Source organism: Nonomuraea sp. NPDC005983 (assembly GCF_040614375.1).
GTDB lineage: Bacteria > Actinomycetota > Actinomycetes > Streptosporangiales > Streptosporangiaceae > Nonomuraea.
In genome coordinates, this window is the sequence record NZ_JBEXUP010000076.1 from 1 (window position 1) to 42,081 (window position 42,081).

Consider the following 42,081-nt stretch of genomic DNA (forward strand, 5'->3'; position numbering starts at 1 on the left):
CTGACCCGGCGAGCGCGGCCACGGTCCCTGCCAGCAGTCGGCGCGCCCCCGCGGCGTCGTCCTCCCGCAACCTGCGGACCGCGGCCGCCACGCCGCCCTCGGGCTCCTCCCGCCGCCTCTCGGCGTCGGGCGAGCTCAGCACCAGCACGTCGTACGGACGGGCCGCCACCCCCTGGATGGGCTCCTCGATGGCCGCCAGCGCCCACGTCGCCGCGCCCTCGCGGTCGGCCGTGACGAGGTGCAGCCAGGCGAGCTGCTCGGCGACGTCGGCGGCGAAGCCCGGCTCCCTGTCGCGCCAGGCCGACGCGAGCAGCCCTGCCGCCTCCTCGAGGCGTCCGGAGGCCAGCGCGAGCCGTCCGAGCACGTACCGCCGCACCGGGCGAGGGTCGGCGTTCCGGACGGCGGCCAGCTCGGCCGCCCGCCCGACGTCCCCGCCCATCAGGACGTGTTCGAGCACGGCCGTCTGCAACTCGTCGCGACGGGCGGCGGACTCGGCCAGCCCCGCCGCCACCTCGAGATGGGCGGTGGCCTCCTCCCACAGGCCGTGCTGGGCGGCCTTGGCGGCGTACCGGGCCAGCTCCTCGGCCAGCGCCTCGTCGGGACCGCTCGCGGCGGCGGCCCGATGACGCAGCGCCTGCCCGGCGTCCTCGACCACCCCGGCGGCCGCCAGATGCAGCCTGGCCCGCGCCCCCGCGCCCAGCCGGCCGTACGCGGCCGCCCGCGCCAGGGGCTCGGTAAAGCCGATGACCCTGCCGGGGGACTCTTCCAGCACTCCGGCGGTGACGGCCTCTTCGAGCGCGTCCAGCGCCCCGGCCGGCACACCGGCCCAGGCGACGCCCGCCGCCCGCACCACTGCGCGGGCCCCCGCAGGCCGCGCGGTCGGACGGGACGGAGCGGGCATCGCAGAGGCAGCCACTGTGGCAGCCACTGTGGCAGCCGCTGTGGCAGCCGCCGAGGCAGCCACCGTCGCGGCGAGGTGAAGCGTGGTCCGTCCGCCGAGAACGGCGCAGGCGGCCACGAGCGCCCGCGCGCTCGGCCCGCAGGCCTCCAGCCGCCTGGCGAACGGACGGGCGTAGGTGTCAGGTGCGGGCAGCGGCGCGGCCGGATCGGCCAGCCGATGCGGCGGGACGGTCGCGAGCAGCGCGAGGGCGTGCAGCGGGTTCCCCAGTGTGTGCGCGCGCAACCGGGCGACCGCCCGCTCGGACAGCGCCTGCCGCCCGAGGCCCCCAACCGGCCCGCCCCCGTCCAGCGGGCCGACAGGCGCGAACGCCTCCGCACGCCCAGCCCCGTCCACCTGCCCGGCAGCCCCGGACGCGTCCACCTGCCCGGCTCGGGCCGGCAGTCCTGCCTGTTCCGCCAGGCCGGCGAGTTCCGGGGTGGTCAGGCCGGTCAGCGGGGTGCGGAGAGCACCGTCGCCGGTCAGCAGGCGACGCAACCCGTCAGGAAGCCACGGGTCGGCGACGTCCCTGCAGGCCACGACCACCAGGACGCGACCACCGCGCAGGCGGCGCAGGACGTACGTGAGAGCCCTCAGTGACAGCCTGTCGGCCCACTGGGCGTCGTCGACCACGACGACCACCGGCCCCTCGGCCTGGAGGCGGCCGATGGCGTCGCAGACGGACTGTCCCACGGTGTACGGGTCGTCGCCGGTCGCGTCCGGCGCGAGCTGGCGCATCACGCCGAACCTGAGCCCGCGCTCGGCCTCCTCCCCGCTCGCCGAGAGCAGCCGCAGGGGCTGCTCGGTGTCGAACGCCTGGCGGATCAGCGCGGTCTTGCCGATCCCCTCCGGCCCTTCGACCAGCACCCTTCGCGCGGGGCCCGCATCGGAGGCGTGCAGCTCCGCGCGCAGTAAGGCCAGCTCTGTCGTCCGTCCGAGATGCATCCTGTCTCACCCCCTCCGTTGCTCTCCTCTTGGCAGAGTCCGACGGAGGGGATCTGATACACCCGTCTTTCCGAAATCAGCCCACAGACCGAAACCGGTCATCTCATCGGCTGAACGGCGAGCGCCCCTTCTCCCGAGGGGTCACTCAGCCGGGGCACCGGGTCAGGCGATCCTGGCGGCGAGGAGCGGGCCGGCCAGCGCGGACGGGTCCACGCCCGACGGCCAGTCGCTGACCTGGCCGTCGCCCACCTCGATCACCCGCCAGAGAGCGTCGTCCCGCCGTGCCAGATCGGTGGTGACGAACCGGGCCGCGAGGTCGCCGACCGCTTCCCGCGCCTCCCCCAGGTCGCCGGGGTTCAGGAAGGCGCCGTCGGAGCTGTCGGGGTGCGGCCCGATGAAGATCGGCTCACCGTCCAGCCACCAGACCCGGGTCTGACGCTCGTCGAAGCGTTCGAACTCGCGGATGACCAGCCCGCCGGTCAGGTCCTCGCCCTGGAGTTCGAGGAAGCGGGCCGACACGCGTTCCAGCGCCGCCAGGTCGGGCGCGTAGCAGGCCTCCAGCCACTCGTGCTTGCGGGACTTGACGTAGTCCTTCACCACGAAGCCGCCGCCCAGCCCGGCGGTGAGCCTGCCCAGCCGCTCCGCGTCCGGGGGCGCCTCTCCGGACGCCATCGGGAGCACGGCCGTGGCGGGCGTCAGGTGGCGGAAGCTGAAGATCCAGCCGGGCAGCTCGTGGCCGGTGCGGTAGGCGCGGGCGTCGGTGAGCAGGTGGCAGTCCCTCCGCCGCAGCGTCTCGTCGAGCGTCCGGTACTGTTCCGTGCGCAGCATCCACCCTCGGTACCAGACGGGCCCGAACCCGGCGGGCACCCGCGCCACCGCCTCCTCGACCCGGCCCGCCGTCAGCGCGTCGTGGTCGATCAGCGCCACCGTCCCGCCGAGATCCCGTACGGCCTGTGCCTGCGCGGCGAAGTGCGGATCGACACCGCGAGGCCGCAGCGGATCCGCACAGAACAGAAACCCCACCGTCATGTGCAGCAGGATAGAAGCCGCCGCTCCCGCGCCCCACCGGAGCAACGCTGACTCGCCAGCCACAAAGTCCCCAAAGATCCATCTCCGCCCTCAGGTCGGCACTGCACCCCTGATTGATCCCGTTGCGCCGCCTGAGCCCCCCGTGCGGGTTTCGAGTGGGCGCTGGCCCACTCCCGCCTCAGCCACTCCGACAAGGACGGGGTAGTAGCCGACCGCGTCCGGGACGGATGGGGCGCCGGTGGTGGCGGCCAGCACGTGGGCGGTCGCCGGGAACAGCGGGGACGGCAGGTCCTCCTGCGCGAACCACCGCCACGCCCGGAAGACCTGCGGCTCGGTGACAGCGGGAGCCGTGGCGCCCAGCGCCATGACGACCGCCGCCGTGACCCGCACCGCGCCGCCCGGATGGTCCACCACGACCGCCACGACGCGGGGCGGCCCGGCGTCACGGATACCGGTCTCCTCGCCGAGTTCCCGCACCGCCGCCACCTCGAACGTCTCGCCTGCCTCGACGGCACCGCCGGGCAGGCACCACGACGGGCTCTCCCCGGCCTTGTGCCGCTCCCCCAGCAGGATCCGCCCGTCCGGCGCGGTCAGCACGACCCCGACGCCGATGATCCGCTCACCCGTCATGCGGCCTCTCTCTTGCGTGACGAACCTGGACGAAGCGCCGCCGGCTCAGCTACCGGTCGGACCCCGGCAGCGCGTCTTCCGGGCCCCGGGATCGGCGGACCAGCCGGCTGTCACCCCTTGGCGAAGGTCCGGCCGATCACCAGGCGCTGGATCTGGTTGGTGCCCTCCACGATCTGCAGGACCTTGGCCTCACGCATGTACCGCTCCACCGGGAAGTCCTCGACGTACCCGTACCCGCCCAGGATCTGGACGGCGTCCGTGGTGACCTTCATGCACATGTCGGTGGCGAACAGCTTGGCCATGGCCGCCTTCGTCCCGTAGGGCCTGCCCGCGTCGCGGAGCCTGGCGGCCTCCAGGTACAGGGCGCGGGCGGCGGCGATCTGCGTGGCCATGTCGGCCAGCATGAACGAGATCCCCTGGAAGTCGACGATGCGGCTGCCGAACTGGCGCCGCTCCCTGGCGTAGGAGGCGGCGGTGTCGAGGGCGGCCCGGGCGACGCCCACGGCGCAGGCGGCGATGCCGAGCCTGCCCCCGTCGAGGGCCGCCATGGCGATGCGGAACCCCTCTCCCTCCGCTCCGACGAGCGCGGAGTGCGGCAGCCGCACGTCGTCGAAGCGGACCTGGGCGGTGGGCGAGGAGCGCATGCCCATCTTGTGCTCGGGAGTGGCGAAGGACAGCCCGTCGAGCCCGGCCGGGACGTGCAGGCAGGAGATGCCGCGCGGCCCGGCCTCCCCGGTGCGGGCCATCAGCGTGTAGAAGTCGGCGACGCCGCCGTGGGTGATCCACGCCTTGACGCCGCTGACGGCGTACCCGTCGGGGCCCGGGACCGCCTTGGTGGTGAGCGCGGCGGCGTCGGAGCCGGACTGCGGCTCCGACAGGCAGTAGGCGCCGAGCAGGTCGCCGCCGAGCATGGCGGGCAGCAGCTCGGCCTTCTGCTCCTCGCCGCCGTAGGCCGCCACGGGGAAGCAGGACAGGGTGTGCACGGACGTGCCCAGCCCGACGGCCAGCCATCCGGCCGCCAGCTCCTCCACGACCTGCAGGTACACCTCCTGCGGCTGGGCGGCGCCGCCGTACTCCTCCGGGTACGGCAGGCCGAGCAGCCCGGCGGCGCCGAGCGTGGCGAACACCTCGCGCGGGAACTGCCCGGCGGCCTCGTCGGCCGCGGCCCGGGGCGCGACCTCCTTGGCGATCAGGTCGCGGGCCAGGTCGAGCAGGTCGTGCGCCTCAGGGGTGGGCAGGGCACGTTCGACAGTCATCGAAAACTCCTCGTGAGAGCGTGTATGCCCCGATTCTGCCCTAAATGATCACCAATTCTCGAGGGGTGTTGTTGAGCCGCTCGCCCCCGGACTCGGTGCACACCACGATGTCCTCGATGCGCGCCCCGTGCCTGCCGGGCAGGTAGATGCCGGGCTCGACGGAGAAGGCGAAGCCCGGCTCCATCGGCTCGGCGTTGCCGGAGATGATGTAGGGCTCCTCGTGCGTCTCGATGCCGATGCCGTGCCCGGTGCGGTGGACGAAGTACTCGCCGTAGCCGGCCTCGGCGATCAGGTCGCGGGCGGCCGCGTCGATCGACTCGCATGGCACGCCCGGCCGGACGGCGGCGCAGGCGGCCTCCTGGGCCTGGCGCAGCACCTCGTAGTAGGACGCGAACTCGGCGGGCGGCTCGCCGACGGAGTAGGTGCGGGTGGAGTCGGAGCAGTACCCGTTGTGCAGCTGGCCGCCGATGTCGACGACGACGGGCTCACCGGGCTGGATCACCCGGTCCGACACATCGTGGTGCGGGCTGGCCCCGTTCGGCCCGGACGCGACGATGACGAAGTCGACCGTCGAGTGGCCCGCGGCCAGGATCGCCTCGGCGATGTCGCGGCCCACCTCGCGCTCGGTGCGCCCCGCGCGCAGCAGCTCGGGCACCCGCCGGTGCACGGAGTCGATCGCCTCGCCCGCCTCGCGCAGCGCCGCCACCTCCACGGGCGACTTGCGCATCCGCAGCTCGCGCAGCACGGTGCCGGCGAGCACCTGCTCGGCCGCCGGCAGCGCGGCGCGGAAGCGCAGGGACGCCATCGCCCACATCCGGTCGGCGAGCCCGACCTTGGCGACCTGCCCGAGCCGCTTGGCCGCGATCTCGTACGGGTCGTCGGTCTCGTCCCACGCCACGAACTCCAGCCCGAGCCGGGACGCGGGCGAGGCCTCCGCGGCGGGCAGCTCCAGGCGCGGCACCATCATGTACGACTCGCCGGATGCGGGCACCACCAGGCAGGTCAGCCGCTCCAGCGGCTTGGCGTCGTAGCCGCTGACGTAGCGCAGGTCGGGGCCCGGCGTGAGGAGCAGGGCGTCGAGGCCCGCCTTGGCGGTGGCTTCCTGGACGGCTGCCAGGCGGGAAACGGGATACAGATCTGAGGACGTCACAGCCCTCAATCTACTCCGGACCGGGCTGCCTAAAATCCGCGAAAAGCTCTCACAACGCGGCAAGCCCCCGCTACACTCTGTTGAAGACCGGTCACGTATGGTGGGCCAATTGTCCCGTTCCACCGCCTTTCTGGAGTGTGACCATGGTCGACATCAGAGGCGGCCCGCACCATCGTCCGATGAGCGCGGGCGAGCTCACCCGGCACCCCGCCAAGCAGCAGGCCGCGGCCATGCTGGCCGCCAGGCTGGCGCACGCGGAACGGCTCGGGAACCTGGGCTGGGCCGAGTGGAACCTGCACACCGGCGAGGCGCTCTGGTCCGACCAGGTCTACGTGATCTTCGGCAGGAACCGCGACGATGGGCCGATCGGCCTGTCCGACCTGGCCGCGCACGTGGAGCCCCGCGACCTGTGGGCGCTGGAGAAGCTGCTGTGCTCGGTCGGGCGGAGCCCGGAGCCGGTGCAGGCCGAGGTGCGCATCCGGCGGGGCGGAGAGCTGCGCAACCTGCGCATCGTCTTGGAGCCGCTGACCGCGGTGAACGGTGAGGGGCACGGCGAGGGCCGCAGCACGGTCGAAGGTGCGGCCGAAGGTGTGGTGCACGGCGTGGTGCAGGACATCACCGGCCGCCGCCGCGCCGAGCGGATCATGACCGAGTCGCGCCGCCAGCTGCTGGAGGCGCGCGAGCAGGCGGCCGAGGAGCGGCACGTGATGCTGGCGCTGCGCGAGGCGATCCTGCCCGAGCCCGTCGGCTGCCTCGACCTGCCGCACACCAGGATCGCGGTGCGCTACGTCCCTGCGGAGAAGACGGCCCACCTGGGCGGCGACTGGTTTGACGCCGCGGTCCTGCCCGACGGCCGGGCGCTGCTGGCCATCGGCGACGTCTCCGGCCACGGCCTGTCCGCGATCGCCCGCATGGCCCAGCTCCGGCACGCCCTGATCGGGCTGACCATGACCGGCGAGCCCGCCGACAGGCTGCTGCGTTGGCTGAACGAGCTGGTGCTGCACCGGCTGCAGGAGACGACGGCCACGGCGGTCATCGGCCACCTCGACATCGCGACCATGGTGTTCACCTGGGGCCAGGCGGGCAACCTGGCGCCGATCCTGGTGCGCGACGGCACGGCCAGGCAGCTCGACCACCCCAAGGGGGTGGTCCTGGGGGCCGCCTGCGACCTGAGCTACCAGCTGGCCAGCACCGAGCTGCGCGACGGCGACCTGCTGCTGCTGTTCACCGACGGCCTGGTGGAGCGGCGCACCCGCGACATCGACGCAGGCCTGCGCCTGGTGCTCGCCGCGGCCCGCGACCTGCCGGGCCACGACCTGGACACCGCGCTCGACCGCCTGCTCACCGACATCGGCGGCCCCAACCCGGAGGACGACGCGTGCCTGCTGGCGGTGGGCATAGGTGGGGGCATCGGTGGGGGCGTCGTGGGAGACGAGCAGCAGGCCGCCGGGGGTGCGACCATGGACGGGTGCTGATGCTTCTGGACACACCGTCGCTGTACTTCCGCGCCTTCTACGGCATCCCCGACACGATCACCGCGCCCGACGGCATGCCCGTCAACGCGGTGCGCGGCCTCATCGACATGATCGCCACCCTGGTGCGCCAGCACGAGCCCACCGAGCTGGCGGCCACCATGGACGCCGACTGGCGACCCGCCTTCCGGGTGGCGGCGATCCCGACGTACAAGGCGCACCGGGTCGCCCAGGGCGACGCCGAGGAGGTGCCCGACACGCTGGTGCCCCAGATCCCGGTGATCGAGCAGGTGCTCGACGCGGTGGGCATCGCCAGGCTGGAGTCGCCCGGCCACGAGGCCGACGACGTGATCGGCACCCTGACCCACCGGGCGAGCGGCGCGGTCGACATCGTGACGGGCGACCGCGACCTGTTCCAGCTCGTCGACGACTCCCGCCCGGTCCGCGTCCTGTACACGGCGCGCGGCGTGCGCAACCTGCAGCTGGTGGACGAGGCGTTCGTGACGGGCAAGTACGGCATCCCCGGCCGCGCCTACGCCGACTTCGCGACGCTGCGCGGCGACCCCAGCGACGGCCTGCCCGGCGTGCCGGGCGTCGGCGAGAAGACGGCGGCCTCGCTCATCACCCGCTTCGGCTCGCTGGAGGCGCTGCTGGCGGCGCTCGACGCTGGCGAGACGTCCGGCTTCCCAGCGGGCGCCCGCGCCCGCCTGGTCGCCGCCCGCGACTACCTGAGGGTGGCGCCCGCGGTGGTGGAGGTGGTCTCCGACGCGCCGCTGCCCGCCGCCGACCTGGCTCTCCCGTCGAAGCCGCGCGACCCCGAGTCGCTGGTGCGCCTGGCCGACCGCTACGGCCTCGACAGCCCGCTCAACCGTCTCCTGGACGTCCTGGCGTCCTGAGAGCCGGACGGGCCGGCGGGCTGCGCCCGCGGCACCCGTCATCGAGGCGCCGGACTGAACAGCGCTAGGTTGAGCGAGTGCCGAAAACGAACATACGGGTCGAAAGCCAGATACCAACCCGTCTCGAGGACGGTTTCGACCGCGTCCTGCGCGAGCTCAAGCTGCCGGGCGCGTTCCCCGAGGCCGTCCTGGACGAGGCGGAGCGGGTGGCCGAGGCGCCGAAGCTCGACGGACGGGACGACCTGACGGACCTGCCGTTCGTCACCATCGACCCGCCCGGCTCAATGGACCTCGACCAGGCCGTCCACCTGGAGCGGCTCGGCGCCGGCTACCGCGTCTGGTACGCCATCGCCGACGTCGGCGCGTTCGTGCGTCCCGGCGGCGCGATCGACACCGAGGCCCGCACCCGCGGCGAGACCGTCTACCTGCCCGTCGGCCGGGTGCCGCTGCATCCCGCGGTGCTGTCGGAGGGCGCGGCCAGCCTGCTCCCCGGCACGACGCGCCCGGCGGCCGTGTGGCGCATCGACCTGGACGCCGAGGGCCGCACGGTCGGCGCCGACGTCCAGCGGGCCCTGGTCCGCAGCCGGGAACGGCTGGACTACGGCTACGTCCAGGCGTCCGTCGAGACCGGCACCGCCGACGGCACACTCGGCCTGCTGGCCGAGATCGGCGAGCTCAGGCTGGAACGGGAGCGCGAGCGTGGCGGCGTCACGCTGCCCACCCCCGAGCAGGAGGTGGTCGCGGCCGACGGCGGCTACCGGCTCGCCTACCGGGCGCCGCTGCCCGCCGAGGCGTGGAACGCGCAGATCTCCCTGCTCACCGGCGTGGCCGCCGCCTCGATGATGCTGGACGCGGAGGTCGGCCTGCTGCGGGTCCTGCCGCCGCCGCAGGCGGGCGACCTGACCAAGGTCCGCAGGGTCGCCGGCGCGCTGGGCGTGTCCTGGCCGGACGGCGCGTCCTACGGTCAGGTGGTGCACGGGCTGGACCCGCGCGACCCCCGCCAGGCCGCGTTCCTGCACGAGTCGAAGGTGCTGCTGCGCGGCTCGGGCTACGTCGCGTTCGACGGCGCCCCGCCGAAGCTCGCCGACCATGCGGCGGTGGCGGCCCCGTACGCGCACGTGACGGCCCCGCTGCGGCGCCTGGCCGACAGGTACGCCACGGAGGTGTGCCTGGCGATCGCCGCGGGCGAGCCGATACCGCAGGACGTCACACGGTCGCTGCCGGCCCTGCCGGACATCATGTCGGCCACTGGCAGGCGCGCGAGCGCCGTCGAGCGCGCCTGCGTGGACCTGGTGGAGGCGTTCCTGCTGCGCGACAGGATCGGACAGCCGTTCCAGGCGGTGGTGATCGACACCGACGACCGTCGCGGGGGCGGCCAGGTGCAACTGGAGGACCCGGCCGTCATCGCCCGCTGCGATGGCCCCCTGCCGCTGGGCGAGACGGTCACCGTCCGGCTGACGCGAGCGGACCCCGCGACCCGCGAGGTCCGCTTCACGCTGGCCTAGTGCCTTCCTGGGTTCCTGGGTGCCTTCCTGGGTGCGGTCCTGGCCTTACTTGCCGAGCGGACGCCAGCCCGCGCCGACCCCCATCAGGTGCAGGGAGAGGCAGAGCAGGCCCGCGACGCCGAGCGTGGTGACCGTCACGATGCCGCCGACGGCGACCCCGGCGATGGCGAAGACGAGAGCGAGCAGGAACAGCACAGCGGCGACGAGGGCGAACATGGCAACCTCCTGGCGGGGTGGCTGGACGCCGGTGGGGCCGGCGCCCGGAGGGGCATCAGGCTTCCGACATGGGGATTTCCGCGAAGAACGCCGCAAAAACTGCCCTGATGGTTACCTTGGGTAAACGAACCACGACACCACCTTGACCGGCCGGTCAGTCGAGGACGATCAGGCCAGCGACGAGTACGCCACCACGCCGCGGCGCATGCCGTCCATGGCCTTGGCCGCCGTCTGCTTGATCTTGCTACCGGGCGGGGCCGCGTTGCCGAGCTGGCCGAGCAGATCCATCAGCTGCTTGATCCACCGGACGAAGTCGCCCGCCGCCAGCTCGCTGCCGTTGACGCCGTCCATCAGCACCGCGTCGAGGTTGTGCCCCTTCGTCCAGCGGAACGCCGCCCACGCGAAGCCCAGGTCCGGCTCGCGGATGGTGGACAGCCCGTGGTCGGACTCGATGCCCTCCAGCTCGGCCCAGAGCCGCGTCATGGCCGACAGCGCGTCCTGCGCCCGGCCCGCCGGGATCTTGGGACGACGGGCGTCATCGGCCTGCCGCGACTCGAACACCAGCGCCGAGACGCACGCGGCCAGCTCCGCCGGCTCCAGTTCCTCCCACAGGCCGCTGCGCAGACACTCGGCGGTCAGCAGGTCCAGCTCGGTGTAGATGCGGCCGAGCCGGCGGCCCTCGTCGGTGACGGTCTCGCCCTCCAGGTAGCCGAGCTGCTCCAGCACCGAGCAGATCCGGTCGAAGGTGCGGGAGATGACGTGCGAGCGGCCCTCGACCCGGCGGCGCAGCCCCTCGGTCTCGCGCAGCAGCTTGTAGTAGCGCTCGGCCCAGCGGGCGTGGCTCTCGCGCTCGTCGCAGCCGTGGCACGGGTGCTGGCGGATGCGCCGGCGCAGCTCGTTGATCTCGTCGTCCTCGACGGCGTGGTCGCGGGCCCTGACCGGCTTGCCCAGATCGCGGTCGCCGATCTTGGCGAGCAGGCTGGAGACGAGGTTGGCGCGCTCCTTGGGCGAGCGGCCGTTGAAGTTCTTCGGGATGCGCAGCTTCTCGATCGGCTCCACCGGGACGGGGAAGTCGGCCGCGTCGAGCTTCTTGACCTGCTTGCCGATCGTGAGCACCAGCGGGCTCGGGCCGTTGCCGCGCGGGTTGCGCCCGGGGTCGAGCACGATCGCCAGCCCCGCCCTTCGGCCGCCCGGCACCCGGATCACGTCGCCCGGCTGCAGCGCCTCCAGCGAGCGGACCGCGGCGGCCCTGCGCGCGGCGCCCCGCTGCCTGGACAGCTCCGCCTCGCGGTCGGACAGGCGGCGGCGCAGCCCGGCGTACTCGGTGAAGTCGCCCAGGTGGCAGGTCATCGCCTCCTGGTAGCCCTCCAGCGCCTCCTCGTGCTTGCGCAGCTGCTTGGCCAGCCCCACGACCGCCCTGTCGGCCTGGAACTGCGCGAACGACTCCTCCAGCAGCGTGCGGGCGCGCTCCCTGCCGAACTGGCCGACCAGGTTGACCGCCATGTTGTAGGACGGCTGGAAGCTGGAGCGCAGCGGGTAGGTGCGGGTGCCCGCGAGCCCGGCCACCGACAGCGGGTCCATCCCCGGCTGCCACAGCACCACCGCGTGGCCCTCGACGTCGATGCCGCGCCGCCCCGCCCGGCCGGTGAGCTGGGTGTACTCGCCGGGGGTGAGGTCGGCGTGCGTCTCGCCGTTCCACTTGTCGAGCTTCTCGATGACGACGCTGCGGGCGGGCATGTTGATGCCCAGCGCCAGCGTCTCGGTGGCGAAGACCGCCTTGACCAGGCCGCGGGTGAAAAGCTCCTCGACGACCTCCTTGAAGGCCGGCAACATGCCCGCGTGGTGGGCGGCCAGGCCGCGCTCCAGGCAGTCGCGCCATTCCAGGTAGCCGAGCACGGCCAGGTCCTCGTCGGGCAGGTGGGCGGTGCGCTCGTCGACGAGCTGCCTGATCTCGTGGCGCTCCCGCTCGGTGGTGAGCCGGATCCCGGCGTGCAGGCACTGCAGGACGGCCGCGTCGCAACCCGCGCGGGAGAAGATGAACGTGATCGCGGGCAGCAGCGCCTCGGCGTCGAGCTTCTCGATCACCTGCGCCCGGTCGGGCGGCCTGGAGCGCTGCGGCCGGGCGTAGCCGCGCCTGCCGCGGCCCGCCGTGAGCCGCTCGGCGTCGCGGGTGACCCGCATCAGCGTGGGGTTGATCCGCGGCGTCTCATCGTCGGACATGAACAGGTCGTAGATGCCGTGGCCGATCATCATGTGCTGCCACAGCGGCACCGGGCGGACCTCGTCGACGATGACCGTGGTGTCGCCGCGCACCTCGCCGAGCCACTCGCCGAACTCCTCGGCGTTGCTGACCGTCGCCGACAGCGCCGCCAGCCGGACCGACTCGGGCAGGTGGATGATGACCTCTTCCCAGACCGCGCCGCGGAAGCGGTCGGCCAGGTAGTGCACCTCGTCCATGACCACGAAGCCCAGCCCCGCCAGCGTGGCGGACCCGGCGTACAGCATGTTGCGCAGCACCTCGGTGGTCATCACCACGATCGGGGCCTCGCCGTTGACGCTGTTGTCACCGGTCAGCAGGCCGACCTTGGCCGGGCCGTACCGTTTGACCAGGTCGTTGTACTTCTGGTTGGACAGCGCCTTGATCGGGGTGGTGTAGAAGCACTTGCGCCCCTCCTCCAGGCCCAGGTGGACGGCGAACTCGCCGACGACCGTCTTGCCCGAGCCGGTGGGGGCCGCCACGAGGACCCCGTCTCCGGCTTCCAGCGCGCGGCAGGCGTCGCTCTGGAAGTCGTCGAGCTGGAAGTCGTACAGACCCCGGAACGATCTGAGCGCGGGCCCGTCGTCCCCGTACTTCTGACGGAAGGCGGCGTAGCGTTCCGCAGGCGTCGTCATAGTCGCCACCCTACCGAAATCACCATTCCGGTCAGTCCCGGCCGGGCAGGAGAAGGGGGCCGCAGGCCCAGGGCGAGGCGGAGGGACGGCGCGGGCCCACGGTGTCGGGAAGGGGCCGGCGCGGCCCCTAGGGCGCCAGGTAGTCGCCCAGGCCGCTCTCCAGCAGGTCGAAGCCGGTGTTCGCGGCCGCCAGCGCGTCCGGGTAGGCCTGCTCGGCGCGCTGCCCCTGGTAGATGCGGCGGGTGTTCTGCGTCTGCAGGGTGCGCAGCAGCCCGTAGAGCTGGCTGGCGGCGTACGGGGCGCGCGGGTCGCCGGGCCGTTCCTCCTCGATGGCGGCGGTCAGCGCGGCCTCGGCGGCGACGTGGAACATCAGCAGCCTGGCCCCCAGCGACGGGGTCTGCCTGAACAGGCTGAGCTGCCGCAGAAAGCCGGGGCTGTCGTCGAGGCCGGTCTCGGGCGCGTGCCTGGCCAGCCGCTCCAGGAACTCCCGTCGTACCCCCGCCACCAGCGACTCCCCCGGACGCCGGTCGCGCACCAGGGAGGCGATGTCGCCGAAGCTCTCCTCCATGGGGCCGAGCACGATGTCCTCCTTGGTCGGGAAGTAGTTGAACACCGTCATCTTGGACACGCCCACCCGTTCGGCGATCTCCACCACCGACACCCCAGCGAATCCGCGCTCGGCGAACAGCTCCATCGCGGCGTCGTGGATCGCCTGGCGGGTCTCCCGCTTCTTGCGCTCGCGCAGCCCCTCTCGCACGCCCCCACCTTATCGAAGTTGACTCGGTCGAATTTTTGACTCAGTCTACAAAGATGACCGGACAGCAGAAGAGGGTCGCCATGGTGGGCGTGTTGCTCACGCTCATCCTGGCCGTCCTCGACCAGAACATCGTCTCGACCGCCTCGTGGTCGATCGTCGGCGAGCTCGACCCCGCGCACGGCCTGGAACGCCTGCCGTGGCTGGTCACCGCGTACTCGCTGGCCGCCACCGCCGCGCTGCCGCTGTACGGCAAGCTGTGCGACGTCTACGGCGCCAAGCGGATCTATCTCGGCGCGGTCGCGGTGTTCCTCGCCGGGTCCGCGCTGTGCGGACTGGCACAGGACATGGGGCAGCTCATCGCGTTCCGCGCGGTGCAGGGGCTCGGCGGCGGCGGGCTGATGAGCGTCACCCTCGTCGTCGCCGCCCACCTCACCCCCGCCGACAAGCGGGCCTCGGCCGGCGTTGCGGGCGGCCTGCTCGCCGGGCTCGGCATGGTCGCGGGCCCGCTGATAGGCGGCCTGTTCACCGACCACCTGTCATGGCGGTGGATCTTCTTCATCAACCTGCCGGTCGGCCTGTTCGTGCTGGTGTCGGCCGCCGCGGCGATCAGACTGCGGGACGGCGGGCTGCGGCACCGCATCGACTACCCCGGCGCCGCCCTGGTGGCCGCGGCGGCCTGCCTGCTGCTGCTGGTCGTCGAGTGGGGCGGCAGGACCTACGCCTGGAACTCCCCCGCCATGCTCGCGCTCATCGCACTGGACGTCGCGCTGTTCGCCGCGTTCGGCTGGCGGCAGCTCGCCGCCGCGGAGCCGATCCTGCCGCTGTCGATGTTCCGCGACCGGACGCTGGGGATCGCGCTGCCGCTGCAACTGCTGACCGGCTTCGGCATGGCGGGCGGCCTGCTCTACACCGTCGTCTACCTCCAGGCCGCGATGGGGGTCCAGGCCACCGACTCGGGGCTGTACCTCATCCCGATGGCGGCGGGCATGGTGCTCTCCGGCACCGTCTCCGGCGTCCTCATCGCCAAGGGCCGCGCCACCAAGCCGTTCCTCGTGGCGGGCACGGCCTGCGTGACGGCCTCGATGGCGCTGCTGAGCCTGCTGCGCACCGACACCTCGCCGTGGACGCTCCGCTTCGACCTGCTCCTCATGGGCGTCGGCCTCGGCATGGTCCTCGGCATCGTCGTCATGCTGGTGCAGAACTCGGCGGCGCCCTCGCAGCTCGGGGTGGCCACGACGGCGATCCGCTTCACCCAGGTGCTCGGCTCGGCCCTGGGCACGGCCGTGTTCGGAATCGTGCTGAACCGCGCCACCGAGTCGCGGCTCCCCTCCGGCCTGGACGCCCGCAGCCTGAGCGCCGCGCTGCCGCCGCAGACCCGGGCGCGGGTGGTGCAGGCGCTCGTGGACGGCGTCGACGTGGTGTTCGTCTCGGCGGCGGGCGTGATGGCCGCCGCGCTCGTCCTCGCGGCCCTGCTCAGGACGTCCCGACCGGCCGCCGCCGAGCCCCCGCCGCCGGTGCGGGCGGGCGTCTGAGCCGAGCGCCTTTACAAAGTCAGGTTGCTAGCAGAGCACCCGGAGCGCGCCAGGCTGGACCTCGCAGGTGACGGGGATCGGCCCGACACGCTCCCCGTCGGCGTAGGCCACCACCTCGGGCGCCTCCAGCCGGACGTGCCTGGCCCGCCTGACCGACACGGCGGGATGGTCGACGTGCGTCCCCCGGAAGACGCTGGGGAAGACGCGCAGGAACTCCGCCTTGCCGACGGCCTGCAGCATCACCACGTCGAGCAGCCCGTCGTCGGGTCGCGCACCGGGGCAGACCCGCATCCCGGCGCCGTAGGACCCGGTGTTGCCGACGGCCACCAGCATGGCCTCCCGCTCGATCACCTCGTCGCCGTCGAGGGTGACGCGGAACGGGATGGGCCGGAACGCCCGCAGCTCCTCCACCATCGCCCGCAGGTACTTCGCCCGGCCGGACGGCCAGGTCAGCCGGTTGGCCCGCTCGTTGACCCGCGAGTCGAACCCGCAGCACATCACCCCGGCGAACAACTCGTCGGCCAGGCCCGCCCGGACGCGGACGGCGTCGACCTGCCGGGTCCGCATCCGCAGCACGGTGCGGGCCGCCGCCATCGGATCCTTCAGCGGGACGCCGAACGCGGAGGCGAGGTCGTTGCCGGTGCCCATCGGGATGATGCCTAGCGGCACTCCGGTGCCCGCCACGGCCTGCACGGCCAGGTGGACCAGGCCGTCGCCGCCGAAGGCCACGAGCGCGTCGGGACGCTCCGCCGCGACGGCGCAGGCCCGTTCCAGCGCGTCGGCGGCGTCACGGCCGACGATCACCGCCACCTCGGCTCCGCCCGCGCGCAGGCGGCGGACCACGGGCTCGAGCAGGCGCAGCGTCCTGCCGCCGCGGGCGGCGGGGTTGACGAGCAGGGCGAGTTGAGGGGACACGCCCGGAACCTACCGCTTATCGCCCGGGACCGGAATCCTCTTCTTCCAGCGACGAGGCCTCATCGTCGGACAGGTGCGAGAAGTCCTCGCCCGCGGGCAGCCGCTTCTCGCGCAGGTACATGAACAGCTCCGCGGCCGCGAACAGCAGGATCATCGGCGCGGCCAAGGCCATCATGGTGATCGGGTCGCCGCCGGGCGTGATGACGGCGCCGAACACGAACATCAGGAAGATGACCATCCGCCGGTGCTTGGCCACCGTGGCGTGCGACAGCACACCGATCACGTTGAGGAACACCAGCAACAGCGGAAGCTCGAAGGACACGCCGAAGATCAGCAACATGATCAGGACGTAGTCGAGATAGTCGTCGATCTGGATGGTCGCGACCGTGCCCTCGAGCGAGAACCCCAGCAGGATCGCCAGGCTGGTGTCCATGATGAAGTACGCCAGCACGGCGCCGAGGAGGAACAGCGGGATCGCCAGCCCGAGGAACGACAGCGAGTAACGCTTCTCTTTGCGGTAGAGCGCGGGCGTGACGAACGCCCAGATCTGGTAGAGCCACACAGGCGACGACAGCACCAGGCCGACCATCGCCGAGACCTTCAACGTGATGAAGAAGGACTGGAAGATGCCGCCGTAGGTGAGGGCGCAGTGTCCGTTGAGCTGGCGCGACTGGGAGGTCTGGCAGTACGGGGCTTTGATGAACTCCCACACCGGATCGAAGAAGATCCAGCCGATGATGATGCCCACGACCAACGCGAGCATCGCGATGAGCAGCCGGTTGCGCAGCTCACGCAGATGGTCCATCAACGGCATGCGACCCTCGGGGTCGCGTGCCTGCCCGCTGTCGCTCGACCGTTTGAGCAGCGCCATCTAGCAGTCCAAGGGTGAGGAGGGACAGGATCAGGCTTGCTTGTCGGCCTTCGCGGCAGCGGCGCCGGCGCGCAGCCTGGCCGCCTGCTCCTCCAGCTGGCGAGCCTGCTCCTCGGCCGACAGCACGGGCGCGGCCGGCGGGATCTGCTGCGAGGCGACCGGCTGCTGCTGCGGCTGGGCAGGCGCCGGAGCCTGCGTGGCCTGGACGGTGGTGGGAGCGTCCTCGTCGTCGCGGAGCTTGGCCGTCTCCGACTTGAAGATCCGCATCGACCTGCCGACGCCCCTTGCCATCTCCGGCAGTTTCTTCGCACCGAACAGCAGGACGAGCACGCCCGCGATGATGAGAAGCTCGGGGACTCCGAGATTTGACATGAAACGTCCTTTTTGAGCGAGTGCTGTTTCAGCCACGATCGTACGCTGCCGGGGGCCCGGTCTCATACCCCTGGTCTCGCAATCCGGGCCGCCTGGGCTCGATCTTCGCGCGAGCTTCGGCGACTTCCCTGTTCAGCCTACGTGCCGCGGACAGGACCCGGAACCCGGCGAGCGCCAACACCGCCAGCCCGGCGACGCCCAGCCCGATCGACAAGAAGATCCACGTCATGACCGGTGAGCGTACCGGGCCAGGGCCCGCTCGGCCTCCTCCCGCACCCGCCCGGCCATCGCGGGCGGCGAGACGACCCTGCCGGTGTCGCCGAGCCGCAGCGCCAGCCTGAGGATCCAGTCCTCGTCGCGGGCGCGCAGCGCGACCCGCAGCCGCCCCTCGCCCAGCTCGGCGACCTGCTCGCACGGGTAGTACTCGGCCACCCACCGCCCCGCGGCGGTCACCTCCAGCTCCACCAGCTCGTCGGTGGGCGAAGGACGGAAGACGCCCCGGGTGACGTCGATCGGCTCGGCCTCGGCGGGCGGGTCGGCGGGCACGTCCAGGACGTCCACGCCGAGCATCCGGTCGAGCCTGAACAGCCGCATCGCCTCGGCCCGGTAGCACCACCCCTCCAGGTAGGTGCGCCCGTCGACCATCACCAGCCGCGTCGGGTCCACCTCGCGCGGCGTCACCTCGTCGCGGCCGGGCACGTAGTAGCGCAGCGACAGCCTGCGCCTCCTGGTGAGCCCCTCACGCACGCGCGGCAGCGCGTCGGGGGCGGCGTCGACGTCGACCGCGACCTGGCTGCTCACCTCGGCGGCGCCCTCCCCCGCCGCGCGCTCCAGCTTGGCCGTCACCCGCGGCAGCGCGTCGCCCTGCGCCTCGGCCAGCTCGGGCGTGGCGGCCAGCATGCGCAGCGCGACCAGCAGCGCGCTGGCCTCGTCGATGCCGAGCCGCAGCGGTCTGGCGATGGTGTCGGCGTTGTCGATGATGATCTCGCCGCCGTCCCAGGACACGTCGATGAGGTCGCCGGGCGTGTGCCCCGGCAGCCCGCACATCCAGACCAGCTGCAGGTCGTCGATGAGCTGCTTCTCGCTCAGCCCGAACACCTCGGCCACCTCGCCGACCTGCGCCCCCGGATGGGACATCAGGTACGGCACCAGCGCCAGCAGCCTCGGCAGCCGGTCGGCCGACCCGCTCACGCCGGCTCTCCCGCGCTCGGCTCGCGGCGCTTGCAGCGCTCGCAGCGCTCGGTCATGCCAGGGCCCCCTTCAGTCGGCGGATCACGGCCTCGCGGGCGTCGGGCGGCTCGACCACCTCGACGTCGGAGCCCAGGCTGGCCATCCATCCGGCCAGCCGCTCGGGGTCGGTGAAGCGCAGCTCGGCCTCGTCCCAGCCGTCGGTGCCCGCGTGGACGGCGGCGGCGAGCTGGCGCAGGCCCTCGCACGCGCCCTGCCGCACGCGGATCACGGCGGTGCGCTCCTCCATCGGCTCGTCGGGGAAGCCGACCATGGCCCGCAGGTCCACCCCTTCCGGCACCTCGACGGCGCCCGGCCTGCCGACGGTCGTCACCTGGCCGGTGATGCGGCTCAGCCGGAAGGCGCGCGGCGCCTCGCGCCCGCGGTCGAACCCGGCCAGATACCAGCGCCCGCGCCGGCTGACCACGCCCCACGGCTCGACCAGGCGGCTGCGCACGCTCTCGCTGCCGGCGCCGCGGTAGTCGAAGCGCACCACGCGGCGGTCGCGCACGGCGTCCCACAGCGCCGGGAAGGCCGGGTCGCGGGTGTCGAGCCTCAGCTCCAGCGCGTCGCCCGCGCTGGCGTCGGTGGCGACGCCGCCCGCGCGCAGCTTCAGCAGCGCGCCGGACGCCGCCTCGGCCAGGCTGGCCCGCTGCCACACCTGCGCGGCCAGGCCCAGCACGGCCGCCTCGTCGGGCTCCAGGGTGATCTCGGGCAGCTCGTAGGACTCCCGCTCGATCCGGTAGCCCGGCTCGTCCTCCCACGGGTCGCGGACCACGTCGATGGGGATACCGATCTCACGCAGCTCGTTCTTGTCACGCTCGAACATCCGCTGGAACGCCTCGTCGCCGTCGCGGTCGTAACCGGGCACGGCCTGGCGGATCTGCTCGGCCGACAAGGGGCGGTGGGTGGCGAGCAGGCAGATCACGAGATTCAGCAACCGCTCGGTCTTACGGCGCGACATCTGCACTCCTCCTTCAACGACGCTACCCTGCCCCCGTGATCAGATGGCGCAAGGGCGAGGTGTTGCGGGTCCGGCGCGAGTGGCCGGGGGCGGTGGAGCTGGACGTCGCCGTCCCCGAAGGGGAGTGCCGGGCGCTGGCCTACCCTCCCCTGGTGGGCCGCCCGGAACCCGGCGACGAGGTGCTGCTCAACACGACGGCACTCGCGATGGGTCTCGGTACGGGAGGTTACGCCATGGTGGTGGCCGTCCCGAACCGTTTGCCGGAAGATCCCGATGGTCCGGGGCACCTGGTGAAGGCCCGGTACACGCCGCTCCAGGCCACGGTGCTCGGCGCGGACGAGCAGGACTCGCCGTTCCACGACGTCCTGCGCGAGGCCGACTCGCTCGACGGGATGCCGGTTGTGGTGTCCGACCTGCACTCGGCGCTGCCGCCGATCCTGTGCGGGCTGCGCGAGTCACGCCCGGACGTCCGGGTCGCGTACGTCATGCAGGACGGCGGCGCGCTGCCCGCGTGGTTCTCGATGTCGTGCGCGAAGCTGCGCGAGGCCGGCTGGCTGGCGGGCGTCGTCACGGTCGGGCAGGCGTTCGGCGGGGACGTGGAGGCGGTGACGACGCACACCGGGCTGCTGGCGGCCAGGCACGTGCTGGAGGCCGACGTGGCGATCGTCACGCAGGGCCCCGGCAACCTGGGGTCGGGCACCCGGTGGGGGTTCTCCGGCGTGATGGCGGGCGAGGCGGTCAACGCCGCCGCCGTGCTGCTCGGGCGTCCGGTGGCGGCGCTGCGGGTCAGCGAGGGCGACCGGCGCGAGCGGCACTACGGGGTCTCGCACCACTCGCTGACCGCCTACGGACGGGTCGCGCTGGCGCCCGCCCAGGTGCCCGTGCCGGAGCTGCCGGGCACGTTCGGCGAGCTGGTCAGGGACCAGTCGGAGCTGCTGGCCGTCCGGCACGAGCTGGTGCCGGTGCCGGTCGGCGGGCTGCACGAGGCGCTGCGCGCCTCCCCTGTCAGGCTGTCGACGATGGGACGCGGCCTGGAGGAGGACCTGGCCTACTTCCTGACGTCGGCGGCGGCGGGCAGGTTCGCGGCCTCGCTGCTGTCGTAGGAGTCCTTGAAGGTGAACGCCTCGGGGCTCGGCCCGTGGGTCTTGAGGCGTTCCAGGCGACGCATGGCTTCGCCGAGGGTCGGGATCTCGCCTTCGGGGATCCACCACATCACCATGTACGGCTCCGCCATGCGCAGGAACCAGTCCCTGCGCCGCCGCAGCACGCCCAGATGGGCGCTGCGGTAGACGTAGTTCCAGAGCGTCTCCAGCGACTCCCACACCGAGAAGTTGATGAGCAGGTGGTCGCCGTAGTCGTGGACGACGGTCGCGGACGGGTCCTGCTCGCTCTCCTTGAGCCGCCACACGAACCCGGGGGACTCATCGGCGACGGCGTTGACGGGTTCGAGCAGGGCGACGAACTCGGCGAGCTCGGGGGCGTCGATGGGGGCCCGCAGGTGCGCGATGTTGAGCTGGGCGAGATGCATGACGCTCAGCAGACCACCCCCGACCCTTCTATGTCAATCTCCGTTTATTTTAGAAAGGGCGACACAGCACTCCCCCGGCCGGGGATCGAGCTCCGCGCGTCCGGGATCGTCACCGAGCCCCTCCAGCAGCCCCTGGCACAGCGCCAGGTTCATCGAGCAGACCAGCAGCGGCTGCTCTTCGGCCAGCACATGGAAGGGGCAGTTGCGCAGCCGCAACCGCCCGCCCGCACGGTACGGCTCGTAGCCGCGCTCGCGCAGCACGTCCTCGACGGGCATGGCACGCCCACCGGCCAGCCGCCTACCGGCCCGGCGGGCGGACTCCTCGGCCTGCTCCTCGGCCCCCAGCACCGCCACGACGTCGGCCAGTACGGAGGCGAGCGCCTGGTAGTCGCGCGGCGGCAGGCTCACCGACCGCTCGCCCGCGGCCCTGCGGTACACCTTCGCCGGACGCCCGCTGCCCGGCCCCTTGCGCTCCTGCGCCCTGAACCCGCTCTCCAGCAGGCCGGCCTCGACCAGCTTGTCGAGATGGTGACCGGCGAGTGTCCTGGACACCCCCGCGGCCTCCGCGGCCTCACCCCTGCCCACGTCACCGCCGCCGGAGGCCACCGCCTCGTACAGGCTCCGCCGTACCGGGTCGTGCAGCAGCGCCAGCGTCTCCAGGTCGTCTCCGCTCACAGCCGGAGTCTAGGACCACCTAGTAGGCGGCGAGCACGTCGACCACGAAGACCAAGGTGTCACGCGCGCGGATGCCGAAGGCCGGCCGGCCCGTCGGCCCGTACCCGTAGGCGGGCGGGACGATCATCAGCACCCGGCTGCCGACCGGCACGCCGGCCAGCGCCCGGTCCCAGCCCTTGATCACGCTGCCGTCGCCGATCTTGAAGGCTTTCGGCAGGCCGGTACTCCAGGTGGCGTCGAAGATGCGGCGCCGGCTCCAGATCGCGCCCTCGTACTGTGTCACCAGCAGCTGCCCCGCCTGCACCCTGCGCCCGCGCCCCCTGACGAGGACCTTGGCGGCGAACCTCCTGGGCGGCGCCGCCGCCGGAACCGACAGCCCGGGACGGGTACCACCCGTGACCCGCACCCCCGCCAGCGAGCCGCCGCGCCCTTGACCGACACGCCCCTGGCGTGGGCGCCGAGGATGTCGATCACGTAGAGCAAATCGTCGCCGGGGCCGACGCCCTGCGGCGGGTTCGCGCCGAACCCCTCCCCCGGCGGGATGGCGGCGACGATCCGGCTGCCCACCCTGCGCCCCCGCAGCGCCCTGTCGAGCCCCGGCAGCAGCCGCCCCACTGGGAACGCGGCCGGAGCGCCCCGGTTGAAGCTGGAGTCGACGAGCCGGTTCGCGCCGCCGTCCCACACGTGCGCCGTGTACTGCACGATCGCCACGGCGTCCGGCTCCAGCGGCGCGCCCTTCCCCTCGGCCGGCTGGTTCACCCGCAGGCCGGCGGCGGGCCTGCCGGCGGGGAAGACGATCGTCGGCCTGGCGCCGAACGCGCCGCCGACCTCCGGCTCCGCGCCGCCCGGGGCACCGTTCGGCGCAGGCACCTCGTCGGTGCACGCCGCCAGCAGCGCCAGCGGTAACAGCAGCGCGACGGCGCGACGGCGCATCGGAGCCCTCCCAACGCAGTGGCCCGGCCGGCACTGGCACGAAACGCCAGGCCGCCGGGCCACGCGATGCTACCGCGTTATCGATCAGTACGCGGAGAGAACGTCCACCACGAACACCAGCGTGCTGTTGGCCGGGATGCCCTGCTGCGCCTGGGCGCCGTAGCCGAGGTCCGGCGGGATGCTCATCACCACGCGGCTGCCGACCGGCACCCCCGCGAGGCCCTGCTGCCAGCCCTTGATCACGTTGCTCAGCGGGAACTCGGCCGGCTGACCCCTGCCCCAGCTCGAGTCGAACTCCTTGTCGGTGCCCCAGATCTTGCCCGTGTAGTGCACGGTCAGCGTCTGGGTCGGCTGCACCTTCGCGCCCGTGCCCTCGATCAGGGTCTTGACCACCAGCTCCTTGGACGGCTTCTCGCCCGTCTTCGTCGTCAGCGTGGGCGCCTTGTCACCGCCCGGGTTCACCACCTTGACGCCCTTGAGGCTGTCGCCCGTCTCCTTGCCGGTGGCGGCCTTCAGCGGGGTGGGCGGCGTGCCGACCACGTCCAGGACGAACACCTTCGTCGGCTGGGCCTGCTGACCCTGCTGCTGCGCCGGCGCCGCGTCGGCGGCCAGCACCGCCAGCAGCCGGCCGCCGTGCTTCACCTGCGTGAAACCGTCCTGCAGCACCTTGGGCAGCTGCCCGTCGACCGGGATCGTCTCCGGCGCCTTGGTGTCGTAGGAGGAGCCCTGCAGGGCGTTGCCCTTGCCGTCCCAGTTGTAGACCGTCAGGTTGACGATGACCTTGTCGCCGCTCTTCACCGCGGGCCCGGTGCCGGGCGTGATCACCTCGTAGGACGACTTGGTGGCGGGCGTGCCGGAGGGGAAGGTCACCGTGGGCTTGGCTCCCACGTTCCCGGTGACCTTCACCCCGGACGCCTCGCCCGCGGCGGCGGTCGACGTACCCGACCCGGAGTCGGAGCCGCACGCTGCGGCGAAGAAGATCAAAGGCACGGCGGCCAGAGCGGCCAGAGCGCGGCGCATGGGTTTCCCTCGGAAAGACGGCAGATTCGCGTCACCCTACCCGACATCAAGGTAGGGCCGAGGTAAACCCATTCACTACATTCCGGCGATCAGTTTGTCGACCCTCTCGTCCACGCTGCGGAACGGGTCCTTGCACAGCACCGTCCGCTGCGCCTGGTCGTTCAGCTTCAGATGCACCCAGTCGACCGTGAAGTCACGCCGCTTCTCCTGCGCCCTGCGGATGAACTCGCCGCGCAGCCGCGCCCTGGTCGTCTGCGGCGGCACCGACTTCGCCTCGAAGATCCGCAGGTCGGACGCCACCCGCTCCACCGAACCACGCTTCTGCAGCAGGTAGAACAGGCCCCGCTTACGGTGCACGTCATGGTAGGCGAGGTCCAGCTGCGCCACCCGCGGCGACGACAGCGGCAGGTCGTACTTCTTGCGGTACCGCTCGATCAGCTGGTATTTCGTCACCCAGTCGATCTCGCGTGACACCAGGTCGAGATCGCCCGTCTCGACCGCGCGCAGCGTGCGCTCCCACAGCTCCAGCACCCGGTCGGTGATCGGGTCGCCGCCGCGCCTGTCGACGAAGTCCTTCGCCTTGGTCAGGTACTCCTGCTGGATCTCCAGGCTCGACGCCTCGCGCCCGTTGGCCAGCCGCACCCTGCGCCTGCCCGTCATGTCGTGCGACACCTCGCGGATCGCCCTGATCGGGTTCTCCAGCGACAGGTCACGCATCACCGTGCCCGCCTCGATCATGCGCAGCACCAGGTCCGTCGCGCCGACCTTGAGCAGCATCGTGGTTTCGCTCATGTTCGAGTCGCCCACGATGACGTGCAGGCGGCGGAACCGCTCGGCGTCGGCGTGCGGCTCGTCACGCGTGTTGATGATCGGCCTGGACCGTGTCGTCGCCGACGACACGCCCTCCCAGATGTGCTCGGCCCGCTGCGACACGCAGTAGACCGCGCCGCGCGGCGTCTGCAGCACCTTGCCGGCGCCGCAGATGATCTGCCGCGTCACCAGGAACGGGATGAGCACGTCGGCCAGCCGCCCGAACTCACCGTGCCTGCCCACGAGATAGTTCTCATGGCAACCGTAGGAGTTGCCCGCGGAGTCGGTGTTGTTCTTGAACAGGTAGATGTCACCGGCGATGCCCTCCTCGCGCAGCCGCTTCTCGGCGTCGACGAGAAGGCCCTCGAGGATGCGCTCGCCCGCCTTGTCATGGGTGACGAGCTCGATGACGTTGTCACACTCGGGTGTTGCGTACTCAGGATGGCTGCCCACGTCGAGGTAGAGGCGGGCGCCGTTGCGGAGGAAGACGTTGCTCGATCGGCCCCAGGACACGACCCGCCGGAACAGGTAGCGCGCGACCTCGTCGGGCGACAGCCTGCGCTGCCCCCGGAACGTGCAGGTCACACCGTACTCGTTCTCCAGCCCGAAGATGCGACGATCCATCACCTCACACTATGCCTATGGATCGGCTGGCGGGAGAGATCTCCGTCGCGTTTTCCACCTCGGTTGGACAACTGGCCGAAATATCGTCGTTTTCCGCACGCCACCCCCGCGTCAGGACCCCGCGCGCGGGGGTGGCCTGGCCCGGGGTCACGGGGTGTAGATCTCCTGGACCTGGACGATCCGGCCCTTGTAGACCGTGATCAGCGCCGGCTGCCGGTGGTCGGCGTGACGCCTGATCAGCTCCGTGCGGGAGCACCGCTTGCTGCCGAGCCCGGTGTTGCGGGTCACGGTGATGCCGGCCATCGACGACGAGCAGCCGTACGCCGACAGGAACACCACGTCCTTGGCGATCTGCGAGGAGTACGCCATCAAGTCGCCCTCGGACGGCCCGACGAAGCCCCCCTCGGTCTGGGTGCCCTTCTTCCACTTGATCGGCGTGTACTCCGCCTCGCTCCCGCCGACGTGCGTGATCCAGCCGCGCAGGATGCCGTCGTGCCGGGAGCTGATGTGCTTGCTGAAGTCGTGCTTCGGGTCAGCCTGGAACGTCGTGCCGAAGGGCTTCGGAGCCTTGTACTTGGGGAACGGGGCAGCGGACGCGCTCGCCACCGCACCGGACGTCAGGACCACGGCCGCGGCGGCGCCGCCCGCCAGGAGGATGCGCAGGGAAGTCTTCACGGACATTGAGATCCCTGACCACGCCGCCACGTTCACCCAGACGCCTGTGATCCACCTCACATCGCCACGTCACCACGCCGTCGCAGCTCCGAACCCCTCCGCCAGACGTCGCAGAGGGGTTCGGCGAGCGGCTAGAGCGGGGAGGAGCCGTCGTCCACGTCGCCGTCGGGGCCCGTCGGCGGCGGCGTGTCGGGGCCCGTCGGGGGCGGGGTGGGGCTCGCCTGCTCCTTCGGCTGCTCCGCGGACGGCTGCTCTGCGGACGGCTGCTCTGCGGACGGCTGCTCTGCGGACGGCTGCTCTGCGGACGGCTTTTCCGGCGCCCCCTCCTGCTCCGCGGACCGGCCCAGCAGCCGCTCCAGGCGGCCGCCCGTCAGGCGGAGGAACTTGCGGTGCTCCCGGTTACGGTCAAGGACCGCCACCTCCAGCTGACCCACCGGAGGCCGCTCGCCGCCCGGTTCCGTCAGCGCCGCCAGCGCCACCCCCAGCGCCTCGCCCAGCGCCATCGACTCCCGGTAGCGCTCCTTCAGCCGGGCCGCCACCGCCTCCGCCTGACCGCCCATCGCGGCGAAGCCGTGCTCGTCGAAGACCGAGCCGTCGAAGGTCAACCGGTAGATCGCGTCGCCGTCGGGCGTGTCGCCCACCTCGGCCACGACGACCTCCACCTCCAGCGACTTGATCGACTCGGTGAAGATCCGGCCCAGGTTCGACGCGTACAGGTTCGCCAGGCCGCGGCCCGTCACGTCGGAGCGGTCGTAGGTGTAGCCGTTGATGTCGGCGTAGCGGATACCGCCCAGCCGCAGCTCCTCGAACTCGTTGTACCGCCCCACCGCCGCGAAGCCGATGCGGTCGTAGATCTCACTGATCTTGTGCAGCGCCCGAGAAGGGTTCGGCGCCACGAACAGGATGCCGTCCTCGTACTGCAGGACGACGACCGAGCGGCCCCGCGCGATGCCCTTGCGCGCGTAGTCCGCCTTGTCCCGCATGATCTGCTCAGGGGACGCATATCCAAAAGGCATGGACACGTGGAGTGGTCCTTTCTAGCGCAACGGAGCGATGGGGCCGTCAGGGGAGATCAGCCGCGCCTCGAGCATCCGCTCGACATATCCGGACACCTGCTCATCCGTCAGCCGGCGGTAGCCGTCGGCGTCGACCACCGACACGATCGGCCAGATCTTCCTCGTCACGTCGGGGCCGCCCGTCGCCGAGTCGTCGTCGGCCGCGTCGTACAGCGCCTGGATCAACGTCATCGTCATGTCGTCGGCCGACGCGCCCTCGCGGTACAGCTTCTTCAGCGAGCCCCTGGCGAAGATCGAACCCGATCCGATCGCGTCGAACCTCTCACGCTCGTACGGGCCACCCGCCACGTCGTAGCTGAAGATCCGGCCCTCGCCCTTGTCGGGGTCGTAGGCGGCGAACAGCGGCACCACCACCAGCCCCTGCATCGCCATCCCCAGATTGCCACGGATCATGGTCGCCAGCCGGTTCGCCTTGCCGGCCACCGACATCGTCCGGCCTTCCAGCTTCTCGTAGTGCTCCAGCTCGACCCGGTAGAGCCTGGCCATCTCGATGCCGGTGCTGGCGGTGCCCGCGATGCCCATGCACGAATAGTCGTCGGCGCGGTACACCTTCTCCACGTCACGCTGCGAGATGACGTTGCCCGAGGTGGCCCGCCGGTCGCCCGCCATCACCACACCACCTGCGAAGGTGGCGGCGATGATCGTGGTCGCGTGCGGAACCTGGTCGCTGATCGGGGTCGCCAGAACCGTCTCGCGATGCGGCAACAGCTCGGGCGCGTACGAACCGACGAACTCCGTGAACGACGAACTACCTGTGTTCTGGAAAAGCTGGTTCACCAAGCCTGCGGGCAGATCCCTGTGCGATGCCACGCGACTCCCTCCCAAAGGTCAGTGTTCCTAGGGCGACCCTACTCATGTTGCGTTGCTGTCTGCACTTCCCACGATCAGCTCACGGCGAACCGTTCATCAGATCGTTTCTTTACGCCCGGCACAGCCCGTGCGATTGTCGGTATGTCTGCACGTCCTCAACAGGAGGCCGACATGCGACCCCCCACCCGACCTGCGGCGATCGCGGCCATCACCGTCCTGACGCTCGCCTCCTGCGGAACCGGCGCACCCCCGGGACAGGAGACCGTCACCCTCACCATCGCCGCCAACTCGATCTCCGGCGGCAAGAACTCCGAATCCGCCGACTGGATCAAACAGTGGGTCATCCCCGGCTTCGAGAAGGACCACCGCAACGTCAAGGTGCTCTTCCGGCCGAGCGGCGTCGACGACGAGCAGTACAAGACGAAGATCGCGCTCGACTTCAAGGCCAGAGGCGGAGCCGACGTCATCGACCTCGACGGCATCTGGGTCGGCGAGTTCGCCCAGGCCGGCTACATCAAACCGCTCGCCGAGGTCGGCGGGCCCGTCGTCGACTCCTGGGAGGGCTGGTCACAGATCCCCCAGGCCGTGCAGGGGCTCGGCATCTTCGACGGCAAGAAGTACGGCCTCCCCCAGGGCACCGACGGACGCGTCCTGTTCTACAACAAGACCCTCTTCAGGAAGGCCGGACTGCCCGAACAGTGGCAGCCGAGAAGCTGGCAGGAGATCATCGACGCCGGCGGCAAGCTGAAGGCCGCCGGCGTGCCCGTCCCCATCCAGATCGACGCCGGCACCGCCATGGGCGAGGCCACCACCATGCAGGGCGTCCTGCCGCTGCTCGCCGGCGCGGGAGCCGAGATCTACGCCAACGGCAAATGGACCGGCGCCTCCCAGGCCATGAAGGACGTCCTCCGCTTCTACCAGCAGATCTACGGCGGCAGCGGTCTCGGCGACCCCAAACTCCAGCAAGAGGCCAAAGGCCGCGACAAATCGTTCGCCCAGTTCGCCGAAGGCAAGATCGCCATCCTCGCCGAAAGCGACTACTTCTGGCGATCCGTCATCGAACCCGGAGCCGGCATCGCGCCCATGAAGGACCGCGACCAGACCGTCGGCTACGCCAGGATCCCCGCCAGGCAGCCAGGCGCCGGCATCCGCGGCCAGGACCACGTCAGCATGTCCGGCGGGGCCGTCCGCGTCCTCAACCCCTTCTCCAAGAACCCCAAGCTCGCCTGGGAACTGCTCGCCTTCATGCACTCCGCCGCCGCCACCAAGGCCCAGCTCGCCGGACAGGTGCGCATCAGCTCCCGCGGCGACGTCAACGACGAGGTGCTCACCGACGACCCCATGCTGAAGTACATCGCCGACGACGTCCTGCCCATCACCGCCTACCGGCCGGGCGTCGCCGTCTACCCGAACGTCTCCGTCGCCCTCCAGGAGGCCACCGCCGCCGTCGTCAACGGCAAGAGCCCCGACGAGGCCGCCGCGGCCTACCAGGCCAAGCTGGCAGACCTGGTCGGCGGCGCGGCCAACGTCAGCGGCTGACCACCACGCGCTCCGCCCCGCACGGCCCGCACGCTCCGCGACTCGGGCGCGCGTCCCACAGGCGCCGCGACGACGGCCGCCTTGCGGGAATACTGGAAAGCGTGGTGCCAACCCGCGACTGGATCCTCCACGTCGACCTCGACCAGTTCATCGCCGCCGTCGAGCTCCTCCGGCACCCCGAACTCCGCGGCAGGCCCGTCGTCGTGGGCGGCGACGGCGACCCGACCCGGCCCCGCACCGTGGCCGCCACCGCCACCTACGAGGCCCGCGAGCACGGAGTCCACTCGGGCATGCCCCTGCGCACCGCACTGCGCCGCTGCCCCGACGCCGTCTTCCTCCCCACCGACCCGCCCGCCTACGAAGCCGCCAGCCGGCGCGTCATGGCCATCCTGCGCGCGTTCCCCGTACAGGTCGAGATCTGGGGCTGGGACGAAGCCTTCATCGGCGGCCACACCGACGACCCCGAACAACTCGCCGCCGACATCCAGCGGGCCGTCCACGCCGGCACCGGCCTCACCTGCTCCGTCGGCATCGGCGACAACAAACACCAGGCCAAACTCGCCTCAGCCTTCGCCAAACCCGCCGGCGTCTACCGGCTCACCAGCGAGAACTGGGCAGCCGTCATGAACGACCGCCCCACCGACGCCCTCTGGGGCATCGGCGGCAAGATCTCCAAGAAACTCGCCGACCTCGGCCTGCATACCGTCGCCCAACTGGCCGCTGCCGACCCCCACGACCTCGCCGGCCACTTCGGCCCCACCAACGGCCCCTGGTATCGCTACCTCGCCCTCGGCAAGGGCGAAGCCGAGGTCGTCACCACCCCCTGGATCGCGCGCGGCCACAGCCGCGAGATCACCTACCGGGAGGACCTCACCGACCCGGCCGAAATCCGCGCGCAGATCGCCGCCCTGGCCCAGCAGGTCGCCACGGACGCGACCGAGGCGGGACGGCTCGCCATCCGGGTCTCGGTGAAAGTCCGCTTCACGCCCTTCCTCACCCGGACCCGCCAGTCCAAGCTCCCTTCCGCCACCCGTGACCCCGCCGAGCTCACCCGCGCGGCCCTGACCGTCCTCGACCGCTTCGAGCTCACCCGCCCGATCCGCCTGCTCGGCGTCGCCGTCGACTACCAGATGCCCGGCTAGCGCACCCTGGTCGCCCGCGCGTAGAAACCGGACCGCGCGTCCTCCTCAGCCCGGATCAACTCCCGCACCTCCTCCTCGGAAACCTCCGAGAGCTCGCACTCCTCGAAGGTCGCCTCGACATAGGACAGCGCCCGCCACACCACCTCGGGATCGTCCCTGAACTGGCCGATCCCCGTGTTGCACGGCAGACACAACGCACGGCGGACCTCGCCGGAGCGGTGGCTGTAACCGGCGAACCTCCACCCCCCGAACCCGGGGATTCGTGGCTATTCGCCGCCCTTCTGTACATATGACCTGACGAACTCCTCTGCATTCTCTTCGAGAACTTCGTCGATTTCGTCCAGGATCGCGTCGACGTCGTCCGTGAGCTTCTCCTGGCGCTCCTGAACCTCCGGGGCCGCCGACGCCTCGGTCTCCTCGACCTCGGCCTCGCGCCGGCCAGCCTGCCGCTGGCCGCCGGTGTCCTTGCTAGCCATGTCCTACCTCCACGTCGGGGGACTACCTCTTACGGATATCTTCCCCGAACCGGCCGACATTGCGCGCGCATCACCCTGCGATCTTGCGACCTTGACTAGATAGTATGACTATCCAATAATGGACCGGCGTCCACACAGGAGGTTTGCGATGTCCCCCTCGTCCCTGAGCACGGCCGGTGTGCTCCTCATCACAGTGCCGACGATCGCCTTCGGCGGCGTCTCCCTGCTGACGTTCCTGATGCGGAACGTCCCCGGCTACCTGGACAACCCGGTGCGGCGCGGCCTGTGGCGGGCTGGGCACGCGCACGCGGGCGTGCTGGTCCTGTTCGGCCTGGTGGCGATGCTCTACGTGGACCAGTCCGACCTGTCAGCCCCGCTGAGGACCCTGGTCCGGACGTTGATCGTGGCCGCGCCGATCCTGATGCCGCTGGGCTTCTTCCTGTCGGTCGTGCGCCCGAGCGACACCAAGCCGAGCAAGCTGATCTGGCTGACCGTCGCGGGCGGGGTGTGCCTGGCCGCGGGCACGCTGATCCTGGGCATCGGGTTGCTCTGACCGGACGTCCCGGCAGACCCGCGTCGCCCTTGGCGCATCCGCGACGGCGGCCCCGCTACTCGCCGGTGAGGGCGGCCACGAGGTCGGCGGCGGTGCGGCAGCGGTCGAAGAGCTCGCCGACGTGCGTCTTGGTGCCGCGCAGCGGCTCCAAGGTGGGGACGCGCTGGAGCGACTCCCTGCCGGGAATGTCGAAGATGACGGAGTCCCAGGACGCGGCGGCGACGGATTCGCTGTACTGGCGCAGGCAGCGCCCGCGGAAGTAGGCCCTGGTGTCGGTGGGCGGGTTCTCGACGGCCCGTTGCACCTCTTCCTCGGTGACGAGGCGCTGCATGCGCCCGCGGGCGACGAGCCGGTTGTACAGGCCGCGGTCGGGACGGATGTCGGAGTACTGCAGGTCGACGAGCTGAAGGCGGGGGTGCGACCAGGCGAGGCCGTCGCGGGTGCGGTAGCCCTCGAGGAGTTCGAGTTTGGCGACCCAGTCGAGCTCGCGGGAGAGCTGCATGGGGTCTTCCGCGAGGCGGGCGAGGACGGACTCCCAGCGGTCGAGGATGTCCTTGTTCATCTCGTCCTGGGCGGTGCCGCGCTCCTCGACATACTTGCGGGCCTGCTCGAGGTACTCCATCTGGAGCTGGACGGCGGTGAGCTTGCGGCCGTCGCGCATGGGGATCTCGTAGCGGCAGCTGGGGTCGTGCGAGACGGCGCGGAGCGCTTGGACGGGGTTGTCGACGGCGAGGTCGCGGGTGAGGAAGCCGTCCTCGATCATGGCGAGGACGAGCGTGGTGCTCCCCAGCTTCAGGTATGTCGATATTTCCGACATGTTGGCGTCGCCGATGATCACGTGGAGGCGGCGGTACTTCTCAGGGTCGGCGTGCGGCTCGTCGCGGGTGTTGATGATGGGCCGCTTGAGCGTGGTCTCGAGGCCGACCTCGACTTCGAAGAAGTCCGCGCGCTGGCTGATCTGGAAGCCCTCGCCACGGGAGTCCTGGCCGATGCCGACCTTGCCCGCGCCGACGATGACCTGGCGGCTGACGAAGAAGGGGGTGAGGTGGCGGACGATGTCGGCGAAGGGGGTGGCGCGCCGCATGAGGTAGTTCTCGTGGCAGCCGTAGGACGCGCCCTTGGCGTCGGTGTTGTTCTTGTACAGCTGGATGGGCGCGTTGGACGGGATGGCCGAGGCGCGCTGCGTGGCGTCGTACATCACGCGTTCGCCGGCCTTGTCCCAGATGACGGCGGCGCGCGGGTTCGTGCACTCGGGGGTGGAGTACTCGGGGTGCGCATGGTCGACGTACAGGCGCGCGCCGTTGGTCAGGATGACGTTGGCGAGGCCGAGGTCCTCGTCGGTGAGCTGGCTGGGGTCGGCTACCTCGCGGGCCAGGTCGAAGCCGCGGGCGTCGCGCAGGGGGTTCTCCTCTTCGAAGTCCCATCTGGCTCTGCGCGCGCGGGCCGCCGAAGCGGCCAGGTAGGCGTTCACGACCTGCGAGGAGGTCACCATCGCGTTCGCGCCTGGCTGCCCGGGTACGGAGATGCCGTACTCGGTCTCGATGCCCATCACCCGACGCACCGTCATGCGCACCCTCTGTTCGTCCGGATCTGTCTATCCGCCGTTTATATGCCCGAGCCTATGCCCTTCACAGTGCCCCAAGGCCACAGAGTTATGGCACCGACGCCTTTTCCTCCTGTACTACCGGAGCTGTTGTGGTTTGCGGGTGTCTGCGCGGCTTAAGGAGTCGCTGGATGGGCCGTTCGGCAAAGGAGTAAACGAGATACGACACCACGACAGCCGCCAGGGTGACGAGCAGAGCGGTGGCCCACGGGGGCAAAGTGCCGGTGAGATGGGGAATGAGCGCCACGGCGACGACGGAGTGGAAGAGGTAAAGCGGGTAGGTGGTGCCGCCGAGCGCGGTGAGCACCCTGGAGGGGCGCAGGCGCAGCAGACCGAGGGCCACCAGCGACATGGCGGCGAAGATCAGAGTGACGGTGACGATGACGCTGACCTCGCTGACGGGCATGTTCGCGAACCCGGCGACCTTGATCCGGCCACGGACGCGTTCGAGCGCGGAGTGCAGCGACATGCCCCACCCGGCGACCACGTAGAGCCATGGAAGCCAGGCGCTGCCGTGCTTGTGGATCAGATAGAGCGCCATCCCGGCCACGAAGTAGGGGGCGTAGCGGGGCATCACGATCTCGTTGACGATCTCGTTGCCGAGCAGTTCCGCGCCGAAGGCGGCGGCCAGCCAGACACCCGCGAACACCAGGACGCGGCCGTAGGTGACGCCGATGATCACGAGGATGGCCATCAGCAGGTAGAACCGGAGTTCGGCCCAGAGCGACCAGTAGACGCCGTTGGCGTCGACGATCTTGAACAGCCGCTGGAACATGCTGGCGTTGACCAGGTACTCCCCTGGCGAAAGTTTTGGGTCCAGGGCCTTGGCGCCGGTGAGGCCGTACAGGGCGGCGACGGCGGCGAGGCTGAGCCAGTACGCCGGGTACAGGCGGACCAGCCGCGAGCGGGCGAACGCGCCGAGCCCGCGCCCCCAGACGCTCATCAGGATGACGAAGCCGCTGATGACGAAGAACAGCTCGACACCGAGGATGCCTAACCCCGCGAAGGGGGCGAGGGCGGGGAAGAGCTCGGCGGGGCGGTCGCCCCAGACGGAGGCGAAGGCGATGAGGTAGTGGAAGGCGAGCACGGCCAGGGCGGCGATGAACCGCAGGAGGTCAAGCTCGGCCAGCCGGCCGTTCCCGTGAGCATGCCTCGGCCGGTTGGGTGGATGCACGCCCCTTTGACGCCTCAGTAGTCACATTGGTTCCCTTCCGTCACAGAAAAGCCGATCACCTCCCGGGCCGGCGGGGCGCCTCCACACCGTGCGCGTACGACGTCCCCGGCGGCTGTCGCCATGCGACTCCGCTCATGACCAGCGAGAAACGGCTCACTCCTGGGACTTGAGGTCCTCCAAACCGGTCGCGACCAGCATCGGCGTGAACTCCACGACGGTGTGCGTGGCGACGCCCCCACGAGGACGACTACTGCGCCGGTCCGGCCCGGTGCTCGTGGTACGGCACGCAGGCGCTCTGATCGCCGCAGCCACCCTGCCCGGCTGACGAGCCCCCAGAGACAGCCCAGAGGGGCCGCGCGGCCAACCCGCGCGGCCCCTCCGACCGGCTCGTTACAGGTACTGGCCGGTGTTGGCCACGGTGTCGATGGAGCGCCCGGCTTCCGTGCCCTGCTTGCCGGAGACGAGCGTACGGATGTAGACGATCCGTTCGCCCTTCTTGCCGGAGATGCGGGCCCAGTCGTCGGGGTTGGTGGTGTTGGGCAGGTCCTCGTTCTCGGAGAACTCGTCGACGCAGGCCGTGAGCAGGTGCTGCACCCGCAGCCCCTTCTGGCCGCTTTCGAGGAACTGCTTGATCGCCATCTTCTTGCCCCGGTCGACGATGTTCTGGATCATCGCGCCGGAGTTGAAGTCCTTGAAGTACAGGACTTCCTTGTCGCCGTTGGCGTAGGTCACCTCGAGGAAGCGGTTCTCCTCGCTCTCGGTGTACATCCGCTCCACGACACTCTGGATCATGCCGTGGATGGTGGCTTCGGGGGAGCCGCCGTGCTCGGCGAGGTCGTCCGGGTGCAGCGGGAGTTCGGCGATGAGGTACTTGGAGAAGATGTCCTTCGCCGCCTCGGCGTCGGGCCGCTCGATCTTGATCTTGACGTCCAGGCGGCCGGGCCGCAGGATCGCGGGGTCGATCATGTCCTCGCGGTTGGAGGCGCCGATGACGATGACGTTCTCCAGGCCCTCGACGCCGTCGATCTCCGACAACAGCTGAGGGACGATGGTGTTCTCGACGTCGGACGACACGCCCGAGCCTCGGGTACGGAAGATCGAGTCCATCTCGTCGAAGAACACGATCACCGGCGTGCCCTCCGAGGCCTTCTCCCGGGCCCGCTGGAAGACCAGGCGGATGTGCCGCTCGGTCTCGCCGACGTACTTGTTGAGCAGCTCGGGGCCCTTGATGTTGAGGAAGAAGCTCTTGCCTGACTGGCCGGTCTTCTCCGCGACCTGCTTGGCCAGGGAGTTGGCGACGGCCTTGGCGATGAGCGTCTTGCCGCAGCCGGGCGGCCCGTACAGCAGCACGCCCTTGGGCGGGCGGAGCTTGTGCTCGCGGAACAGGTCGGCGTGCAGGTAGGGCAGCTCGATGGCGTCCCTGATCTGCTCGATCTGCCGCATGAGGCCGCCGATCTCCTCGTAGGAGATGTCGGGGACCTCTTCGAGCACGAGCTCTTCGACTTCGGACTTGGGGATGCGCTCGTAGACGTAGCCCGACCTGGGTTCGAGCAGCAGCGAGTCGCCTGCCCTGATGGGCTGTCCGACCAGCGAGTCGGCCAGTCGTACGACGCGCTCCTCGTCGGCGTGTGAGATGACCAGGGCGCGCTTGCCCTCGTCGAGCAGTTCCTTGAGCATCACGATCTCGCCGACCTCTTCGTAGCCGAGTGCTTCGACCACGTTGAGCGCCTCGTTCAGCATGACCTCCTGGCCACGCTTGAGCGAGTCGACGTCGACGGCGGGGCTGACGTTCACCCGCAGCTTGCGGCCCCCGGTGAACACCTCGATCGTGCCGTCTTCTCTGGCCTCGAGGAAGGTGCCGAAGCCGGATGGCGGCTGCGCCAGCCGGTCGACCTCCTCCTTGAGGGCGACGATCTGGTCTCTGGCCTCCTTGAGGGTTGACACCAGGCGCTCGTTCTGGCCGGTAACGGCCGCGAGGTTCGCCTGCGCCTCATGGAGACGCTCTTCGAGGACTCTGGCCTGACGGGGTGACTCGGCCAGCTTCCGCCTCAGCGCGGTGATCTCCTCTTGGAGGAAGGAGACCTGTGTTGAAAGATCAGCGACCTCCCGTTCGCGCTGCGCGGCTCGAGCCTCAGCATCATCGCGAGCTGCCACGCCCCGTCACCTCCTTCCCAGTCGAGGGCGACTACTTAGGACCTTACCTATCTCGGGCCCCTCCGTAACCTGGCCGGGCAGTGTTCGTAGAGTGACATTCTGTATTCGGTGACTAATCCCTAAAAGTGCGTTTAATACTCCCAGCACAGGAACACAGCGATCTGTTCCCGTGTCACGCACCAACGCACCCTCGTGGCCAAATTGTCATAGTTCTTCGGTGGTTCCCTTCGGTCGTCGGCGACGTGGCGGCGGTGTCACGCCGTCCGCCATGCGGCGGGCGGTGACAAGGAACCCCGTGTGGCCGATCATCCGGTGATCGGGCCGTACGGCGAGACCTTCGACATGCCAGTCGCGAACCAGGGTCTCCCACGCATGGGGCTCGGTGAAACTCCCGTGATCCCGAATGACCTCGACCGTCTTGGACAGCTGCGTGGTCGTGGCCACGTAGCAGCAGATGACCCCGCCGGGCGTGAGGGCCTTGGCGGCCGCGTCGACGCACTCCCAGGGGGCGAGCATGTCGAGGATCACCCGGTCGACGTCGGCCTCGTCGATCGAGGAGGCCAGGTCGCCCACGACGAGGCGCCAGGAGTCGACGGGGCCGCCGTAGAACTTCTCCACGTTCTTGCGGGCGACGTCGGCGAACTCCTCGCGCCGCTCGTAGGACGTGACGTGCCCCTCGGGGCCGACGGCCCGCAGCAGGAAGCAGGTCAGCGCGCCGGAGCCCACCCCGGCCTCGACGACGCGGGCGCCGGGGAAGATGTCGGCCATGCCGACGATCATCGAGGCGTCCTTGGGGTAGATGACCGCCGCGCCGCGCGGCATGGCGAGCGTGTAGTCCTGCAGCAGGTGGCGGAAGGCGAGGTAGAGGGTGCCGCCGGAGGAGCGCACCACGGAGCCTTCAGGCTGCCCGATCAGGTCGCTGTGCGGGATGGCGCCCTTGTGCGTGTGGAAGACGCCGTCCTGCTTGAGCGTGATCGTGTGACGCTTGTTCTTGGGGTCGGTGAGCTGCACCTGATCCCCCACCTGGAAAGGCCCATGCCTGCGGAAACCCATGGCGGCAAGGTTATAGGGCTTTCGAGCGAGCGCTGACGCGCGATATCTATGGGGGATGTTTCCGCGCGAAGTGATCTCCACCGGCTCGCTGGTCCTGCGAGCGCCCGTCTCGGGCGACGCCGAAGCGGTGGTGAGGGCCTGCACCGACCCGGTGACGGCCAGGTTCCTGCCGTTGCTGCCCGACCCGTACGAGCTGAGCGACGCGCACGAGTACCTGCGACTGGCGGCGGCCAAGTGGGACGGCGGCGGCGCGGAGTTCACGATCACGGAGAACGGCCAGTACCTCGGCGCGGTGGGCCTCACGGCGCCCGACCGGTGGGAGACGGCGGCGATCGGCTACCTGGTGGCGCCGTGGGCGCGGGGCAAGGGCGTGGCGAGCGCGGCGGCGCGGGCCGTGACGGAGTGGGCCGTCGACCGCGGCGTGCACCGCGTGGAGCTGATGGCGGAGGTGGAGAACGTGGCGAGCCTGCAGGTGGCACGCAAGGCGGGCTTCACCGAGGAGGGCCGCAGGCGCGACGTCAAGAGGCTGCGTGACGGGCGGCGCACCGACCACATCGCCTTCGCCAGGCTCGCCCATGACTCCGGGGAGGCGGTCGAGCCGTACCTGCCGTTCTTCGACGGCGGCGAGCTGAGCGACGGCGTCGTGTCGCTGACGCCGATAGAGGTCGGCGACGCCGCCGACGTCCACCGGATGCTGGCCGAGCCGAGTGTGGCCGCCTATAGAGTCGGCCCGGCCGGCACACTGGAGGACGACGAGCGTCGCTGCCGGTACACCGGTTACTGGTGGGTGTCGGGGCAGCGGATCGAGCTGGCGGTCAGGGACGCGGCCACCGGGGCGTTCGCGGGGCACCTGCAGCTCGCCCAGGTCGCGCCGTTGGCCGCGCAGGGCATGGTCGGGTACTCGCTGCTGCCGGACTTCCGCGGCCGGGGTTTCATGACGCGGGCGGTGCGGCTGCTGGTCGACTGGGCGTTCGCGCACACGGCGCTGCACCGGATCGTGGCGGGCACCGTCGTGAGCAACACGGCGTCGCAGGCGGTGCTGGAGCGGGCCGGGTTCGTCCGTGAGTCCGTGCACAGGGAGCTGTTCCCCAATCCGGACGGGTCGCGGGCCGACGACATCGGATGGGTCAGGCTCCGTCCGTCAACGTCACGAAAAATCCCCATTTCCGGTTGAGGGACTGCTCAAGGTGCTGCCTGGGGGTAATACTCAGGGTCCCCGTTCCCGGGGCACGCGCGATCGGGGTGCGCGGCCTCGCCGCCCTCGACGAGGGACTCCCATGAGATCCTGCCAGGTGGATATCGCCATGCGCGAACTCATCGCCTCGTTCTCCTGCCTCGACTCCGGCAGGCTGGTCGAGCGTCTCGTGCGCTCGGCCGCCGCGGTCGCCGGAACGTCGTACGCGGGGCTCGCCCAGGTCGATCCGCTGCGCGAGGAGGCGCACACGCAGTACCTGCACGGGCCGCCCGGCGATCCGCTGCGGGTGCGGCGGTGGCTGCGGCAGTCGGGGGTGCTCAAGGAACTGGCGGGCGCGCCGGCTCCGGTGCTGCTGCCGCGCGACGCGGAGGTGGGCGAGCCCGGTTTCATGGCGACGCCGGTGCCGCTGGCCACCCGCGACCACGCGTTTGGTAGCGCCTCGTCCGCGTGAGGGCCCCGTGGGCGCTAGTCGCCCACCATCGCGCGGGTGGCCTCCTCGACGATGTCGCGCATGGCGCGTTCGGCCTCGACCGGGTCGCCCGCCTGCACCGCCTGTGCGACCTCCGCGTGCCAGCGGATCGCGACCGGCTCCGGGAGGACGGGCATCAGGTGGTGGTGGGTGCGTCCCGCCAGGACTTCGGCGACGACCGTGGTGAGCGCGCCGAGCATCTCGTTGCCCGAGGCTTCGAGAAGGGTGCGGTGGAAGTCGATGTCGGCGGCGAGGTACGCCTCCAGGTCGCCGGACTTGCCGTGGACGGCCATCCGCATGACGGCGCCGGTCAGCTCGCCGCACTGCTCGGGGGTGGCGTGCGTGGCGGCCAGGGCGGCGGCCACGGGTTCGACGCCGCGGCGCAGTTCGCCGAGCGAGCGCAGCAGGGATTCACGCTCGCCGCTGTCGAGCCGCCAGCGGATGATGCGCGGGTCGAACAGGTTCCAGGCGGCGCGGACGGAGACGGTGACGCCCACGCGGCGGCGGCTGCTGACCATGCCCATGGATTCGAGGACCCGGATGGCCTCGCGCACGACGGTGCGGGACACCCCGAACCGGGCTTCGAGCTGCTCGATCCTGAGCACCTGCCCCGGCGCGTACTCGCCCGAGACCACCAGCGTGCCCAGCTGGTCGAGGACGCTGCCGTGCAGCCCTGGCCGGTTGTCGTCTCCCATAGGGGCTAATCCTCACACGAATCGCGCTGATCACCGCATCGAGGGGATCAAAAGTATGATTTATCCAATGTTTCATCTTGATTAATATGACACAGCGTGCCAGTCTGGCCGACACTCGAGGTCGAGAGGTAGTTCGCATGGACGTACGCCAGCCCCCTGGTCGGCACCCGCTCGTGGTCGTGATGGGCGTCACGGGGTCGGGCAAGACCACGGTCGGCGCCGCGCTCGCCGCGCGCCTGGGGGTGCCGTTCGCCGACGCCGACGACTTCCACAGCCCGCAGAACGTGGCCAAGATGTCGGCCGGGATCCCCCTGGACGACGCCGACCGGCTGCCGTGGCTGCGGGCGGTGGGCGCGTGGCTCGCCGGTCACACCGGGACCGGCGCGGTGATGGGCTGCTCGGCGCTCAAGCGCTCCTACCGCGACCTGCTGCGGGAGTCCGTCCCGCGGCTGAGTTTCCTGCACCTCGACGGCGACGCCGAGGTGATCAGGCAGCGGGTGGCGCACCGGCCCGGTCACTTCATGCCCGCATCGCTGGTGGCCTCCCAGCTGGCGACGCTCGAGCCGCTCGGGCCCGGGGAGCGCGGGGTCGTCCTGGACCTGTCGCTGCCCGTCGGCGAGCTCGTCGACGCCTATCTCACCGCCTGCCCGCCGCAACCGGCCCCTCGCACACCAGGAGAAGCATGATGACCACTCCCCCCTCCCCGCGGCCGCCGGGGAGGCGGCCGTCTCCAGCGGACGGCTCGTTCCGGCGGCGCTCGTCGGCATCGCCGTCATCGTCGTCCTGATCACGCAGCTGAAGGTACGGCCTCCGGCATCCTGGCTCCGCTGGTGACGCATCTCAGCACGGGCGAGACGTCGCTGCTGGTGCCGGGTCGTTGTTCTTCTCGCACGTCAACGACGCGAGCTTCTGGCTGGTCAAGGAGCACTTCGGACTGTCGGTCGGGCAGACGATCAAGTCGTGGTCGCTGATGGAGACGGTGATCTCGGTCGTCGGCCTGGCGCTGGTCCTGCTCGTCAGCCCGTTGGTGGCGTAACGACGGCGACGCCCGCGCTCCCTCTCCCGGGGGCGCGGGCGTCGTGGTGTGGCGGGTCAGCTCCGGTGCGCCTCGAAGCGCAGCGTGCGGGAGACGCCGACGCGGACCGTGGTGCCGGGCGCGATGGTGACCGGCTCGTTGGGCGGGATGTCGTAGAAGTTGGGGTCGCCGGGCGGCTGGATCTGGGTGCCGTTGACCGAGCCCAGGTCGACCAGGTTGACGTCCCAGCCGTCGAGCGCCACGCGCAGGTGGCGGCGGGAGACCGAGCCGTCGGGGCTGGTGACCTTGGCGGGGCGGGCGGAGCCGCCCGCCACCTCGGGCGCCCGCTCGGGGTCGCGGCCGAGCAGGTAGTCGCTCTCCAGGGTCAGCGTGGTGCCGTCGTCGAGGACGAGCACGCCGAGCGAGGGACGCGGGCCCTTGTAGGGGACGAGCGTGCGCTGCACGAGCGCGATGCCGCACACCGCGCAGTACGGCACCCGGGGGTCGTTGAAGTGGTCGTTCTTGCAGTCGACCCCGTAGACCAGCGGGCGGTCGCCATGGTCGGGCTGCTCCTGCGGCGGCGGCACCGGCTGGTCGAACGGCGGCGGGCCGGGCTGGTCGAACGGCGGCGGCCCCGGCTGGTCGAACGGCTGCTCGCGGGGCGGGCCCTGGTCGAACGGCGTGACCGGGTCGAAGTGCGGGGACGGCTGGTCGAAGGTCTCGGGCCCGGCGCCGTTGCCCGCGGGCGCCGGTTCGTCGAAGGACGGGAACGGGCCGGGCTGCGGCTCGACGGGCAGCGGCGGCGGCTCGGAGGCCGGCAGGTAGGGCGACGGCTCCACCACCGGCGGCTGCGGCCCGGAGGGCGGGCCCTGCACCGACGGCTGCGGCCCCGACGTGCTGGACGACTGAGGCCCCTGCACGGCGGACTGATCGGGCCCCGACAGGGGGTAGGGCGCCATCGGCACCTGCGGCCGCTCCGCGGGCGGCGGGCTCTGCGGCACCAGCTCGGGGTCGGTGTAGACGCCGGTGCTGGGCATCTCGCTGGTGAGCGGCGTGGCGGCGGCCCGCTCGCCGCCCAGCGGCCTGGCCTCGCCCGCGAACGGCCTGGACGCGGCGTCCTCGCTGAGGTCGCCCACGAGGCCGCCGCCGTGCACCACGCCGCCCTCGAGGTGGACGGCCGGGTGCGGCTGCCCGGCGCCGGGGCGGCTCAGCTCCACCCGCTCGTCGGGCCCGGTGACCAGCCGGTCGGCCCCGGTCAGTGTGTGGCTGCCGGCGAGGGGGGTGTCGCCGGTCGCG

General features: G+C 71.1%; 43 protein-coding genes. 12 read left to right on the forward strand and 31 right to left on the reverse strand.

What is annotated here, in order from left to right:
• From ABZ297_RS28700 to ABZ297_RS28720, 5 genes are all read right to left on the reverse strand, one after another.
• On the reverse strand, window positions 1–1,882 hold a 1,882-nt coding region (locus ABZ297_RS28700; protein WP_355351989.1), incomplete at its 3' end, for an ATP-binding protein.
• Window positions 1,883–2,044: 162 nt separating this feature from the next.
• Window positions 2,045–2,911 carry an ATP-grasp domain-containing protein gene (locus ABZ297_RS28705; protein WP_355351992.1) on the reverse strand — a complete coding sequence of 289 codons (867 nt, stop codon included), beginning with the start codon at window positions 2,909–2,911 and terminating at the stop codon, window positions 2,045–2,047.
• A 90-nt stretch (window positions 2,912–3,001) separates the two neighbouring features.
• Window positions 3,002–3,541, reverse strand: a complete 540-nt coding sequence (locus tag ABZ297_RS28710; protein ID WP_355351995.1) for an NUDIX domain-containing protein — start codon at window positions 3,539–3,541, stop codon at window positions 3,002–3,004.
• A gap of 110 nt (window positions 3,542–3,651) precedes the next feature.
• The gene (locus tag ABZ297_RS28715) at window positions 3,652–4,797 is read right to left on the reverse strand and encodes an acyl-CoA dehydrogenase family protein (protein WP_355351998.1); all 1,146 of its coding nucleotides are present in this window, start codon (window positions 4,795–4,797) and stop codon (window positions 3,652–3,654) included.
• 40 nt (window positions 4,798–4,837) lie between these two features.
• Window positions 4,838–5,947 (reverse strand): Xaa-Pro peptidase family protein, encoded by a 1,110-nt coding sequence (locus ABZ297_RS28720; protein ID WP_355352001.1) that lies wholly within the window; start codon window positions 5,945–5,947, stop codon window positions 4,838–4,840.
• A gap of 143 nt (window positions 5,948–6,090) precedes the next feature.
• Here ABZ297_RS28720 and ABZ297_RS28725 point away from each other — a divergent pair, with 143 nt between their 5' ends.
• The 3 genes from ABZ297_RS28725 to ABZ297_RS28735 all read left to right on the forward strand — a co-directional run bounded on the left by ABZ297_RS28725 (window position 6,091) and on the right by ABZ297_RS28735 (window position 9,820).
• Entirely contained in the window at window positions 6,091–7,422 is a 1,332-nt protein-coding gene (locus ABZ297_RS28725; protein ID WP_355352004.1) for a PP2C family protein-serine/threonine phosphatase, read from the forward strand.
• On the forward strand, window positions 7,422–8,315 hold the full coding sequence (locus ABZ297_RS28730) for a 5'-3' exonuclease (RefSeq protein ID WP_355352108.1): 894 nt from the start codon (window positions 7,422–7,424) through the stop codon (window positions 8,313–8,315). Before ABZ297_RS28725 ends, ABZ297_RS28730 begins: the two co-directional genes overlap by 1 nt.
• 77 nt (window positions 8,316–8,392) lie before the next feature.
• Complete coding sequence (locus ABZ297_RS28735; protein WP_355352007.1) at window positions 8,393–9,820, forward strand: RNB domain-containing ribonuclease; 1,428 nt, start codon at window positions 8,393–8,395, stop codon at window positions 9,818–9,820.
• Between the two features lie 45 nt (window positions 9,821–9,865).
• On the opposite strand, the gene ABZ297_RS28740 is transcribed toward ABZ297_RS28735, so the two are convergent.
• The 3 genes from ABZ297_RS28740 to ABZ297_RS28750 form a co-directional block, all read right to left on the reverse strand.
• On the reverse strand, window positions 9,866–10,036 hold the full coding sequence (locus ABZ297_RS28740) for a hypothetical protein (protein ID WP_350810453.1): 171 nt from the start codon (window positions 10,034–10,036) through the stop codon (window positions 9,866–9,868).
• A 168-nt stretch (window positions 10,037–10,204) separates the two neighbouring features.
• A complete protein-coding gene (locus tag ABZ297_RS28745; protein WP_355352011.1) occupies window positions 10,205–12,928 on the reverse strand; it encodes a DEAD/DEAH box helicase in 2,724 nt (907 codons plus the stop codon).
• Between the two features lie 127 nt (window positions 12,929–13,055).
• Window positions 13,056–13,685, reverse strand: a complete 630-nt coding sequence (locus ABZ297_RS28750; protein ID WP_355352014.1) for a TetR family transcriptional regulator — start codon at window positions 13,683–13,685, stop codon at window positions 13,056–13,058.
• Window positions 13,686–13,738: 53 nt separating this feature from the next.
• Between ABZ297_RS28750 and ABZ297_RS28755 the strand changes: the two genes are divergently transcribed.
• The gene (locus ABZ297_RS28755) at window positions 13,739–15,217 is read left to right on the forward strand and encodes an MDR family MFS transporter (RefSeq protein WP_355352017.1); all 1,479 of its coding nucleotides are present in this window, start codon (window positions 13,739–13,741) and stop codon (window positions 15,215–15,217) included.
• Window positions 15,218–15,244: 27 nt separating this feature from the next.
• On the opposite strand, the gene ABZ297_RS28760 is transcribed toward ABZ297_RS28755, so the two are convergent.
• The 6 genes from ABZ297_RS28760 to ABZ297_RS28785 are packed head-to-tail and all read right to left on the reverse strand — an operon-like array spanning window position 15,245 to window position 19,566.
• The gene (locus tag ABZ297_RS28760; RefSeq protein ID WP_355352020.1) at window positions 15,245–16,132 is read right to left on the reverse strand and encodes a diacylglycerol kinase; all 888 of its coding nucleotides are present in this window, start codon (window positions 16,130–16,132) and stop codon (window positions 15,245–15,247) included.
• Between the two features lie 16 nt (window positions 16,133–16,148).
• Entirely contained in the window at window positions 16,149–17,003 is an 855-nt protein-coding gene (gene tatC, locus ABZ297_RS28765; RefSeq protein WP_355352023.1) for a twin-arginine translocase subunit TatC, read from the reverse strand.
• A gap of 30 nt (window positions 17,004–17,033) precedes the next feature.
• Complete coding sequence (tatA, locus tag ABZ297_RS28770; protein ID WP_355352026.1) at window positions 17,034–17,375, reverse strand: Sec-independent protein translocase subunit TatA; 342 nt, start codon at window positions 17,373–17,375, stop codon at window positions 17,034–17,036.
• A gap of 28 nt (window positions 17,376–17,403) precedes the next feature.
• Window positions 17,404–17,604, reverse strand: coding sequence for a hypothetical protein (locus tag ABZ297_RS28775; protein ID WP_355352029.1), 201 nt, complete (start codon window positions 17,602–17,604; stop codon window positions 17,404–17,406).
• A complete protein-coding gene (locus ABZ297_RS28780; protein ID WP_355352032.1) occupies window positions 17,601–18,566 on the reverse strand; it encodes a WYL domain-containing protein in 966 nt (321 codons plus the stop codon). Before ABZ297_RS28780 ends, ABZ297_RS28775 begins: the two co-directional genes overlap by 4 nt.
• A gap of 52 nt (window positions 18,567–18,618) precedes the next feature.
• Window positions 18,619–19,566: a WYL domain-containing protein gene (locus ABZ297_RS28785; protein ID WP_355352035.1), complete on the reverse strand. Its 948-nt coding sequence runs from the start codon at window positions 19,564–19,566 to the stop codon at window positions 18,619–18,621.
• A 35-nt stretch (window positions 19,567–19,601) separates the two neighbouring features.
• On the opposite strand from ABZ297_RS28785, the gene ABZ297_RS28790 reads away from it, so the two are divergent.
• Window positions 19,602–20,669, forward strand: a complete 1,068-nt coding sequence (locus tag ABZ297_RS28790) for a DUF3866 family protein (RefSeq protein ID WP_355352038.1) — start codon at window positions 19,602–19,604, stop codon at window positions 20,667–20,669.
• On the opposite strand, the gene ABZ297_RS28795 is transcribed toward ABZ297_RS28790, so the two are convergent.
• From ABZ297_RS28795 to prcB, 9 genes are all read right to left on the reverse strand, one after another.
• Complete coding sequence (locus tag ABZ297_RS28795) at window positions 20,615–21,094, reverse strand: DUF3291 domain-containing protein (RefSeq protein ID WP_355352041.1); 480 nt, start codon at window positions 21,092–21,094, stop codon at window positions 20,615–20,617. The two genes, ABZ297_RS28790 and ABZ297_RS28795, sit on opposite strands and share 55 nt — an antisense overlap.
• Before the next feature lie 33 nt (window positions 21,095–21,127).
• Window positions 21,128–21,769, reverse strand: coding sequence for a helix-turn-helix domain-containing protein (locus tag ABZ297_RS28800; protein WP_355352044.1), 642 nt, complete (start codon window positions 21,767–21,769; stop codon window positions 21,128–21,130).
• Between the two features lie 19 nt (window positions 21,770–21,788).
• Window positions 21,789–22,052: an FKBP-type peptidyl-prolyl cis-trans isomerase gene (locus tag ABZ297_RS28805; RefSeq protein WP_355352047.1), complete on the reverse strand. Its 264-nt coding sequence runs from the start codon at window positions 22,050–22,052 to the stop codon at window positions 21,789–21,791.
• Window positions 22,049–22,702: an FKBP-type peptidyl-prolyl cis-trans isomerase gene (locus ABZ297_RS28810; RefSeq protein ID WP_355352050.1), complete on the reverse strand. Its 654-nt coding sequence runs from the start codon at window positions 22,700–22,702 to the stop codon at window positions 22,049–22,051. Before ABZ297_RS28810 ends, ABZ297_RS28805 begins: the two co-directional genes overlap by 4 nt.
• A gap of 84 nt (window positions 22,703–22,786) precedes the next feature.
• Window positions 22,787–23,722: an FKBP-type peptidyl-prolyl cis-trans isomerase gene (locus ABZ297_RS28815; RefSeq protein ID WP_355352053.1), complete on the reverse strand. Its 936-nt coding sequence runs from the start codon at window positions 23,720–23,722 to the stop codon at window positions 22,787–22,789.
• A 75-nt stretch (window positions 23,723–23,797) separates the two neighbouring features.
• Window positions 23,798–25,156, reverse strand: a complete 1,359-nt coding sequence (gene pafA / locus ABZ297_RS28820; RefSeq protein WP_355352056.1) for a Pup--protein ligase — start codon at window positions 25,154–25,156, stop codon at window positions 23,798–23,800.
• A 147-nt stretch (window positions 25,157–25,303) separates the two neighbouring features.
• Window positions 25,304–25,831 (reverse strand): hypothetical protein, encoded by a 528-nt coding sequence (locus tag ABZ297_RS28825; RefSeq protein ID WP_355352059.1) that lies wholly within the window; start codon window positions 25,829–25,831, stop codon window positions 25,304–25,306.
• Window positions 25,832–25,962: 131 nt separating this feature from the next.
• Window positions 25,963–26,847, reverse strand: coding sequence for a proteasome subunit alpha (gene prcA / locus ABZ297_RS28830; RefSeq protein ID WP_355352111.1), 885 nt, complete (start codon window positions 26,845–26,847; stop codon window positions 25,963–25,965).
• Between the two features lie 21 nt (window positions 26,848–26,868).
• On the reverse strand, window positions 26,869–27,717 hold the full coding sequence (gene prcB / locus ABZ297_RS28835) for a proteasome subunit beta (RefSeq protein ID WP_355352062.1): 849 nt from the start codon (window positions 27,715–27,717) through the stop codon (window positions 26,869–26,871).
• A gap of 171 nt (window positions 27,718–27,888) precedes the next feature.
• On the opposite strand from prcB, the gene ABZ297_RS28840 reads away from it, so the two are divergent.
• Window positions 27,889–29,256 (forward strand): extracellular solute-binding protein, encoded by a 1,368-nt coding sequence (locus ABZ297_RS28840; protein WP_355352065.1) that lies wholly within the window; start codon window positions 27,889–27,891, stop codon window positions 29,254–29,256.
• A gap of 101 nt (window positions 29,257–29,357) precedes the next feature.
• Window positions 29,358–30,398 carry a DNA polymerase IV gene (locus tag ABZ297_RS28845; protein ID WP_355352068.1) on the forward strand — a complete coding sequence of 347 codons (1,041 nt, stop codon included), beginning with the start codon at window positions 29,358–29,360 and terminating at the stop codon, window positions 30,396–30,398.
• Here ABZ297_RS28845 and ABZ297_RS28850 read toward each other — a convergent pair.
• A complete protein-coding gene (locus ABZ297_RS28850; RefSeq protein ID WP_355352114.1) occupies window positions 30,395–30,658 on the reverse strand; it encodes an endonuclease domain-containing protein in 264 nt (87 codons plus the stop codon). The genes ABZ297_RS28845 and ABZ297_RS28850 overlap by 4 nt on opposite strands.
• A gap of 6 nt (window positions 30,659–30,664) precedes the next feature.
• A complete protein-coding gene (locus ABZ297_RS28855) occupies window positions 30,665–30,874 on the reverse strand; it encodes a ubiquitin-like protein Pup (protein WP_355352071.1) in 210 nt (69 codons plus the stop codon).
• A gap of 148 nt (window positions 30,875–31,022) precedes the next feature.
• On the opposite strand from ABZ297_RS28855, the gene ABZ297_RS28860 reads away from it, so the two are divergent.
• Entirely contained in the window at window positions 31,023–31,427 is a 405-nt protein-coding gene (locus tag ABZ297_RS28860) for a hypothetical protein (RefSeq protein ID WP_355352074.1), read from the forward strand.
• Between the two features lie 55 nt (window positions 31,428–31,482).
• Here the strand turns inward: ABZ297_RS28860 and dop are convergent, their stop codons facing one another.
• The 4 genes from dop to ABZ297_RS28880 form a co-directional block, all read right to left on the reverse strand.
• Entirely contained in the window at window positions 31,483–32,994 is a 1,512-nt protein-coding gene (gene dop / locus ABZ297_RS28865) for a depupylase/deamidase Dop (RefSeq protein WP_355352077.1), read from the reverse strand.
• 85 nt (window positions 32,995–33,079) lie between these two features.
• Complete coding sequence (locus ABZ297_RS28870) at window positions 33,080–34,204, reverse strand: acyltransferase (protein WP_355352081.1); 1,125 nt, start codon at window positions 34,202–34,204, stop codon at window positions 33,080–33,082.
• 390 nt (window positions 34,205–34,594) lie between these two features.
• Window positions 34,595–36,358, reverse strand: coding sequence for a proteasome ATPase (gene arc, locus ABZ297_RS28875; RefSeq protein WP_355352084.1), 1,764 nt, complete (start codon window positions 36,356–36,358; stop codon window positions 34,595–34,597).
• Between the two features lie 204 nt (window positions 36,359–36,562).
• Window positions 36,563–37,411 (reverse strand): tRNA (adenine-N1)-methyltransferase, encoded by an 849-nt coding sequence (locus ABZ297_RS28880; RefSeq protein WP_355352087.1) that lies wholly within the window; start codon window positions 37,409–37,411, stop codon window positions 36,563–36,565.
• Window positions 37,412–37,466: 55 nt separating this feature from the next.
• On the opposite strand from ABZ297_RS28880, the gene ABZ297_RS28885 reads away from it, so the two are divergent.
• Window positions 37,467–38,585, forward strand: a complete 1,119-nt coding sequence (locus ABZ297_RS28885) for a GNAT family N-acetyltransferase (RefSeq protein WP_355352090.1) — start codon at window positions 37,467–37,469, stop codon at window positions 38,583–38,585.
• Between the two features lie 130 nt (window positions 38,586–38,715).
• Window positions 38,716–39,057: a hypothetical protein gene (locus tag ABZ297_RS28890; protein WP_355352093.1), complete on the forward strand. Its 342-nt coding sequence runs from the start codon at window positions 38,716–38,718 to the stop codon at window positions 39,055–39,057.
• 14 nt (window positions 39,058–39,071) lie between these two features.
• On the opposite strand, the gene ABZ297_RS28895 is transcribed toward ABZ297_RS28890, so the two are convergent.
• The gene (locus ABZ297_RS28895; protein ID WP_355352096.1) at window positions 39,072–39,770 is read right to left on the reverse strand and encodes a FadR/GntR family transcriptional regulator; all 699 of its coding nucleotides are present in this window, start codon (window positions 39,768–39,770) and stop codon (window positions 39,072–39,074) included.
• Window positions 39,771–39,907: 137 nt separating this feature from the next.
• Here ABZ297_RS28895 and ABZ297_RS28900 point away from each other — a divergent pair, with 137 nt between their 5' ends.
• Both ABZ297_RS28900 and ABZ297_RS28905 read left to right on the forward strand, forming a co-directional pair.
• Entirely contained in the window at window positions 39,908–40,456 is a 549-nt protein-coding gene (locus ABZ297_RS28900; RefSeq protein WP_355352099.1) for a gluconokinase, read from the forward strand.
• 191 nt (window positions 40,457–40,647) lie between these two features.
• Window positions 40,648–40,806 carry a hypothetical protein gene (locus tag ABZ297_RS28905; RefSeq protein WP_355352102.1) on the forward strand — a complete coding sequence of 53 codons (159 nt, stop codon included), beginning with the start codon at window positions 40,648–40,650 and terminating at the stop codon, window positions 40,804–40,806.
• Between the two features lie 56 nt (window positions 40,807–40,862).
• Here the strand turns inward: ABZ297_RS28905 and ABZ297_RS28910 are convergent.
• On the reverse strand, window positions 40,863–42,081 hold a 1,219-nt coding region (locus ABZ297_RS28910), incomplete at its 5' end, for an FHA domain-containing protein (RefSeq protein ID WP_355352105.1).

Excerpts from the sequence above, each read along its gene's own strand:
- ABZ297_RS28705 (WP_355351992.1), bottom strand. The coding sequence starts at position 2,911 with ATGACGGTGGGGTTTCTGTTCTGTGCGGATCCGCTGCGGCCTCGCGGT.
- ABZ297_RS28710 (WP_355351995.1), bottom strand. The coding sequence starts at position 3,541 with ATGACGGGTGAGCGGATCATCGGCGTCGGGGTCGTGCTGACCGCGCCG.
- ABZ297_RS28715 (WP_355351998.1), bottom strand. The coding sequence starts at position 4,797 with ATGACTGTCGAACGTGCCCTGCCCACCCCTGAGGCGCACGACCTGCTC.
- ABZ297_RS28725 (WP_355352004.1), top strand. The coding sequence starts at position 6,091 with ATGGTCGACATCAGAGGCGGCCCGCACCATCGTCCGATGAGCGCGGGC.
- ABZ297_RS28730 (WP_355352108.1), top strand. The coding sequence starts at position 7,422 with ATGCTTCTGGACACACCGTCGCTGTACTTCCGCGCCTTCTACGGCATC.
- ABZ297_RS28740 (WP_350810453.1), bottom strand. The coding sequence starts at position 10,036 with ATGTTCGCCCTCGTCGCCGCTGTGCTGTTCCTGCTCGCTCTCGTCTTC.
- ABZ297_RS28745 (WP_355352011.1), bottom strand. The coding sequence starts at position 12,928 with ATGACGACGCCTGCGGAACGCTACGCCGCCTTCCGTCAGAAGTACGGG.
- ABZ297_RS28755 (WP_355352017.1), top strand. The coding sequence starts at position 13,739 with ATGACCGGACAGCAGAAGAGGGTCGCCATGGTGGGCGTGTTGCTCACG.
- tatC (WP_355352023.1), bottom strand. The coding sequence starts at position 17,003 with ATGGCGCTGCTCAAACGGTCGAGCGACAGCGGGCAGGCACGCGACCCC.
- tatA (WP_355352026.1), bottom strand. The coding sequence starts at position 17,375 with ATGTCAAATCTCGGAGTCCCCGAGCTTCTCATCATCGCGGGCGTGCTC.
- ABZ297_RS28775 (WP_355352029.1), bottom strand. The coding sequence starts at position 17,604 with ATGACGTGGATCTTCTTGTCGATCGGGCTGGGCGTCGCCGGGCTGGCG.
- ABZ297_RS28785 (WP_355352035.1), bottom strand. The coding sequence starts at position 19,566 with ATGTCGCGCCGTAAGACCGAGCGGTTGCTGAATCTCGTGATCTGCCTG.
- ABZ297_RS28795 (WP_355352041.1), bottom strand. The coding sequence starts at position 21,094 with ATGCATCTCGCCCAGCTCAACATCGCGCACCTGCGGGCCCCCATCGAC.
- ABZ297_RS28810 (WP_355352050.1), bottom strand. The coding sequence starts at position 22,702 with ATGCGCCGTCGCGCCGTCGCGCTGCTGTTACCGCTGGCGCTGCTGGCG.
- ABZ297_RS28815 (WP_355352053.1), bottom strand. The coding sequence starts at position 23,722 with ATGCGCCGCGCTCTGGCCGCTCTGGCCGCCGTGCCTTTGATCTTCTTC.
- pafA (WP_355352056.1), bottom strand. The coding sequence starts at position 25,156 with ATGGATCGTCGCATCTTCGGGCTGGAGAACGAGTACGGTGTGACCTGC.
- prcA (WP_355352111.1), bottom strand. The coding sequence starts at position 26,847 with ATGCCTTTTGGATATGCGTCCCCTGAGCAGATCATGCGGGACAAGGCG.
- ABZ297_RS28840 (WP_355352065.1), top strand. The coding sequence starts at position 27,889 with ATGCGACCCCCCACCCGACCTGCGGCGATCGCGGCCATCACCGTCCTG.
- ABZ297_RS28855 (WP_355352071.1), bottom strand. The coding sequence starts at position 30,874 with ATGGCTAGCAAGGACACCGGCGGCCAGCGGCAGGCTGGCCGGCGCGAG.
- ABZ297_RS28860 (WP_355352074.1), top strand. The coding sequence starts at position 31,023 with ATGTCCCCCTCGTCCCTGAGCACGGCCGGTGTGCTCCTCATCACAGTG.
- dop (WP_355352077.1), bottom strand. The coding sequence starts at position 32,994 with ATGACGGTGCGTCGGGTGATGGGCATCGAGACCGAGTACGGCATCTCC.
- ABZ297_RS28880 (WP_355352087.1), bottom strand. The coding sequence starts at position 37,411 with ATGGGTTTCCGCAGGCATGGGCCTTTCCAGGTGGGGGATCAGGTGCAG.
- ABZ297_RS28885 (WP_355352090.1), top strand. The coding sequence starts at position 37,467 with ATGTTTCCGCGCGAAGTGATCTCCACCGGCTCGCTGGTCCTGCGAGCG.
- ABZ297_RS28890 (WP_355352093.1), top strand. The coding sequence starts at position 38,716 with ATGCGCGAACTCATCGCCTCGTTCTCCTGCCTCGACTCCGGCAGGCTG.
- ABZ297_RS28895 (WP_355352096.1), bottom strand. The coding sequence starts at position 39,770 with ATGGGAGACGACAACCGGCCAGGGCTGCACGGCAGCGTCCTCGACCAG.
- ABZ297_RS28900 (WP_355352099.1), top strand. The coding sequence starts at position 39,908 with ATGGACGTACGCCAGCCCCCTGGTCGGCACCCGCTCGTGGTCGTGATG.